Annotated in this window: 52 protein-coding genes (2 of these 52 only partly in view); 43 read left to right on the plus strand and 9 right to left on the minus strand. The window is 29.0% G+C overall.

Annotated features, from left to right (window positions below):
- Positions 1–1094, plus strand: partial view of a serine hydrolase gene (locus tag B2S02_RS12855; protein WP_346920928.1) — the 3' portion only. Its footprint begins 40 nt before the window's first position; 1094 of the gene's 1134 nt are visible here — the last part of the coding sequence; its start codon lies off the left edge, out of view; it ends in the stop codon at positions 1092–1094.
- A gap of 140 nt (positions 1095–1234) precedes the next feature.
- Here the strand turns inward: B2S02_RS12855 and B2S02_RS12860 are convergent, their stop codons facing one another.
- The gene (locus tag B2S02_RS12860) at positions 1235–1603 is read right to left on the minus strand and encodes a DUF6483 family protein (protein ID WP_346920832.1); all 369 of its coding nucleotides are present in this window, start codon (positions 1601–1603) and stop codon (positions 1235–1237) included.
- A 381-nt stretch (positions 1604–1984) separates the two neighbouring features.
- Between B2S02_RS12860 and B2S02_RS12865 the strand changes: the two genes are divergently transcribed.
- The 3 genes from B2S02_RS12865 (at position 1985) to B2S02_RS12875 (ending at position 3996) form a co-directional block, all read left to right on the plus strand.
- The gene (locus tag B2S02_RS12865) at positions 1985–2419 is read left to right on the plus strand and encodes a GNAT family N-acetyltransferase (protein WP_346846436.1); all 435 of its coding nucleotides are present in this window, start codon (positions 1985–1987) and stop codon (positions 2417–2419) included.
- 390 nt (positions 2420–2809) lie between these two features.
- Positions 2810–3037 carry a hypothetical protein gene (locus B2S02_RS12870; protein WP_346846437.1) on the plus strand — a complete coding sequence of 76 codons (228 nt, stop codon included), beginning with the start codon at positions 2810–2812 and terminating at the stop codon, positions 3035–3037.
- Positions 3034–3996, plus strand: a complete 963-nt coding sequence (locus B2S02_RS12875) for a GNAT family N-acetyltransferase (RefSeq protein ID WP_346846438.1) — start codon at positions 3034–3036, stop codon at positions 3994–3996. The genes B2S02_RS12870 and B2S02_RS12875 overlap by 4 nt, the downstream gene beginning before the upstream one ends.
- Before the next feature lie 244 nt (positions 3997–4240).
- Here the strand turns inward: B2S02_RS12875 and B2S02_RS12880 are convergent, their stop codons facing one another.
- Positions 4241–4924, minus strand: coding sequence for a DNA alkylation repair protein (locus B2S02_RS12880; RefSeq protein ID WP_346920929.1), 684 nt, complete (start codon positions 4922–4924; stop codon positions 4241–4243).
- 222 nt (positions 4925–5146) lie between these two features.
- Between B2S02_RS12880 and B2S02_RS12885 the strand changes: the two genes are divergently transcribed.
- From B2S02_RS12885 to B2S02_RS12900, 4 genes are all read left to right on the plus strand, one after another.
- Positions 5147–5917: a hypothetical protein gene (locus tag B2S02_RS12885; RefSeq protein ID WP_346846439.1), complete on the plus strand. Its 771-nt coding sequence runs from the start codon at positions 5147–5149 to the stop codon at positions 5915–5917.
- A gap of 272 nt (positions 5918–6189) precedes the next feature.
- A complete protein-coding gene (locus B2S02_RS12890; RefSeq protein ID WP_346877016.1) occupies positions 6190–6720 on the plus strand; it encodes a DUF4489 domain-containing protein in 531 nt (176 codons plus the stop codon).
- A gap of 331 nt (positions 6721–7051) precedes the next feature.
- Positions 7052–8191 (plus strand): aminotransferase class V-fold PLP-dependent enzyme, encoded by a 1140-nt coding sequence (locus tag B2S02_RS12895; RefSeq protein WP_346879235.1) that lies wholly within the window; start codon positions 7052–7054, stop codon positions 8189–8191.
- Between the two features lie 67 nt (positions 8192–8258).
- On the plus strand, positions 8259–9989 hold the full coding sequence (locus B2S02_RS12900) for an NAD(P)/FAD-dependent oxidoreductase (RefSeq protein ID WP_346879234.1): 1731 nt from the start codon (positions 8259–8261) through the stop codon (positions 9987–9989).
- Between the two features lie 236 nt (positions 9990–10225).
- On the opposite strand, the gene B2S02_RS12905 is transcribed toward B2S02_RS12900, so the two are convergent.
- The gene (locus B2S02_RS12905; protein WP_346846443.1) at positions 10226–10726 is read right to left on the minus strand and encodes a DUF4489 domain-containing protein; all 501 of its coding nucleotides are present in this window, start codon (positions 10724–10726) and stop codon (positions 10226–10228) included.
- A gap of 245 nt (positions 10727–10971) precedes the next feature.
- Positions 10972–11760 (minus strand): hypothetical protein, encoded by a 789-nt coding sequence (locus B2S02_RS12910; protein ID WP_346846444.1) that lies wholly within the window; start codon positions 11758–11760, stop codon positions 10972–10974.
- 178 nt (positions 11761–11938) lie between these two features.
- On the opposite strand from B2S02_RS12910, the gene B2S02_RS12915 reads away from it, so the two are divergent.
- The 7 genes from B2S02_RS12915 (at position 11939) to megL (ending at position 21000) form a co-directional block, all read left to right on the plus strand.
- Positions 11939–13495 carry a hypothetical protein gene (locus B2S02_RS12915; protein ID WP_346879232.1) on the plus strand — a complete coding sequence of 519 codons (1557 nt, stop codon included), beginning with the start codon at positions 11939–11941 and terminating at the stop codon, positions 13493–13495.
- A gap of 80 nt (positions 13496–13575) precedes the next feature.
- Complete coding sequence (locus B2S02_RS12920) at positions 13576–13845, plus strand: DUF3343 domain-containing protein (RefSeq protein WP_346846446.1); 270 nt, start codon at positions 13576–13578, stop codon at positions 13843–13845.
- A 307-nt stretch (positions 13846–14152) separates the two neighbouring features.
- On the plus strand, positions 14153–15649 hold the full coding sequence (locus B2S02_RS12925; RefSeq protein ID WP_346877013.1) for a hypothetical protein: 1497 nt from the start codon (positions 14153–14155) through the stop codon (positions 15647–15649).
- Entirely contained in the window at positions 15642–17168 is a 1527-nt protein-coding gene (locus B2S02_RS12930; RefSeq protein ID WP_346877012.1) for a hypothetical protein, read from the plus strand. The genes B2S02_RS12925 and B2S02_RS12930 overlap by 8 nt, the downstream gene beginning before the upstream one ends.
- 278 nt (positions 17169–17446) lie before the next feature.
- Positions 17447–18175: an HAD-IB family hydrolase gene (locus B2S02_RS12935; RefSeq protein ID WP_346846449.1), complete on the plus strand. Its 729-nt coding sequence runs from the start codon at positions 17447–17449 to the stop codon at positions 18173–18175.
- A 106-nt stretch (positions 18176–18281) separates the two neighbouring features.
- The gene (locus B2S02_RS12940; protein WP_346846450.1) at positions 18282–19529 is read left to right on the plus strand and encodes a sigma 54-interacting transcriptional regulator; all 1248 of its coding nucleotides are present in this window, start codon (positions 18282–18284) and stop codon (positions 19527–19529) included.
- Between the two features lie 274 nt (positions 19530–19803).
- Positions 19804–21000, plus strand: coding sequence for a methionine gamma-lyase (gene megL / locus B2S02_RS12945; protein ID WP_346846451.1), 1197 nt, complete (start codon positions 19804–19806; stop codon positions 20998–21000).
- 66 nt (positions 21001–21066) lie between these two features.
- On the opposite strand, the gene B2S02_RS12950 is transcribed toward megL, so the two are convergent.
- Entirely contained in the window at positions 21067–22875 is a 1809-nt protein-coding gene (locus tag B2S02_RS12950; RefSeq protein ID WP_346920833.1) for a tetratricopeptide repeat-containing glycosyltransferase family 2 protein, read from the minus strand.
- Positions 22876–23179: 304 nt separating this feature from the next.
- Here B2S02_RS12950 and B2S02_RS12955 point away from each other — a divergent pair, with 304 nt between their 5' ends.
- From B2S02_RS12955 to B2S02_RS12985, 7 genes are all read left to right on the plus strand, one after another.
- Positions 23180–23479, plus strand: a complete 300-nt coding sequence (locus B2S02_RS12955; RefSeq protein WP_150844550.1) for a hypothetical protein — start codon at positions 23180–23182, stop codon at positions 23477–23479.
- Between the two features lie 74 nt (positions 23480–23553).
- On the plus strand, positions 23554–24351 hold the full coding sequence (locus B2S02_RS12960; protein ID WP_150844549.1) for a DNRLRE domain-containing protein: 798 nt from the start codon (positions 23554–23556) through the stop codon (positions 24349–24351).
- A gap of 173 nt (positions 24352–24524) precedes the next feature.
- Positions 24525–26549, plus strand: a complete 2025-nt coding sequence (locus B2S02_RS12965) for a glycosyltransferase (RefSeq protein WP_346920834.1) — start codon at positions 24525–24527, stop codon at positions 26547–26549.
- A gap of 157 nt (positions 26550–26706) precedes the next feature.
- Positions 26707–27117: a hypothetical protein gene (locus B2S02_RS12970; protein WP_346846454.1), complete on the plus strand. Its 411-nt coding sequence runs from the start codon at positions 26707–26709 to the stop codon at positions 27115–27117.
- Positions 27118–27199: 82 nt separating this feature from the next.
- Positions 27200–28411 (plus strand): efflux RND transporter periplasmic adaptor subunit, encoded by a 1212-nt coding sequence (locus B2S02_RS12975; protein ID WP_346920930.1) that lies wholly within the window; start codon positions 27200–27202, stop codon positions 28409–28411.
- A gap of 2 nt (positions 28412–28413) precedes the next feature.
- Complete coding sequence (locus B2S02_RS12980; RefSeq protein ID WP_346846455.1) at positions 28414–29085, plus strand: ABC transporter ATP-binding protein; 672 nt, start codon at positions 28414–28416, stop codon at positions 29083–29085.
- Complete coding sequence (locus tag B2S02_RS12985) at positions 29086–30288, plus strand: ABC transporter permease (protein WP_346920835.1); 1203 nt, start codon at positions 29086–29088, stop codon at positions 30286–30288.
- A gap of 42 nt (positions 30289–30330) precedes the next feature.
- Here B2S02_RS12985 and B2S02_RS12990 read toward each other — a convergent pair whose 3' ends face one another.
- Positions 30331–30990, minus strand: a complete 660-nt coding sequence (locus B2S02_RS12990) for a Crp/Fnr family transcriptional regulator (protein WP_346920836.1) — start codon at positions 30988–30990, stop codon at positions 30331–30333.
- A gap of 98 nt (positions 30991–31088) precedes the next feature.
- Between B2S02_RS12990 and B2S02_RS12995 the strand changes: the two genes are divergently transcribed.
- The 12 genes from B2S02_RS12995 (at position 31089) to B2S02_RS13050 (ending at position 46075) form a co-directional block, all read left to right on the plus strand.
- Positions 31089–31571, plus strand: coding sequence for a permease (locus B2S02_RS12995; RefSeq protein WP_346920837.1), 483 nt, complete (start codon positions 31089–31091; stop codon positions 31569–31571).
- The gene (locus B2S02_RS13000) at positions 31568–32293 is read left to right on the plus strand and encodes a permease (RefSeq protein WP_346920838.1); all 726 of its coding nucleotides are present in this window, start codon (positions 31568–31570) and stop codon (positions 32291–32293) included. The genes B2S02_RS12995 and B2S02_RS13000 overlap by 4 nt, the downstream gene beginning before the upstream one ends.
- Positions 32294–32332: 39 nt before the next feature.
- Positions 32333–32647: a cupin domain-containing protein gene (locus B2S02_RS13005; RefSeq protein WP_346846460.1), complete on the plus strand. Its 315-nt coding sequence runs from the start codon at positions 32333–32335 to the stop codon at positions 32645–32647.
- Positions 32648–32935: 288 nt separating this feature from the next.
- Positions 32936–35506 (plus strand): polysaccharide deacetylase family protein, encoded by a 2571-nt coding sequence (locus tag B2S02_RS13010; RefSeq protein WP_346890846.1) that lies wholly within the window; start codon positions 32936–32938, stop codon positions 35504–35506.
- A 47-nt stretch (positions 35507–35553) separates the two neighbouring features.
- A complete protein-coding gene (locus B2S02_RS13015) occupies positions 35554–37422 on the plus strand; it encodes a glycosyltransferase (RefSeq protein ID WP_346920839.1) in 1869 nt (622 codons plus the stop codon).
- Positions 37412–39094 (plus strand): glycoside hydrolase, encoded by a 1683-nt coding sequence (locus B2S02_RS13020; protein ID WP_346920840.1) that lies wholly within the window; start codon positions 37412–37414, stop codon positions 39092–39094. The genes B2S02_RS13015 and B2S02_RS13020 overlap by 11 nt, the downstream gene beginning before the upstream one ends.
- 16 nt (positions 39095–39110) lie before the next feature.
- The gene (locus B2S02_RS13025; protein ID WP_346920841.1) at positions 39111–40175 is read left to right on the plus strand and encodes a glycosyl hydrolase family 18 protein; all 1065 of its coding nucleotides are present in this window, start codon (positions 39111–39113) and stop codon (positions 40173–40175) included.
- Between the two features lie 394 nt (positions 40176–40569).
- A complete protein-coding gene (locus B2S02_RS13030; RefSeq protein WP_346846465.1) occupies positions 40570–44202 on the plus strand; it encodes an AAA family ATPase in 3633 nt (1210 codons plus the stop codon).
- Positions 44203–44206: 4 nt separating this feature from the next.
- The gene (locus B2S02_RS13035; RefSeq protein WP_346920842.1) at positions 44207–44656 is read left to right on the plus strand and encodes a hypothetical protein; all 450 of its coding nucleotides are present in this window, start codon (positions 44207–44209) and stop codon (positions 44654–44656) included.
- Between the two features lie 4 nt (positions 44657–44660).
- Complete coding sequence (locus B2S02_RS13040; protein ID WP_346846466.1) at positions 44661–45350, plus strand: hypothetical protein; 690 nt, start codon at positions 44661–44663, stop codon at positions 45348–45350.
- A gap of 34 nt (positions 45351–45384) precedes the next feature.
- The gene (locus B2S02_RS13045) at positions 45385–45531 is read left to right on the plus strand and encodes a hypothetical protein (protein ID WP_346846467.1); all 147 of its coding nucleotides are present in this window, start codon (positions 45385–45387) and stop codon (positions 45529–45531) included.
- A gap of 115 nt (positions 45532–45646) precedes the next feature.
- Positions 45647–46075, plus strand: coding sequence for a hemerythrin family protein (locus tag B2S02_RS13050; protein ID WP_346846468.1), 429 nt, complete (start codon positions 45647–45649; stop codon positions 46073–46075).
- A 23-nt stretch (positions 46076–46098) separates the two neighbouring features.
- Here B2S02_RS13050 and B2S02_RS13055 read toward each other — a convergent pair whose 3' ends face one another.
- Positions 46099–46782: a Bax inhibitor-1/YccA family protein gene (locus tag B2S02_RS13055; RefSeq protein ID WP_346920843.1), complete on the minus strand. Its 684-nt coding sequence runs from the start codon at positions 46780–46782 to the stop codon at positions 46099–46101.
- Between the two features lie 304 nt (positions 46783–47086).
- Here B2S02_RS13055 and B2S02_RS13060 point away from each other — a divergent pair, with 304 nt between their 5' ends.
- From B2S02_RS13060 to B2S02_RS13080, 5 genes are all read left to right on the plus strand, one after another.
- Entirely contained in the window at positions 47087–47941 is an 855-nt protein-coding gene (locus B2S02_RS13060) for an SDR family oxidoreductase (protein ID WP_346846470.1), read from the plus strand.
- Between the two features lie 205 nt (positions 47942–48146).
- Positions 48147–48965 carry a MerR family transcriptional regulator gene (locus tag B2S02_RS13065; protein WP_346920844.1) on the plus strand — a complete coding sequence of 273 codons (819 nt, stop codon included), beginning with the start codon at positions 48147–48149 and terminating at the stop codon, positions 48963–48965.
- A 105-nt stretch (positions 48966–49070) separates the two neighbouring features.
- A complete protein-coding gene (locus tag B2S02_RS13070) occupies positions 49071–50405 on the plus strand; it encodes an MATE family efflux transporter (RefSeq protein WP_346846472.1) in 1335 nt (444 codons plus the stop codon).
- A gap of 245 nt (positions 50406–50650) precedes the next feature.
- Positions 50651–50995 carry a PadR family transcriptional regulator gene (locus B2S02_RS13075; RefSeq protein ID WP_346920845.1) on the plus strand — a complete coding sequence of 115 codons (345 nt, stop codon included), beginning with the start codon at positions 50651–50653 and terminating at the stop codon, positions 50993–50995.
- Positions 50982–51968, plus strand: a complete 987-nt coding sequence (locus tag B2S02_RS13080) for a permease prefix domain 1-containing protein (RefSeq protein ID WP_346920846.1) — start codon at positions 50982–50984, stop codon at positions 51966–51968. Before B2S02_RS13075 ends, B2S02_RS13080 begins: the two co-directional genes overlap by 14 nt.
- A 68-nt stretch (positions 51969–52036) precedes the next feature.
- Here B2S02_RS13080 and B2S02_RS13085 read toward each other — a convergent pair whose 3' ends face one another.
- Positions 52037–52576 carry a carbonic anhydrase gene (locus B2S02_RS13085; protein WP_150844529.1) on the minus strand — a complete coding sequence of 180 codons (540 nt, stop codon included), beginning with the start codon at positions 52574–52576 and terminating at the stop codon, positions 52037–52039.
- Positions 52577–52967: 391 nt separating this feature from the next.
- On the opposite strand from B2S02_RS13085, the gene B2S02_RS13090 reads away from it, so the two are divergent.
- From B2S02_RS13090 to B2S02_RS13100, 3 genes are all read left to right on the plus strand, one after another.
- On the plus strand, positions 52968–53873 hold the full coding sequence (locus tag B2S02_RS13090) for a putative ABC transporter permease (protein WP_346846474.1): 906 nt from the start codon (positions 52968–52970) through the stop codon (positions 53871–53873).
- A gap of 85 nt (positions 53874–53958) precedes the next feature.
- A complete protein-coding gene (locus tag B2S02_RS13095; RefSeq protein WP_346876996.1) occupies positions 53959–55365 on the plus strand; it encodes an MATE family efflux transporter in 1407 nt (468 codons plus the stop codon).
- A gap of 142 nt (positions 55366–55507) precedes the next feature.
- Positions 55508–56464 carry a patatin-like phospholipase family protein gene (locus tag B2S02_RS13100; RefSeq protein ID WP_346876995.1) on the plus strand — a complete coding sequence of 319 codons (957 nt, stop codon included), beginning with the start codon at positions 55508–55510 and terminating at the stop codon, positions 56462–56464.
- 61 nt (positions 56465–56525) lie between these two features.
- Here B2S02_RS13100 and B2S02_RS13105 read toward each other — a convergent pair whose 3' ends face one another.
- Positions 56526–57266 (minus strand): acyl-[acyl-carrier-protein] thioesterase, encoded by a 741-nt coding sequence (locus B2S02_RS13105; RefSeq protein WP_346876994.1) that lies wholly within the window; start codon positions 57264–57266, stop codon positions 56526–56528.
- Positions 57267–57576: 310 nt separating this feature from the next.
- On the opposite strand from B2S02_RS13105, the gene B2S02_RS13110 reads away from it, so the two are divergent.
- On the plus strand, positions 57577–57671 hold the 5' end (the start) of the coding sequence (locus tag B2S02_RS13110) for a YkvA family protein (RefSeq protein ID WP_346879219.1). The gene runs 280 nt beyond the window's last position; 95 of the gene's 375 nt are visible here — the first part of the coding sequence; it begins with the start codon at positions 57577–57579; its stop codon lies off the right edge, out of view.

The following is a 57671-nucleotide window of genomic DNA, read 5'->3' on the forward strand; positions in this document are numbered from 1 at the left end:
TGTTAACTCATGTATCAGGTATGCCAGATGAAGAGGATTATGAATGGAATAAGCCTCAATATAATGAAGATGCTTTAGAGAGGTACGTTAGAAGCATTAGTGGAAGAGAACTTATGTGGAAGCCAGGAGAAAAATTTGCCTATAGTAATATTGATTATGAGATTTTGGGAAATGTTATTGAAAAAGTTTCAGGTATGTCTTTTGAGAAATATATGAAAGAAAATATTCTCAATGTTGTACAAATGAAAGAAAGCAATTTTTTTAAACCTTTAGTTTCAAAGGAGCTACTTACAAGTCCTCATGTCTTAGATATCAAGAATGGCTATGGTGCCACGGTTAGTGAAGTTTTTCCTTATAATCGTGCACATGGTCCAAGCTCTACGTTGTATTCTAATGTAGTTGAAATGTGCAACTACGCTATTGCTAATATGAAGGTCGGAAAATTTAAAGGAAATAAAATATTAGAAGCCCATAGTTATTTAGAACTTTGGAGAAAATATGCCTTAACAGGTTGGGGTGGTTATACTTCGGAAATTGGATTGGCATGGTTTTTGGGAGAATATAAAGAAAATAAAGTGAGATCTCACAGTGGTATGGATACAGGATTTAGAAGCAATTTAATAATATTACCAGAGAGAGGTATTGCAGTTGTTGTTATGATTAATTCAGATTATATTGGAACTAAAGTTTTATGCGAGAGTATTTTAGATATACTTTTAGGAGAAGAAGTTGAATATATAAAAAGATCACTTGCTAGTCATATAGTAAGAACAATGTTTAATAATAATTCTGAAATTGCATTACAGGAGTATTATACAATAAAGGAAAATTCCATTGAAAAATATCTTGTGTATGAGGATGAATTTAACGCTATTGCTTATAACTTGTTGGAGAGAAAAAGAATTAAAGAGGCAATAGATGTGCTCAATTTATCAATAAAAATATTTCCAGGATCAGCTAACCTTTATGATAGTTTAGGTGAAATGTACTTATGTCAAAGTAATAAGAAGCTAGCTTTAGAGAGCTATAAGAAATCTTTTGAGTTGAATCCTAACAATAAAGAAGCTAAGAAGATAATAGATGAATTAAGTTAAATAGATAAAAAGGGGGAGTAGATAAGTTTGTGTAAACACAAATTTATATACTCTCATTTTGATTGATGAGAGGGTACGTATGTCCAAAAATTTAGTGTATATTCTCTGATTTTGTAAATCTTATTTAGAAGTTTTGATTATTAACTTCTTTTATATATTCTTTTTACAGTATTTAAACCTTCCAATATTTCTATTTTTGAGAAATTACAACTGATGAGTTTATCTTCAGTCCATTTACTTATTTCTTCATAAAAGAATAGTGCTAGTTCTAAGTTTCTAGGGGATTTATGAGAATTGATAGCTTCAAACAGCATATTTTCAGCTTTATTGATTTCACCTCCAATTATATATTTTCTAATCATTATTTCCAGTAGCTGGTCTTCTGCAATAGTAATATCATCACTGTTTTCATCAATACTATTTTCTATAGCATTTTTCCCTTTAAATATAGAAGCTACTGCTTGTAAGGCTGTTTTTATCATTTTCATTATATAGTCATTTTCATACATTTATAAAGTCACTCCTTATTTTAAATTAGTATGGTTAAAGGAATTATATTCTTAAATTTTATACAGTCACTCTAATAATTTATATTAACAGATGTTACTTTATTTTTGTATATATTTATTATATTACAAGCAAAATGTAAGTATTTATGTTTGATTGGATCTTTAGTTGTTATTTCAATGTTTAGACGTATTCATAAAAAATATAATTAGGAGGGGCGTGTTTTGGTATATCTGTAGACAGCAGCTCAATATAAAGGACTACTTGTCTACATAAGTAAAGAAATATTCAAGGGACATTCTGGGGACCGGCTCCATAATCACTTGTATATATTTGGAACATTGATATACTTATATTAAGACTATTGAAAGGAAGCGATAAATATGAATGAAATTTTTGATATTTCTTATGATGAGGTTGAAGTTATCAAGAACTTATGGGAAAAAAACAGACAGTATCATGAAAATACTTCAGAATACTTTAAGGAATCTTATAGGTTTATTAGCTTTGAGGAGAGAATTAAAGCTTTTGAGAGCCAGACAATAAAAATTACCGTTGCCAAGAGTGATGATGGATATATTGGATATTGTATATCAACGATAATTAATGGAAAAGGAGAAATTGATTCACTTCACGTTGATGCGCATAATAGAGGAAGTGGCATTGGTAAGAAACTTGTAATTAAGCATATGGAGTGGTTGAAAGAAAATAATTGCAAAGTAATTGGGGTAACGGTATCACAAGAGAATGAAACTACCATAGGGTTTTATAAGAAACTTGGATTCTATCCCAATACCTTATATATGCAACAACGTTAATATAGAATAAGGGTGTTACTTTGATTACATCTTTAGTTGTTATTTTGTAATTGACAAAATATTCATAAAAAAGTATAATTATCAAGGTAAACAGTTATTTACTAATAATATTTTATGAAAGGAGATGTTTTTAATGAATACAAGTAAAAGGGTGATTTTAGTATAAAACTTAAAATGGGCTTAAATGTAACTTTAGACATAGTCTATTATTTGTGTTGCATTTTTGTGGGAGTAGTTAACCTTTCATAATACTGCCTATAAAGGATGAGTAACGCGACAGGAAGGTCGTGTTTTTTGTAGCCGTAGATAGAGTAGCCAAGTACAAAGGGTTGATTGTCTACGGTATCTTTATGTCCATTTTTAAGGAAAAAAATAATGTGGAGGCTATATATGAATAGAAAATATACAGATGCGGAACTTAAAAGAGCACTAGACATGGTAGAAGAGGGGTACTCTTTCTCAGAGGCCGCAATGGCAAATAATCTTAATAAAAGTATTGTAGCAAGAGAGATGAGAAAGAGAAAAAATGAAAAAGCTGGACAGCATATAGATGATTATAGAAGGAAGTTTCAAAATGATATAAACAATACCAAAATAGAAAAGGAGATAAAAAAATGATTAGAGAGATAGAAGTAACCAATATGGAAGACTCAGATATAAATGAGGTGAAAAAGATATGGGTTAGACAATTTGAACTATATTGTGATAATAGTGAATTTCCATTACATTGGAAACAAGATACAGAATTATTAGAAAAGTTTCTTGTTGAAAGAATTAAAAATCAAAGTGCAGTTGTAGCAAAGTTAGACAACAGGGTAGTTGGATTCTTGGCATATGATGAATTTCCTTTCAATGGAGAGAATACAGTGTTTTGTCCAGCAATAGGACATTCTGCTATTGAAGAATACAAAGAAAGTGTATATTTAAAATTATATAAAAGTATATCACAGGAATGGATTAATAAAAATATTTTTAATCATATGTGGACAATATTTTTTAATGATATAAATTTAAAAAACATATTGTTTGATTTAGGATATGGGTCATATTTGATAGATGCATTTAATGATTGTAATATTGAGTCTGGTGAAAAATCTATGTGTGATATTAGAAAAGCTACCATGGAAAATGCTAATGTTTTATATGAGCTTGTAGAAGAATCCAATGAATATTATGCGTCTGCACCATTATTTCTTAAGAGAGACAGGTTTACTAAAGAAGAGATTGAAGAAATAATATTAAAAAGAAATGTGTTTATTGCATGGCACGAAGATATTCCGGTGGGATTTATTAATTTAAGTATTGCTGATAACAATAACTTTATAGATATGTCTATAAAAAAATGTGGTTTAATCGACGAAATTGGTGCTTATATAAAATTAGAATATAGAAATAAAAAAATAGGTATTGAGCTATTGAAAATCGTCAATGATTATTGCAAAGATTTTAATGTACCATATATTCATGTTGATTTTGAAACAGCAAATCTATATGGTAATAAGTTTTGGAAAAAGTATTTTACACCAATGTTATTATCTATGAGAAGACCAATTAATAAAGATATAAATGATAGATAAATTTTAAATGTGCACAATCAGAGGAACGCATCACAGAAACCCTTAACATGAAGAAGTTGTTTAAAAGTGCCCTGTAGCAGTTTATGAACTGTTAGAGGGCACTTTTTTGATTTATCCGATGACTACCAGCTCTAATTTTCCCATCTTCTTCAAAGTGGGGGAGTAAAGAGCTGCTACGTCCCTGGATAACGATTTCTAAAGCTTCAGAGGGAGTAAAAACTCCCTCTGAAGCAAAGAACTCTGTTTATTTTCGTTTCATATTTCTCATTAGGCATTTAGTATCCTTATCTATTTGTAATGATTCGGTAATTTTTTGTAAAGCTTTGTTATAGGTCATATCATCCAAAGTGTTATTTTTAAGAAATTTTAGTGTTTTCTCTGGAAACCTTATATAACAGATAGATATGGCCCAAGCCACTGACATTTTAACGTAATAGCCTGTATGTTTAATGCCATCCAATAGCTTTAATATTTCATCAATATGATTATCATCTATATAATAGAAAAGAAGCATGACTACTCCAAAACGTATATGATACTCATCAGCATCTGAAAGATAGGGCATCAAGTATTCCCACATTTCCTTTGGATATTGTTTAGGAAGTTTTAATCCACTACAAAAGCTATCGCATACGGACCAATTATCAACTTTATTAACAAAGCTTGTGATGTATGGCAATATATCAGAAAGCTCAGATTTTACATAACCAATGGTCATCCCTTGAAGCATAATCTCTTCAAAACTGTCATCTGATGCATTTTGCAAATAACCTTGCCAATCATCTTTTGCAAGTTTTTTAGCAATTTTTCGAAGTTCAGGTAAACGAACACCTAGGATGTTGTGAATACCAGGTAATAAGCCACTAGAAAATTTTTGATATTTAGGCTGTGCTAATATAGAAAGTTTTTCCTTAATCATATTATTTATTTCCATTTTTATTCTCCTTAGTTTCCTAATTATATTTTATCATAGAGATTCCCTATTATAATCTAAATAATAATATTTTTTTATAAGGCATTATTAATTTAAGTTATTTATGTAATATAATATACGGTTTAATTATCACCAATTTTCTATTCTAGCATATGATGTATTGAAAGTATAAAATAGATTAAATTTTATTACAGTTTTTCAAAAGGAGGAGAATTTATGTCCATTAACTTTAAGAAATTCATACCACGTCCAGGTCTTGTAAATAAGCAAGGACGTTTACCTGATCCTTCAGAGTTAGTTTGTATTGAAGTACCAAAGATTTTTGATCAATGCTTAATTAAAAGATGCCTTGTATATGGTGAAGGTCCTGACACGAATACAACAGATTGTGAATTAAGAAGCGATCCACTTATTGATCCTAAGAGATATATTGGAAGTAGAGACTTCAATGTAACACTTATATCTGTAGATAAGATACCAGTTAAAGGTAAGCGGGGATTCAAAAAAATAGTTCTTAATTATATGATTTCTTTCTATGCTGATTATATTGATTGCAATGGTATTACTAAAAGTGAATTATATGAAATTAACAGAACTGATGTAATTGGGAAGTTCTACTGTCCTGATTCAATAGCTCAAATTTCAGCTAGTTTTGTACCTGTTCAACAAGCACAAGATTTAGATTCCAATATTATAAAACTTGAAATGGTTGCTGAAGCTCTTGATGGTGAGTTACTACAAGATCCAAATGGAGATGATGTTCTAGATATTACTTTGGGTTATTACATTGTTGTAAAATGTGAGCTTATTGTACAATTACTCATACCGGCTTATGACTACTGTCCAGTTCCAAAAGAATTATGTGAAGAAGAGCCTGAAGATCCATGTGAAAGATTTGATAGAGCTCCAGTTCCTAAGTTCTATCCAGAGCAAAACTTAGACCCATTATTCCCAGACTGTGACGATAATGATGAAGAGTACGATTAGTAAAAATTATAGAGTTTATTATAATAAAAAGAATACTTAAGGTTTTTACAGGTAAATGAGGAATGTAACTTAACTAAAATCAGTAGTTATGAAAGGTAATGATAGTTTTAAGTGTATTGCTATATTTTTTAATAAATTTCTATCTATCATCACCTTTTTCCTAATAAACTCATATATTATAATAAAAACACTTAATAAATAGGATAATACACTAAATTACTCATACAATTGATTTTATTAAAATTTATTTAATTAAAAGGAGGATTCTATTTATGAATTCAATGTCAAAAGATTGTTATGATCCTTGCAAGCATGACCCTTGCAAGCATGACCCTTGCAAAAAGGAGATTAAAAAGGACAAACATTGCGCAACTATTATAAAATGTGGTACTCCTAGCGCAACCACAATCCCTGTAGCTACTGTAGCAGGCACAACATTTACTGTTAGCTCTGTTACTTTAGATAATTCTTGCTTGTGTAACCCAACAACTAAGTTAGAATTCGCAAGTAATCTTGTTGCTCCAGTTGCTTTTACAGGAACACTAAACTTTCAAGTATTTAAACTTTGTAAAGGTCAGATTACGCCAGTTCCTGTTGGACCTTCATGGACATTTGATTTAGTAGCACTACTTTCATCACAAACATTCTCATTCTTCGTTTGTGACTGTGATTCTTGCTTTGATGACTGCTGTACCTATACTGTAGTTGCAACGGTTACTAGTGTAGTTACTGTTGGTACTCTTAATATTAACAACGCAACACTTGGAGCAATATCAACATGTGGTAGAAATAATTGTTGCTAAAGATTAGTCATATATAAATCGATTAGTTTAGATAATTTTGATATATAAATAATTAAATTACTGATATTAATATTAACAAAGTCTCGGAGTGTGAATTTTCCATGCCGGGATTTTGTTATGTTTATATATAGGTTAGCGAATAATTGATATATTTCATTATTAGAAATAATTATATTCTTTATATTTTCATGAGCAATCACGAAACTTTAACCTTTTGAATATAATATATAATAAGCAAGAGCTTTATGACTTTAGACTTCATCATAGGTATTTCTTACTTTAATGATAAGTCATATATTTATTTGAATTGTGATTAGAAAAGGAGGTTTATATGATTTATTTGGATAATGCAGCTACGTCCTTTCCAAAACCACCAGTAGTTTATGAAGAAATGCTAAATTGCATGAAAAATTACTGTGCTAATCCAGGACGAGGCTCTCATGATATGTCAGTGAAATCAGCTTTGAAAATCATGGAAACAAGGGTAGGTATATGTGAATTATTTAATATACCTAGTCCTTTAAATTTGATTTTTACAAGTAATGCTACAGAAGCCCTAAATATATCAATTAAAGGAGCTTTAAAAAGAGGGGATCATGTTATTAGTACAGTAATTGAACACAATTCTGTTTTAAGGCCACTTCATTCATTAAATGAAGGTGGAGTTGAAATCACTCTGGTGGGTGTAGATAAAGCAGGTTATGTAAATTTTAAGGATATTAAAAAGGAGATCAAGGGAAGCACTAAAATGATCATTATCAATCATGCTTCTAATGTACTAGGTACTATTCAGGATATCGAAAGTATCGGAAGGCTTTCAAAGGAAAATGGGATTATATTTATGGTAGATGCATCTCAAAGTGCGGGAGTGATTCCCATTGATGTAGAAAATAATCATATTGACCTATTAGCTTTTCCGGGACATAAAGGATTATTGGGGCCTCAAGGAACAGGGGGATTATTTATAAGAGATGGTATTAAACTAAGGAATTTTAAGGAAGGTGGAACAGGAAGTAACTCACACTTTATGGTCCAACCAGACTTTATCCCGGATCAATTTGAAAGTGGAACACTAAATACACCAGGCATTGCTGGGTTATGTGAAGGTATAAAATTTATTAAGAGAATTGGAATAGATAATATACGAAAATGTGAAGAAGAATTAACAGGGTATTTATTAGAAGAGATAAAAAAACTTTCTTATGTAAAAATCTATGGAAGTGATTCTAAAAAACAAAGAAGTGCAGTAATTTCTTTAAATATAGATGGAATTGACGCTTCGATTGTCGGTGAACAATTAAATGAAAACGGAATTGCTTTACGGACAGGCTACCATTGTGCACCTTTAATACATGGCGTAATTGGTACAGAGTATGCTGGTACGGTGAGAGTGAGTCCGGGATATTTTAATACTTTTGAGGATATAGAAAAATTAGTAGAAGCAATTAAGATGATTTATAAATTTAAATAATGTGAAATGGAAGATACAGTACATATATAATTATATATGTAATAAAAAACATTAGGATGTGAAAGTTATGAATGCTTGTAATAATTCAAACTCTCTTTATCAAATAGACAATCCTTCTGATTGTGAAAGATACACGATGCTTGAATATATACTAAAGATGCAGAATAGATTAGATGATCTAAATAATATAATTGATTTAATGAGTCCACCTAAAGATATAACAAACATTTGTCCAACAGGGTATGCTAAAGATATTAAGGTAGCGATAATTGGTGCGGGAGAGGCAGGGCTAGCTGCAGCCTTTGAACTCAGAAAGATAGGATGCAACATTACTTTATTTGAAGCAAGTCAGAGAATTGGGGGTAGGGTATACACATATTATTTTGATAGAAATAAAAGATATTATGGTGAATTAGGACCAATGAGTATACCAGTATCTCATGAGACTACCTGGCATTATATCAATCTTTTTAAGCTTAACACAAGCCCATTTGTAAATAATAACACTAATGCTCTGTTTTATGTAAGAGGTGAAAAGGCTGTGAACGATCCTAAAGGGAAATATATATCAAGGAATATATATCCTAGATTTCACTTAACAGACAGTGATAGAAGCAAAGTTCGTTCGCAACTTTATAGAAAGTTTTATCAAAAATATCTAGATTCTCTTACATCAGAAGCAAGAAAGGAGTTAGTTGAAACTAAACCCGAATACTTAAAGAGTATAGAGGACATAGATAAACTAAGTTATAGAAGAGCCTATGAAAATGCAGAGTTTAGTGAAGATGCGATATCAATGTTAGGCTATTTAGATGGTAGTCAGCAGTTTTTTAAGCTAAGTCTCACTGAAATCCTACAGCAATATTATACTGCTGATTCTGAGTGCACTTACCGTATTAACGATGGCATGATTAACTTACCGCTTTCGATATATGGAGCACTTTGTGATAATATAGAAATAGAAGATGTATATAAAGGTATAGCTAAAGATAAATTAGGTCATGTAGATATAAAAATGGGCTCTCCAGTTGATGGCATATATAGTTCATCTTCAGGTGATAAAATTCTTCTTAAATATACAGAGTGTGGAACAAGTAAAGAGAATTTAGAGGAATATGATTATGTTATATGTGCCGTGCCTTTTCCAAGCTTGAGGAGAGTTGAGATTAATCCTCTTTTTACGGTGACAAAGATGCAGGCAATAAATGAAATGAACTATGAAACAGCGCAAAAGGTATATTTATATATTAAGGAAAGGTTTTGGGAGATGGGGAATGCATCCAAAAAAATAGTAGGCGGAAGATCTTTTACTGACCTCCCACTAACTTCAGTTTACTATCCATCAGATCATGCGAAACCAGTATCGAATAAATATGGGAAATGGACGCTAAAGCCTGATGCAAGTCCAGAAGAACCAGGTGCATTGCTTGCTAGTTACAGCTGGTGTCATGAAGCGGTGAGATTAGGCAATGAAAACCCTGAGTTGCAAGTCAACGACGTTATAAGATATCTAGAAAAAATGCATGAACTTCCTCCTCATTATATTAATGAGAATTTTATTGACTATAAGTCATTAATTTGGTCTGATGTACAGTATATATGGGGAGCAGGAGCACTATCTAAGCCCCAGGAAAAAACACTGTTTTCCTATGCTGTAACTATTCCAGAAATGGGGAATAGAGTATTTTTTGCAGGAGAGCATATATCACAAAAACATGCATCACAACAAGGAGCCTTACAGAGTGGAATGATTTCAGCAAATGAAGTAGCAAAGCAAATAATAGCTAGTAAAGAGTAGACGGAAGTTTAAAGGTATAAATGCAATGGCCTACATCAACTAGATGTAGGTCATTTTGTAATTCTATGCCCAAGAGGTTTTGATTTCCAATGTTAGATGGAATAGAGGGAATATTTGCTATCATGGCTATCTTCTTCCACAATAAAACCGCTTGCAATAAAAAAGTTAAGGACAATAACTAAATGTCCTTAACTTTAAATTAGCTAAACCAAATTATTTTCATATATGCCTAACTTTTAGCAACAGTTATTTCTACCGCATGTTGATATTGCTCCAAGTGTTGCATTGTTGATATTAAGAGTACCAACAGTAACTGCACTAGTAACAGTTGCAACTACAGTATAGGTACAGCAATCATCAAAGCAAGAATCACAATCACAAACAAAGAATGAGAATGTTTCTGATGCAAGTAGTGCAACTAAATCAAATGTCCATGCAGGACCAACAGGAACAGGGGTAAATTGACCTCTACATAGTTTAAATACTTGAAAGTTTATAGTTCCTGTAAAAGCAACTGGAGCAACAAGATTACTTGCAAATTCTAGCTTAGTTGTTGGGTTACATAAGCAAGAATTATCTAAAGTAACAGAACTAACGGTAAAAGTTGTACCTGCTACAGTAGCTGCAGGTACTGTAGTAGAACTAGGGGTACCACATTTTATAATAGTTGGACAATGTTTGTCCTCTTTAATTTCTTTTCTGCAAGGATCATAATAACCTTTTGACATTGAATTCATAGATAGAATCCTCCCTCTAATTATATAAATTTTAATAAAATCAATTGTATGAATAATTAAGGTATGCAATTATTTGTTAAGTGTTTTATTATATTATATGATTTTTGTAGAAGAAAGGTGATGATAGATAAGCATTTATAAAAAAATATAATAATATATTTAAAAATATTATCACCTTTCACAATTACTAATTTTACCGAAGGTACATTATTCATATAGATATAGAACCCTTAATTATTCTTCAGTTATAGCAAGTCCGATAATACAGTTTCATTATCGTCACAGTCACAGTCTGGGAATAATGGGTCTAGGTTTTGATCAGGATAGAACTTAGGAATTGGGGCTCTATCAAATCTCTCACATGGATCTTCGTCAGGTTCTTCTTCACATGGTTCTTTTGGAACTGGACAGTAGTCATAAGCTGGGATAAGTAGTTGTACAATAAGCTCACATTTTACAACAATGTAGTAACCTAAAGTAATATCTAGAACATCATCCCCATTTAGATCTTGTAGTAATTCACCGTCTAGAGCTTCAGCAACCATTTCAAGTTTTATAATGTTAGAATCTAAATCTTCAGCCTGTTGAACAGGTACAAAACTAGCTGAAATTTGAGCTATGGAATCAGGACAGTAGAACTTTCCAATTACATCTGTCCTATTAATTTCATATAATTCACTTTTGTTTACGCCATCGCAATCAATATAATCAGCATAGAAAGAAATCACATAATTAAGAACTACTTTTTTAAAACCAGGTTTTCCTTTGAGCGGAAGCTTATCTACGGAAAGTAGCTCTACATTGAAGTCTCTACTACCAATATATCTCTTAGGATCAATGAGCGGATCGCTTCTTAATTGACTATCTGTTGTATTTGTGTCTGGACCTTCGCCGTATACGAGACATCTTTTAATTAGGCATTGATCAAAAATCTTAGGTACTTCAATGCAAACTAATTCTGAAGGATCAGGTAAACGTCCTTGTTTATTTACAAGACCAGGACGTGGCACAAATTTCTTGAAGTTAATGGACATAAATTCTCCTCCTCTTGAAAAATTATGATAAATATAAATATATTTAATACTTACAATACATCATATGTCAGAATATTAAAGTGGTGATATTAAAAAGTCAGGTTAATATAATTTTTTGTTATATAGAAGTGCATAATAAGTTTTTATTTAAATATAATTTTATAAAGGGGGAGTGAGTATGAATGGTGTATATCCTTGGATATATGGTGACTATAAAGATAACATATGGAAGTTTTCACGAAACGACAATAAAGAGTTATGTTATAGAATTATGTACAGAGAAGGAAAATGGACTAAAGAAACTCTAATTGATGTAGAGGTGCTAGGATTCGATGTTTATGTTAGTGTAGATGAGACAATACATGTGGTATACAGTAATACTAAAGGGGAACTGAGATACTGTACTATGAAAGATACGCAATGGTTGGGAAAGCTACTATATCAAGTGGAAAGTGAAGAATTTGAAATACAAAACTTAAAAGTAGAAATTATCGGAGATGAGATGCACATCTTTTATTTACTAGTAGGTAATGATGGTAGTGACCATGGAGTGTTAATGCATTGTATATGGAATGGAAAAGAAACTAAAATTACCACAATACAGGATATTATATTGATACCTAATTTAAAAGAATATTATTCAGTACATGTAAATAAAAAGGGTAATATTTATGCATTTTTTATTTCAGATGAAGGTGATGAGATATCTTTAAACTATTGTAACTTTGAAAATCACAGATGGTCGATTGCAAGAAGACTTTATGGCATTCAAGGAGAGGATATAGGGTTTGAAGTGTTAATGGATCAACAGGAAATTCATATACTAAATAAATCTAGAGAAGACTCTATTTATTTTCTTGATCATGTTTCTATAGATATTATCGGAAGTATAAAAGAATTCAGAGTTCATGAAAGTAGAAAAGAATTGAAAGAACCTATATTATTTACTAAAAGTAATAAATTGTACGTTTGTTGGCTAGAACAAGGGAAGATTTCCTATTCAGCCTTTGATGGTAAAAAATGGAGTAGCGTAGTTTATTTTGATAGAGGTAATGAGCTTACAGTAGAAAGATATAATTGTTTTATTGGTATAGATAAGGATAGTGCTACTAAAGTAAAAAAAATTTATGGAACTAGTGGATTGGATTTGTATTTGTTTAATCCAAGTGAAATTATAACAAGTATGAAAGATTCATTAAAAAAAGAAGGAAATCAAGTTAAAGGAGCAACACTTCAGGAAAGAGAATCAATTGAAAGTTTAAAACTTGAATTATCTAGTGTAAATTTAGAAAAGAAAAATTTAGAAAAGAAAATTATAGCATTAAATTTACAATTACAAAAAAATCAAAGATTTATAGATGAATATGAGGAACAAATTGCTAGAATATTAGAACAAAAGCGGAAGTCAGATGAGAACTGTAATATATTCTTGAAATTGCAGAAGAACATTCAAAAAGAGTTAGAGGGAACAAAAAAAAAGTTTTTGGAAGAAGAACTCCTTACAACAAGTATTCAAAAAGAGTTAGAATATACAAAACAACAATTGCTAGAAGAAAGGAAGATTAAAGTAGCGGTAGAAAGTAAATTGAAAGAATGCCAAGAAGAAAATGTAATAATTAAACAGCAAGGTGAGATCATAAATGAAGAAAAAAGGAGATTGAGTGAAGAACTTGAATTAGAAAAGAATCAATCCATTATGGAACGATTACTAAGAAGAAGGACAAATGGAGTATAAAGTCACTTCTACAGCTTTAAAGCATACAATAAAGTAAGGAGCCTGTATAAATTAAGGCGTCACAAAATAGAGGTGATAATATGAAAATAGAAGATTACGATTATATCATGGTCTTTACTTCTCATCACAGGGCGCTATATATTTACGAGCGTTTAGTTAGAAAAAATATAGCGGTAAAACTTGTTACTGCTCCTAATAAAATTAATATTAGTTGTACTCAAGCAGTGAAATTTAAAGAAATAGATATGGAAGCTATACAAAAAGAATTACAAAGAAATAATATTTACCCAACTAGTATGTATAAGATTGTTAAAGAAGGAAAAAGCCAAACTTATGAATTAGTTGAATAATATTTGCTTGGTTAGTTTTTTTATATTTATATTGCATAATAAGCAAGCATAAAGCATATTTTTTAGTATAAGAGTGAACTCGGAAACTAACTTCAAATAGAATCAAAAATAGTTTTTATATAGTTTTAGTACCGATCACTCTTTAAGTTATTATTTGGATTAATTTATAATTAAAATCACTTATATAGGCTGAAAAGTGAAAATTGAATATTAAGATAAATTATATAATAGACCTAGAATAATGATATAAAGATTTACTGATGGCACAATATGATTTATTAGTAAAGGAGGAGGTGAAGGCGAGTCTATGTTTAATAAAAGAGAGAAAATCATCTATTATATATCGCATTTAGGAACAGGAAAGGTATCTATAATTGATGGGGATAGTTATAGTATTATAAAAGAGATTGATGTTGGTCCAAGGCCTCTAAGTATTATTGTTGATGAAAAAAGCAATGTGTATATAGCTAGTGATAGAAATAGTAAAGTTACACTTATTGAGGATTTATATGATTCAAATAGAACATGGAATATTACTAACAATGGTAATATAAAAGTAGATTTCATAGCTCAGAAAATCTATGTCTGTGATACTGAGGAAGTATGTATTTATAGCTTAAGATCTGGTGAAAAGCTTGGTTGCATAAAAGGGTTTATGGCTGCAGATAGTTTAGAACTTGACAAGGAGAAGAAGAAATTATTTGTACTGGACATTTTTCAGAATGAAATAAATGTTTATGATACATCAGACTTCCAATTGATAAAAGTGTACAAAGATGTTGGGACTGCGCCTAGCTGTATTCTTATTGGAGAAGATGAAAAATATATTTATATATGTAATAAAGGAATTAATAAAGGAAATTATATGGGCAATGTCTCTATATTGAATCTTGAAAATGGGGATATTTCATATATAGATTTCCCAAAAGGGTCTGATATTACATCTTTAGATCAGGCCGGGATTCTTTTATATGTAGCAAATAGTGGGTTGCATAGAATTGAAGTTATAGATATCTTAAAAAGAGAAAGTATAGCAACAATAAAAACTACTCTACCAGAATTACAAAGAATTAAATTATCTCCTGATAAAAAAACATTACTTGTAACTAGTATAAGTAATGATGGGAAAGGGGTATTTGAAAGGATTGATATTTCTAATAATGTTATTTTAGATACTCTTACTTTTGTACAGAATAATAGTATTCCATACGATATAGGTGTGGTTACTCAGAATAAATTTCAAGTAGATGAAGAATCTTTTATTTTCGCAGAGTGTGAAGATGAAGAAAAACAAGAAAATGTAACCACTATATTAGCAAAAAAAGTTATATCTACCTATCAAGAAAAAATAATCTTTCCACAGGTATTAAATGAAGTATCTTCAAAAGGTGAAAAAATTATAAGTGTGGAAGAAATTGTATTTAAAAAGTGTGAAATTGTAAAAGAAACAAAGAATAGAGAAATTATAGATAGTCGAAAAAAATACTCAATACTACAATATGATTTTTATATTCCCTATTACATAGAATGCAAAGATGAACGGGAACAAAAATATATAGTTGAAGGAAAAATTAAGGGAACACAAAAAGCGACATTATATATACCCGCATATGCAGAACAAGAGGGAGTAGAATTTGTAATCAATTCTTTTGCTAAATTAACAGGCACTCCAGTAATTATAAACAACAGTTTGAAGTTTGATGTTAGTGTTTTGATTTCAACAAAGGTAATTGTAGAAGAAATAGTATTTATTCCATTTTGTAGAGACTGTGAAGGTTGTAGAGGAGAGAAGAAAGATGACTAACGAAAAATATGATTGTTTTTTGGTTAAGCAGAAAGATGGAAGATTACTAAAGTTTTGTTATGATAGTAACCAAGGCATATATTATCAAATACTTATGAATCATGAGTGGTCAGAGAAGATAAGCATTTATAAAGATAGTTTTGAATATTTTTATGTTTTGGAGGAGTGGAATGGGAAGATTCATGTTTTCTGTCAGGATATTTGTGGCGATCTTATTTTATCTACATTGGAAGGAAAAGAATGGACGCATAAAACTCTCCTCCATATGAAGTATGATGTAATTACACCTATACGGATTAGAGCTTTTTTTTGCTCCAAGGATATTCATTTACTATATAACGTAGTAGATAAACATACTTATTCAGAAATATTAGTTCATCAATTTGCTGAAAATGGAACGTTATGGACTCAACCGCAAATAATTGCTAATTTAGAATGTTACTCTAAGTTTCCGTATGGTACTTGCCAAGCGTGTGAATCTAATATAATCTTATTAAACACTATGGTAGCTGGAGTATATCAATTAATTTCTAGAAATTTCCACGTTGTAGAAGGGCGATGGGGAAAGGAAGAAGTTATACACATGTCTCTCTTACCATACATAGATTTTACTTTTTGTGTAGAAAAAAATATAAAGCACTATCTGTTTATTACTCAAGATGATCATGTTAATAGAGTGATTTACCAGTATAAGGAAGCAGGGCTGCAAAAAAATACTATACTGTTTCAACATGTAAATATTAATTCTTGCACATTAATATTATATAATAGGGTGTTATGGGCTTTGTGGATTTGCGATAACAAGCTTTATGGATGTTTTTCTGCAGACTGTGGACAAAATTTTAGCAATCCTCAAGTGTACAGGCATTTTGATAAGATATTGCCTAAGAAAGTATTTTATCAAGAAAATATAGAAGATAAACAAAACAATTATTTTATTAATGAGATATATGTAGTGAATGTTAATGGACAGGAACAAATGTTTTTGCCGGAATTTTTAGAAAATTCAATAGATACTGAAGTAGAGAATAATAAAAACCTAGAGCATAAGGTTGAAAATTCTACATTTAAAAAGGAGGAGTTAAAAAATTATTTTTCAAAAGTTAAAATACTTAAAAGAGAAAAAGAAGAATTAGAATTAAAGCTTAAAGAGACTTATGAAGAATTAAGAACATTGAAAGAGGATATGCAGTATGAAAAAAATCAAATATCAAATTTGAAATATAAATTTTACAATGAAAAAGAGAAAATTAATATATATATGTATGATAATGATGTATTAAAAAAGAAAAATAGTTGTTTAGAGCAGATGCTGTTACAAAAGGATAAAGAAAAAATATTAATGGAAAAGAAATTAGATGAAAAAGAAAAAGAAAATGAAAATTTAAAACAACAAATGAATGTTAAGAGTGTCGAGAATTTATCTAATCTAAAAGAAGCTAAAACAAAAAATGAAAATAAAATTCCTAAACATGTGAGATTTTCTTTGATTAAATGGTTACTAGATGATGAAATTTAAAAGCATTCCTAATAAAATGTCATTGACAAAAGGGTGCCTTTTATTATGTAGGTTTTGTATAAAATATTTAATTATTATAATAATAGAAAATGACGGATTTATTTAATAGATTAGTAAAATCCAAATTAGTGAACCCTATTATGAATACTGGACTTTAAATCATAAATATGTTATTGTAGATAAAATATTATAATGGAAACTTCTTCTTATTTTTATTTGAAGAAGTAAATCTACTAACAAAAGTGTAGAGTTGAAGTGTCATTTAAGGAGGGCTTTATATGGGAAAGATTGCAGCATTTTTTGATATAGATGGAACTATCTATAGAGAAGGTTTAATAACAGAAGTTTTTAAGAAAATAATAAAATATGAGTTAGTTGAAGAAGATAAATGGTATAATGAAGTTAGGCCAGCTTTTTCCAAGTGGGATATTAGACAAGGGGATTATGATACCTATTTACTTAAAATGATTGACGTTTATATTGAGGCAACTAAGGGTTTGAGTAAAGAACATATAGAACATATAGCTAGAAATGTGATTAATCAGAAAGGTGATAGGGTATATACATTTTCTAGGGATAAAATTAAATGGCATAAGGAACAAGGTCATGTTGTAATTGCTATTTCTGGATCTCCCATAGAGCTTGTAAGAGAGATGGCAGGGAAATATGAAATGGACGATTTTAGGGGTACCATTTATAAAGCCGATGACCACGGAAAATATACTGGTGAAATTATACCAATGTGGGATTCTGTAAGTAAAGAAAATGCTTTAATGGAGTTAAAAGAAAAATATGATATAGATTTAAGTAAAAGTTATGCTTATGGAGATACTTCTGGGGATTTAACTATGTTTAAATCTGTAGGAAATCCATATGCTATAAATCCAACTAAAGAGCTTATTTCAAAGATAATAGAAAATGAAGAAGTAAAGAAAAAAATCAATGTTATAGTGGAACGAAAAGATGTCATTTATAAATTAGATATTAATAATTTAGAATTAATCTAAGTAAAATAAAGTTTTATATTTTAAGGGATAGCTTAAGTGGCGTTACAATAGAAGTCTTGTAACGCCACTTTTAAACATAGTACTTTCTTACAAAAGGGGGATTTGTATGATTAGATTTGAGATAATTACAAGAGATAGATTGGGAATTACAGTAGAGATATTAGAGAAAATTTACAATAGGAAAATTAACTTGATTTCTATGGAAGTGTTTTTTCAAAAGGTATGTGTAAAGGTTGAGGACATGGAAGATGGGTTAAAGAAGGAACTAATGAAAGAGATTTGTAATATTAAAGATATTATTTCAGTTAAAGAAATGGATTTATTATATTATGAACAGAAAGAAAAAAAGTTAAAAGCCATAATAGATTCAATAGAGGATAGGGAATTCAAGAACATAATTGGTACAAGCAAGGCAATAGAGCAAGTTAAAAATATGACTTTGACTATTGGAAAGAGTAACTCAACGGTGTTATTAAGAGGTGAAAGTGGTACGGGTAAGGAAGTCTTTGCAAAGGCAATACATGACATAAGCCCTAGGTGTAATAAGAATTTTATTGCTATTAACTGTGCAGCATTACCAGAAACCTTATTAGAGAGTGAGTTGTTTGGATATGAGCCAGGAAGCTTTACAGGTGCAACGATAGGGGGAAAAGATGGTATTATTAAAGAAGCTAGTGGAGGAACTTTATTTTTAGATGAAATAGGAGAAATGCCTATGTTTATTCAAGCAAAGTTATTAAGAGTGATACAAGAAGGGAAAATTAGAAAAATTGGTAGTAATAAAGAAGAATCCATAGATGTAAGAATCATAGCTGCAACTAACAAGAATCTTGAGAACATGATTAAGGATAAAACTTTTAGAGAAGATTTATATTATAGATTAAATGTAGTTCCTATGTATATTCCAACATTAAAGGAACGATTAGAGGACATTCCGATGTTTGTACAGTTCTTTATAGAGAAGTTAAATTATAAATTAAATAAAAATATAAAGGGCGCTGATGTTGATTTCATTAGCGAGTTAATGAAATATCATTGGCCTGGAAATGTTAGAGAGTTACAAAACGTTATAGAAAGAGCAATGAATTTATGCAAAGGTGACATATTAACTGCAGAGGATATTTTTATTAATTTTAAGAATGATATTTATAGCTATGGACCTAAAGAGATTATAGATAAAAAATCTGATGAATATTTGCAGCTACCATTAAAAGATATAATGGAGAAATGTGAAAAAGAAATTATTAAAAAAACCATAGATAATTATAAGAGTTATAGAAAAGCTGCAAGTGTACTTAAAGTTTCTCATACTACAATAATGAATAAAATTAATAAGTACCATATAAAAATGTAGGTGTTTTTGTATTAAAGTATGTAAAAATTAATTTACAGATGTAAAAAAACATTTACAAAAAATTCTGATAAGTAAAGATATATTTACACTAAATTAGTATAAATATTAAGAGTTGCATATTATAAAAATAAATGAGATTCTCCTTTCCTTGTTATTAAAGCTTTGTCTAAAACTATATTCACCTAGATCTAAGTATCACTTAAATTATCCTTAATTTGGCACTAGAATTGCTATATATTATTGTAAAAATAATTTATATTGGGAGGTCAAATTAATGGGGAATAATTTAAAAACAATGGGCTTTGCTACTAGAGCAATTCATGGTGGACACGTTAAGGATCAATTTGGTGCTTTAGCTACTCCTATTCATCAAACAGCAACCTTTACTTTCGAATCTGCAGAGCAAGGTGGTAGACGATTTGCTCTTGAAGAAGGTGGATATATATATTCAAGACTTGGAAATCCAACAAATACTCAATTGGAAGATAAGTTAGCAATGCTAGAAGGTGCAGAGGCGGCAATTTCTACAGCGTCTGGCATTGGAGCTGTTGCATCAGCATTTTGGACAGTGTTAAAAGCTGGAGACCATGTGGTAGCAGCAAAAACTCTTTATGGATGTACCTATGCTTATTTGAATCATGGAATAAGCAGATATGGGGTTGAGGTAACTTTTGTAGATACCACCAATCTTGAAGAAGTAAGACAGGCTATGCGAGAAAATACTAAGGTAGTTTATTTAGAAACACCAGCAAATCCAAACCTTGAAGTTGCAGATATAGAAGCTATAAGTGAGATAGCTCACCAAAATAAGGATTGTATAGTAATGGTTGATAATACTTTCTGTACTCCATATATTCAAAGACCATTAGAATTTGGAGCTGATGTAGTAATTCATTCAGGAACAAAATTCTTAAATGGTCATGGAGATGTAATTTCTGGTTTTGTAGTTGGAAGTGGAGAATTTATAAAAAATGTTAGATTATTTGGTGTAAAGGATATGACAGGAGCTAGCTTGAGTCCTTTTGATGCATTTTTAATCATTAGAGGTATGAAAACTCTAGAAATAAGAATGGAAAAACATTGTGAAAATGCTATGAAAGTAGCTAAATTTTTAGAAGGACATAATGCAGTGGAAAAAGTATATTATCCAGGTTTAGAAAGCTTCCCACAATATGAATTAGCTAAAAAGCAAATGTCTTTACCAGGAGCTGTAATAGCTTTTGAGGTAAAAGGTGGAATCGAAGAAGGTAAGAAAGTTATAAACAGTACAGAGCTTTGTACAATAGCAGTAAGTCTTGGAGATGCTGAAACTTTAATTCAACATCCAGCATCAATGACACATTCACCATACACTAAAGAAGAAAGAGAAATGGCTGGTATTAGTGATGGATTAATAAGAATAGCTGTTGGTCTAGAAAATGTGGAAGACATAATAAATGATTTAGATAATGCATTAAAGTGTATACTATAATATAGTATAGTATAGAACTAATAAAGACTCCTAAATTAACGTTTGGGAGTCTTTAATTATATAGATTTATGAGACGTCTTTATTATTAATGCAATATTGCAATATATCTAGACTATCACTATCATAAACTTCAAATTCTTTTATTGACCTAATGATTTCTTTTTTGGCATGCTCAATATATCCATGTTTAAAATATAGTTTTCCTAGATTAAGAAGCACAAATTTATTATTTATTAAATTTAGTAAGTGTACAGCTATTTTAAGTTCGTCATATTTATCATTTATAAGCAATATTTCACATATTTCTAGAATAATATCAAGATATTCCCTTTCATTTTCATCTTCGGATAAAAGAGTGGTGGATTCTTTGGTAAATAATTTTAAAAACTGTGAATACACTTCTAATAGTTTTTTATTGTAACCTAATAAGGAATCCTCTTTAAAATTGGATAATAAGGAGAACGCCTTATCATAATTATTAGTTAATACACTACTTATAACTTTGTACATTGAAAAATATAAATTTGAAGAATTATCATCAACTATATTGGTCATGTCAATACACTTGGTAAAGGAACCAGACATTACAAGACATTTAGCTTTAAGTAATACCAGCTCTTCAGTAATAGTTTCAGATAGTTCACATTTTTCTACGTATTCCAATGCTATTTCATAGAGTCCTTCATTATAAAACAAATCTGCAATAATATGATTAGATTTTGGAGAACTAGAAATAAGATCTTCTATAATCCTTTTAAAGTTATCCATTGGGGTATTTTTGAATTTTAATATATCTCCAATAAGGTATAAGGGATTAAGGAAATCTGACTTTGATTTAAGTGTTTCAATATAATAATTGTATGCAGCATCATAGTCTTTTAGTGCGAAGTAGGCATTGCCTAACTCATAGTATGCCTTGAAACTTCCTATTCCGTATAAGCATTTTAATTCAGATGGTGCTTCACCTAGCTCAATACATTCTTTAAGAGCTTTTATCTGAAGTGTAGGCATATTCATATCTTTAAAAATAAGAGATTTTAAAAAATATAAGTCAGTAAATTTAGGATAATGCTTAATACCGATGTCTATGAACTTAAAAGCTGTATCATAATTTTTAATTTTATAGTTTAAGAAAATTATCCTAAATATTAGTAAATAACTATATCCGTTGTATGGGTCAAATTTCTCATAGGATTTATAGTAATGTTCTAACGCAGTTTCATTATCGTTTAATGCTGCGTATTCAGTACCGAGGTTAAAGTGAGCAAAGGAATCATTGGGGTCTTTTTTTATTTGATCATTTAAAATAGGTATATTTCTATTTCTTTTATTCTTAGATTCTATTGATTTAGTCATATATCCATAATGATTAATTTGCATTAATTGATAAATTGCTTTATATTTGTTTTCTGAGTATACTAATTGATTATGAATTTCTCCTTCATAGTGAGTTCCATGGTTATTTTTAAATAGTCTAGGATTTAAATTTATAGTTATTGAATTATCATCAACAATATTTCCATAATAATTTAATGTTTCAAAGTAGTAAATCGCATTTTCATCTAATTGTCTGTATAGTAAATCTTTCAAGTTTTCTTGATTCTTAGGGGATAATTCATCATCTGCATCTAATATGAGTATCCAATCTTTGGTAGCATGCTTTAGTGATTCATTTCTAGCTTCACTAAAGTTATTGTGCCAAGGAAAATAGTAAACTTTAGCCCCAAAGCTTTTGGCAATATCTACAGTTTTATCCGTAGACCCTGTATCAACAATAATAATTTCATCCACAATATCTTTAATGCTGTTAAGACAGCTTGGCAAATAGTTTTCTTCATTTTTTACAATCATACACAAGCTTACTTCATTTTTCATAATATATTATCTCCTCTTTTAAATAAAACCTTCATTGTTGAATAAATAAAATATTCTATTAGTTTTACCATATATACTATGTAAAAATTTAATGAACTGTTCTTGTAGTAAACATTACTATTTATATAATAATATTTAGTTCTATTTGTGAGAAATAAAATAGAGTGAAGGAGAAAAAGTATAACTACTATACTTGTATTTAGAAAAGTAATTACAGGATAATAAATTTAAAATCACATTTTGTATATAAGGTCATATAATATATCAGGAGCAAAATCCTAAAAAAATTTGGGGGATGAATTTTATGGCTTTAACAATTGATTTTGATACTCCTCAAACTGGTACACCTCGTTCTGTTGGAGTTACAGGCACTGTTGCTAGAAATAGTCTTGCTTATTTAACCATTAGACTTAATGTTACAAACGCTGTTTCAACAGGAAGAGATAGATCGTTTTATAGAGTAATTGCTTATGATAATACAGCAAATGGAACATCATTAGCTGTTAATACCTCTTATACTTTGTCAATTGTACCAAAATTTATAACAGGTGATACTGTTGACGAATCTACTGGTGTAGTAACTGCATGGTCATATACCATCTAGAACTATTTATAATGGCATGGAGCAATTTATTGCTCCATGCTTTAAACTAATGGATTAAAAAAGAGGTGACAAATTTGTCAAATATAATAATTTATGCTACTAAGAGTCTTACGGTAACCAGTAAATTGATAAACGGAAATATGAATAAACCTACTATAACTGTAGGTAGTGATGGTATACACAACTATATTAGTTACCTATTTTTTGATATTTCTAGTATACCAAGTAATGCATCAATTTCTAGTGCAGAACTTGTATTGTTTAAGACAAATAATTTTTATAATGATTGTAGGAAAATATTTTCAATATACCCCCTATGTGATTATTTCAGCACTTATACAACTTTCAATAATCGACCAGAAGTAGATATCAATATTAAAAAAAATTTTCATCCAATAACTTCAGATGTGGCTATAACAGTGGATTTAACTGATTTTGTTGTATTATGGTTACAGAATAAATTAAGTAATAGAGGTATAGCATTACTTGATAGAAGTAATAGCATTCTTACACAATTTGGTTCTTCAATATGTAAGGATAGATATCTTGTTCCATTTTTGAAAGTGGTTATAAACGACGAGTGTAAATGTTGTAAGGAATGCAATTGTTGTAACAAAGGGGAAGGCACTATAAGACAGGTAAATGTCAAGGGAACTGTTGCAGAGAATTCAAAGTATGTAGCCATAGTAAATATTGGAGTAACAAGAAGTGGTACTGGACATACAGATAATTATTATATAACTGATGAATATAACAATTTATCAAATAGTAGTCCTCTTTATGTAGATAAAATCTATAATATGGCTATAGTACCAAAGGAAAATCCAGGAGATATAGAGACTGTAAGCTTTTATGGTTCATATAAGGAGTAGATTATTAGTTTCTACTATAATTAGTAATCTTTTGTTCAAATTAATATAAAACTGTATGATTACTAATTAACATAAGATATGGTAAAGATAAATGAGATTTTATTGGATAGGTTATCAATAGAATAAGTATCTATTCTTACTATATTTAATAATAATAATGAAGGAGCAATAGTATGGTTGAAAATGTAAGTAGTATGAGAGTTGATTCTGAGAAAAGTAATAGAAAAAATATTGTCTTTTTTGTAAAACAAGGGCTAGATAGTTTTTTAGAAGATATTATTAATGGATTATCTCATGACTATGTGACTAAAAAAATAGTGGTAACAAATTTAAAGCAAATTGATGAAGGGATGAAGTGTGCCGATATATGCTGGTTTGAGTGGTGTGATGAATTAATATCCTATGGAAGTAAACTTAGCATTGCTAAAGAAAAGAATATTATATGTAGAATACACAGCTATGAATCCTTTACTGAATATCCATGTAATGTTTACTGGAAAAATGTTGATAAAATCATATTTGTAGCAGAACATATAAGGAATTTTACTATTGATAATTTCAATATTGATAAAGAAAAAACCATAGTAATTCCTAATGGTATAGATATTCCTAAATGGACTTTTCAAGATAGAAAACCTGGGTTTAATATTGCGTATGTAGGTTATATAAACTATAAGAAAGGACCTATGCTATTGCTTCATACTTTTAAAGCTATATATGATAAAAACAGCCAATACAAATTATATATTGCTGGTAAATTTCAAGATACTAGAGATGTTTTGTATTTTAATCAAATGATAAAAGCATTTGAATTAGAAAATAATGTAGTTTATGAGGGTTGGCAGGATAACCTAGATAAATGGCTAGAAGATAAAAATTATATATTATGTACAAGTATTTTAGAATCACAAAACATTAGTGTTATGCAAGCTATGGCAAAAGGGATAAAACCTATAATCCATAATTTTGTTGGTGCAAAAGAAATATATCCTCAGTGTTTAATTTGGAATACAATAAATGATGCTCTTGAGATGGTAATTGATAGTAAATATGATTCTCAAGAGTATAATTGTTTTGTTAAGAATGATTTTGAGTTGCAGGATCAAATAGAAAAACTAAAGGCATTATTCATAACTCTATCTGAAATAAAAAAAGTTTCAATGATTGAGCAACCATTAGTTACTATAGGAATAACAAATTATAATGGTAATAAATACTTATCAAAATGTGTAGATTCTTTTATAAATCAAACCTATCCTAATATAGAAATTTTACTTATAGATGACTGTTCAACAGACGGCTCTGATGAAATAATTAGAAATTATGAGAAAAAACATAAAAATATACGCGGAATTTATCATAGTCTGAACTCAGGTGGAGCATCAAAAGGAATTCAAGAAATTATTAGTAACGCAAAGGGGAAGTATTTTCAATGGATTGCTTGTGATGATTTTGTAGAAAGGGATGCTATTTACAAATTTGTAGAGTATTTAGAAAAAAATACCAATAAGGACTATGTATTTAGTGACTTTAATATAGTGGATGAAGATAATATAATAGTTCAGCAATGGAACTACCAAGTTCATCCTAAAGATGAGGTCATTGAACGTATTTTTAAATCTGCATCGGGTATTATACCTATGAATTGTCTTCATAGATTGAACTTTTTTAAGGACAACAAAATAAATTGGATAGTTTATAAAAACAATGATTTTTCTGCAGATACATTGAATTGTCTGCAGTTAATAAAATATAATTGGAATTATGGAAAAGTAGATGGTGCAGTAATAAATTATAGAATTCATTCAAATAATTTATCACATAACTTACAAAGGAGAATAGATTCATCTGTTACTATATTCGATTATATAATTAAAAATTTTAAAGAAGAAGTATATGCATCTGAAATTAAATGGAGTCAATTTGAGGATAGGGACCAGCTAAAAAATTATGTAATAGCTCAATTTTATTATAATCAAATTCAAAATCATATAAATATGAAAGCAATACCCCAATATATAAAGTGTAATGTTGCTAAAGAAGAAATAGTAAAATATTGTTTTGTTTTTGCAAAGGAAGGGATGAAATATATTGATGAAGGATTAAAGCATGGAGGAGCTTTTCTAAATGAATTTCTTAATTTAAAAGAGTTATATGATAAATATAAAAAAGAAGTCGAAGATTTAGGAAGTGTTTAGTAAATAGAAATAGCATAAAAAATTCTATAGTTTTTAATTCCACATACTTTTAGGTATAAAAATAGTAATTTTAAGTAATATATACAAAAAAGTATAGATTTCTGCTAAAATAGTATTAGAAATTATTTAATATAATTATATAAGGGGGAATTATAAAATGGAAAAAAAGACAAGGGGATTTTGGACCACATTAGTGTTAGTATTTTACATTCTTGGAGGAATTAGTTCAATAGTAACTGCTATTATAAATAAGTCGTTAGCTGAAATAGTTCCAGAGGCTGCTCTTAGCAGTGGTATGGTAGTATATTCAATCATATCTGGTATAATAATTATCCTTATTTCTATAGGAATTTTCATGTGGAAAAAGGCGGCAGTATATGCTTTGGCAGTATACTATCCTGTTAACTTTTTATTAGGTTTAATTACAATGGATTATAGTATGGCACCAGTAGTGATTGTTTCAATAATTGTTGGTGTAATAGGTATTATAATATCATATCTAATGGTATTCAGCCTACTTAAAAAAATAAAATATAATGAAGAAGTAAAAAATACAATGAATGTATAAAATTAGTGTATAATAAATAAAGAAGATAGATTCTATCTTCTTTATTTATTATAGAATAGGACAAGGAGTGAAGAATTTGAAGATGGATTTCAATCTTTCAAAGAAGAAAAAGTATATACTAATTGTCATTGCAGTAGTATTATTTATAATACTTTCAGCAGTAATAATTGCTATAAAGTTAAAAGGACCAAAAGAGGAGACAACAATTACTCATGAAGATAGTTATGAAATCAAGGGAGAAGAAACATTAAAATTTAATGGTATTAGTATTATAAGTGATGAGCAAATTATTATAGTAGATAAGTCACAAGGAGAATTAAAAGATATTAAAGTTAAAGATGGACAAGAGGTAAAGAAAGGCGATGTATTATTTTCTTATCTTAATACTGCAGTTGAAGATCAAATAGCACAGTATGATAGGGAAATAACCTCCAATAATGGCAAAGTATCTAGAGCGAAGAAGGAAAAGGATAAAGTTAACACAAGCATTAATAAGCTAAAAGGAGATTTAAATGCAATAAGTGGTGAACTAAATAAAGTTAAGAGTGAAATATCTAAGCTTAGTACATCAGAAGAAAAAGAAGCTCAAAGTCAATATAATGAATTATTGAAAACAAAAGATGTCCTTGAAGGTAAGCACCTAGAAGTTTCTCAACAAATAGAAATGTTAATGAATCAAGTTAATGGCATAGAAACTGAAGTAGCAAGTTATGAAGAGGGAAACAAGTCAATAGTAACTGAAAGGGATACTTTAAAGAAAAAAATAGGTAAAGATATAGTTGCAGATATAGATGGAGTAGTGAAAGTAAATAGCAAGGGTATAGATGACCCAACTGTAGCCTATATGAGAATAATATCTAAAGAGCCTTTAGTTAAAGCAGAAGTTTCTGAATTTGATGTAAAGAATTTAAAAATAGATGATGAAGTAATGTTAAAGGTTATTAGTAGTGGAGAATATATTAAAGGTACTATAACTGAAATTGACGAGCTACCTATTGAAGAACCAGGAAGAACTACAACAGGATACAATTTTTACATAAAACCAGAAAAGAGTATCAGAATAGGGTTTAGCTTAGAGGTTAAGTGCAATTACAAAGGAATAGAAATACCTAAAGATTATGTATATGAAAAAGATTCTAAGATACATATACTTAAGGAAAAAGGCGAATCTTATGAAGATATAGAAATAAAAGCAACTTTAGAAAATGATAAGTATTATTTATTAGATGGAGCTATAGGGATAGGAGATAGGTTGATTAAAAATCCTTCTACGGTACTAGAAGGGAGCAAATAATTATGATTAAATTAAAAGACATAAATAAGTTTTATGTTACTGGGGATGAAACTCTTCAGGCATTAAAGGATGTTAATTTAGAGATAAATAAGGGTGAGTTTCTAGCAATAATGGGACCCTCTGGATCAGGAAAATCAACACTTATGAAAATATTAGGATTGCTGGATAAAAAGTTTGATGGAAGTTACACATTTTTAGATAAAAATATAAGTTCTTTTTCAGATGATGCTTTAAGTAAGTTTAGAAATGAAAAGATAGGATTTGTATTTCAAGATTTTAACCTTATAAAAAGGCTTTCAATAAAAGAAAATATTGAAATTCCTATGCTTTATAGAGGTCATAGAATAAAGGAAACCAAGAAGCGAGTTGTAGAACTATTAAAAAAGGTTAATCTTGAGAGTAAAATAAATAAGTATCCTACTGAATTATCAGGAGGACAACAACAGAGGGTATCTATTGCTAGAGCATTAATTAATAATCCAGATATAATAATTGCAGACGAGCCTACAGGTGCTTTAGATAGCCATACATCTAAGGAAATAATGGGTATGTTTAAAGAACTTAATGATGAAGGAATTACTATAATTTTAATCACCCATGATGTAAATGTAGCAAGACAAGCTAATCGAATAATGTCTATTTTCGATGGTGAGCTTAAGGAAGGAGAATTTTAGATGAAGCTTAGTGTTCTAATTTTTTCTGCTTTAAGAAATCTTATAAGAAATAGAAAAAGATCTTTCTTAACTATGTTAGGTATAATAATAGGAATAGCAGCAGTAATTACCATAGTTGCATTAGGTGAGGGGTATAAGAATAAAACTATAAAAGACTTTACAGGGGAAAATGAAGGTAAAGTTGTATTAAATGCCATGTTTACTCCGTCAAATGCGGAACATATTAATGCTACAGGAAATAGTTTTAATAATAATGATAAAAGAGCTGTAGAAAGATTACAAGGAATTGAATCAGTAGAATATATATATTCTAGCAATGAATATGGTGAGCTTGTAGATTTACAAGTGAGGGGAGCTGCCATTCAAGGAATGGCTTCAAAGGTAGAAAAAACTGATTCTCCAAAGATTATAGGAAGAAATTTAAGTGAAAAAGATAATGAAAATTCAACAAGAACCATGGTATTAAGAGAAAGCTTAATTGGTGATAAGGTTGGAGAAAAAGAAGAGTTAATTGGAGGTATTGCAACCTTAAAGGGTATTACCTTTGAAATTGTAGGTATTATAGAATCTGATGAAGATGAGGAGTTTAGCTTTAGCTTTAAACCAGATATTCAAATTCCAAAGAACACCTATGATAAGTTCTTCCCTTCTAGTGATGTAGTTCAAGGTATGAGTATTACCTTAGTTAATGGAGTAAATGTTAAGGATACTATTAAGGATATAGAAAACACCCTTAATGAGGAAGGCTCTAAAAAAGCTGAAGGAGAATATATGGTAATGGATACCAGTGGAATAATAAAAATCATGGGTTCAGTACTAAATACATTAACTTTATTTATTGCTGGAGTTGCTGGAATATCATTGTTTATTGCGGGAATAGGGGTTATGAACATGGTTTATACTTCTGTTTCTGAGAGAACTTTAGAAATTGGAATAAAGAGATCAATAGGAGCCAGAAGAAAAGATATAAAGCGAGAGTTTTTAGTAGAAGGTGTAGTTATTACTGTCACCGGTGGAGTGATAGGATATGTATTTGGAATAATAATTGCTAATATCATATCTTATTTTATGCATATGGCAATAATCCCAAGTCTATTTACTGCATCTGTAGCTATAGGAATTTCCATATTTATAGGTATAGTATCTAGTATAATTCCTGCTAATAAGGCTGCTAGTGCAAATACCATTGATATACTAAAATAAAAATAGTGGTAGACTTTTTAAATATAAAGGTCTACCACTTATCTATTTATCAAGGTTTACTATGGTAATAGAATATGCATCGTATTCTATTAACCCATCTTTTCTCATTTTATTTAATTCACGGGATAATGAGGATCTTTGTACCCCGAATTTTTCTGCTAAATCCTTTTTAGTTACTTCTAGTTTAATTATATTACTCTTTTGAACATAGCTTTCATACATTAGAAAGTCAATTATGCATTGTCTTATAGACTTAAGAGAAAGTGTTTTTATTTTATCTGTTAAAATTAAGGTTTTATCTGAGATGGAGTGAAGAAATTTAGATAAAAAAGTAGTATTACTTTGGCAGAGACTTAAAACCAAATCTTTTTTTAAGTGTATAAGTGTTACTTCAGTTTTGGCTAGAACCATCATTGGATAAAAGTTTTTATGGGAAAAAAGAAGATTTCCTCCTAGTTCACTGCCGATAGTAAAATCATTTATTGAGATATAGTTTCCTTTCTCGTCAGTGCTTTGTACAGAGACAATTCCCTTCAACACTATATCAAAAGTAACACATTTTTCATTTTGAAAATAAATTACGGAATTCTTTTTATATGTTTTTATATTGAAAGAATCTTGTACGAATAAATGATTAATAGTGCTCAAAGAAATATTTTTAAATAATTCTGTATTTTCAAGAACAGAAATAAAATCTATCATTATTATTTCCCCTTTTTCAAAATTAGTTACCTTAGTAACTGATTATAATATTAAAACAAATTATAATACAAGTAAAGATGTTGAAGGGAGAAAATAAAATGGATATTTTCACAATAATTCTTTGGGTAATTACATTGACTTGGTTTATTTGGTCCATAATTAAAGATAAAAAGAAAACTTTTAACTCCATTAAAATGTCAACGGGGCTAATGAAAAGCATGATAGGAGAAATTATAGGAATACTTTTTCTTATAGGATTAATACTTACATTCATTCCACCAGATACAATTAAATATTATTTAGGGCAATCTAATATTTTTATTTCTACAATTATTTCTGCATTTGTAGGAAGCATCACTTTAATACCAGCTTTTGTTGCTTTTCCACTAGTAGGTTCCCTAGTAAATGCGGGAGCTAGTATAGTTCCTATAGTGGCATTTTTAACAACTCTTACCATGGTTGGTTTTGTTACATTTCCTCTTGAAAGAAGAGAATTTGGTGTTAAGTTTGCATTGATTAGAAACTCATTAAGCTTTATATTTGCTGTGGTTATAGCACTTTTCATGGGGGTGATAATATGAGTTTAATTATTAAAAAAGTAAAAAACAATATGTTATTAACTTTTGTTATTTTAGCTTATTTGTTTTTATTGATTTTTATGCCGGATAAAGGAATTATGGCTTTAAATAATAGCTTATATTATGTGAAAGAAATGCTTATAATAATGCTAGTAATACTTCTACTAACATCTCTCATTGAGGGATGGGTTCCTAAAAAAACTATAGAAAATGCACTAGGTGAAGGTTCAGGGGTTAAAGGATATATATTTTCCTTTTTACTAGGTAGTTTTTCAGCAGGTCCTATTTATGCAGCTTTTCCTGTATGTAAGATGCTTATAAAAAAGGGTGCCAGCATAGCAAATATAGTAATAATCTTAAGTGCTTGGGCAGTAATTAAGATTCCGATGCTAGCAAATGAATCTAAGTTTTTAGGTCCTAAATTTATGGTGATTCGATGGAGCTTAACTACAATATCTATTATTATAATGGCAATTATAACTTCAAGATTTGTTAAAAAAGAAGAATTACCTAAAGAAGATATTATAGAAAAGGAAGATGCAATACTAATTATAGAAGAGGACTTTTGTATTGGTTGTGGATTATGTACAAGGATAGCATCAGAAGATTTTATATTAGAAAATAAAAAAGCAAAGGTAAATAAAAATATATTAATATCACAAGAAAGTGAAAAGATTAAACTAGCTATATATAAATGTCCTGCAAAGGCAATTAAGTATAAATAATATATTCTAAAAAATAAAGATATAAAGGGGGAATTTATAATGGTTGAAAAAATTTATCAAATGACTAACAGCCATAGTAGAACAGTTGAAATGCTTATTTCAGATGGAAATGTTCATTACTTACACATGATATTTAATAAAGGAGAAGGACTTCCAGAGCATTTTTCAAATTCTAATGTATATATGGCTGTACTAAAAGGCACGTTATCAATTGGATTAGATGACCAAGAAATTAATGAATACAAAGAAGGCACTTTATTAAAAATACCATTTAAAACTAAGATGAATGTTGGTAATAAACATGATGAAATTTTAGAATTAACTGTGGTAAAATCACCTGCTCCATCTAAATAATTACACAATAGGGTAAAAGCTTTTTATTAATATATATAATTTACTGAATTTAAAATAAATAATTGAATAATTTAAAAAAGCTGTTGAATATTCAATGTAATATTCAATAGCTTTTATTCTATTACTGTAATTTTAAACATAACCTAATTAATAATATATTGATTCAAAATAAAATATTGTGGTATAATTGTATATCATTTCAATAATCAATAATTATTGTTTATTGAAATAAGTTATTCTTAAAGTTAAAATAAAAATAAAGTCTTAAATACATGGAGAAGAAATAATATGAAAAAAAATTGGATTATCGTCACAATAATTATAACCGTGGCTGTAGGATTAGGAGCCTTTACATATAAGAGTTACACTAAGAATAATCATACTGAAAATATGATTAAAAATGATAAAAATAAGTATGATGCATCAGCAGAGATAAAGGATGCATTAAAGTTACTAAGTAGTAAAAAACAAGCTGAAGTTATAACTAATGTAAAAACCTCTTCTAATGTACTAGCTCTATCCTTTGAAGGAATTAGTGATGCTAATACCATGGGAAAAATAGTGGAGTTACTAAATGAGTATGGTGTAAAAGCAAATTTTTTTATTCCAGGTATTAAAGCTGGAGAAGATCCTACCACAGTAAAAAACATTAAAAAAGCAGGGCATGTAGTAGGAAGTGAAACTCTTTCAGATACTAGGTATATGGAAAAGTTATCTCAGAAAGAATTAATTACTGATTTTTGCCGTGGTAATAAGATAATAGAAACTATAATTAAGGAGAAATCTAATTTACTAAAGTGTAAATCTACCACATACACTGATGAAGTCCTAGAGGCAGCATACGCCTCAGGTAATAAGTACGTGGTTCATAGTGATCATTATCTTAGCTATCAAAGTTTCAAGGATTATGGGCAGGCTCAGAATTATGTAAATAAATTAGATAAGGGCACAATTATTTCCATTAAGGTTAATGGTGTTCTTGATGATTTTGAATATGAAGGAGAAATAGAAGAGGAAAAGCCAGCTATAGACAAAGAAGCAGGGATAGATGAATCTACTAAGGATGAAAGAGAAGAAATAACTGTTGTTAAAATTGTAGAATGGTTGTTGAAGGCCATAGATGAACAGAAAATAACTGTTGTCCAAGTGAATGAGTTAGTAGGAATGAAAAGTGATGATGAAACTTCATCACCTGAAAATATGTCAAATAAAGATGAGATTTATATAGATGAAAGTTATAAAGAAGAAAAAAATACTTCACAAGGAAATAGTGAAGTAAAAAATTCTTCAGATTTAGTGAATTTTAAGGAGCTAATAGAAAAAAATAATGGTAACCTGGCTCCTAACATTTCAGAGTTTTACACTACTAAAAAAGCATTATCCTATACCTTTAGAGGATTAGGTAATGAAACTGCATTAAATTCAGTTTTAATATCTTTAGATAAAATAAAGGCTAAAGGAACTTTCTTTGTCACTAAGGATGAAATAGAAAAGTATCCAGATAGAATTGCTAACATATTAAAGAAAGGTCATGAAATTGGCAATGGAGGAATAACAGTTAGCTCAAGTTTATTAGACAAATCTACAGAAGAGATTTGTAAAGAAATATATGAAGTAGATAATTTATTAAGGAAGATTGGTGTAAATACTAAAGCATACATGCCTGGATATGGTTATGTTGATGTTGAGGTTCAAGAAGCTTTATCTGTTATCAATAAAATTCATGGTATTAAGGGTTATGAACTGTTTACTTATTCTAAATCTCCTATTAATCATAAATATAAAAACATGAATGCAGAAGAAGTTGTAAGGGATTATCTTAATTTAAATACCTATATGTCATTAAGAAAAGGTGAGATTGTTTACTTTAGGCTAGACTCAGATTTATTTGAAGATAAGAATACTGTAGCAAATATTATTGAATTAATTACCTCTAATTATGTAAAAAATGGACATGCCAATAAATATAATGAAGCAACACAATCCTATATTTTAGTTGAAAAGCCATTGAATTATTCTGTTGAGACTTTAAGTGAATTGCAACATACTGTGGAATCAGCTTCTCAATTAGGGAGATATAGGATGGCGGGGAATAATATTAACTCATTAATTAGGAGGTCTTATGAAGAAGCTTTATCTATGATGAAATCTAATTACATAGGTAATAAATATGTGGATTTAAGTGATTTAAATGAAGAGGAACAGGTTTTAATGGATAAGACAGGGACTATTGATACCAATGGTGAAGATGTAATATTCTTTACCTTCGATGATTGGGGAGGAGATCCTGTGGTTAATGAGATTTTAGATGTACTTAATAAACATAAAGTAAAAGGAAGCTTTTTTGTAATATCAAAGTACATTGATACTAACGGAGATGTATCTAATGCTAATCCTAATTTACTTAGAACCATTGCATTTAATGGTCACGATATTGGAAGTCATAACTATAATCATGAAACTTTAGATACAAACAAGAATAAATTGGAGATTTCTTTAGTTAAATCCTATGATGCTATGGCTAATGTTATAGGTGATTTAAATTCATTAAGACCATACTTTAGACCACCAACTTTACTTGTTAAAAAGGAAGGGCTAGCACAGGTATTTGAAAGTGGATTTAAATATTCTATTAATGGAAATATTTCAACTCATGATTATGAAAGTAGTTCTTCCCAAGAAATTGTTCATTCATTAGAAGAAAGTTTAATCAAAGGTAGAGGGAATATTATAGTAATGCACATGAACAATCAAAGTTATTATACAGCAGAAGCCTTAGATATTTTCTTAACTAATAATGAGAATGGAGTTTACGGAACAAAGTATAAAATTGCAAAGTTAAGCGATTATTTAGAATAATAATTTTTGTAACATATGAGGAGTTTAAAAATGAGGTTAGATACTATATGAAAAAAATAAAAAAAGATGAAACCCGTGATGTCCTTTTAAATCCCCGTAAAGATAGACGGTTATTATCAAATGTTCCTGATAAGGAAGAAATTAGAGATAATATTGACCGTAGGGGATATCAACTTTTGGATAACCATAAAGAAGACCCTAGTGGTTTTATAACGAGTAAGAATGCTGGTATAAGATATGTAATGAAAACGGATGTGAAAGTTGTTTGTAAAAGCAGCAAAGGAAATAAAAAGTTATTAGTAAAATCTATAGACATTTCTACCACGGGGCTTTTGTTAGAATTAAAAGATGAAACACAATTAAATATAATAAACAATGCTGAGGAGATAAAGTTAAAATTTAAAATATTACCTGGTTCTATGCCTGAGGGCTATGAAATGAAAGTGAAAATTAAAGGTGAAAAAGTTAGAGATTCTATAACATCTGAAGGAAAAATTATCTGTGGAATAGAGTTTACAGAAACTTTGTCAGAGTATTCAAGTAGAAAAAAAGATAGATATGTACTTGTTACTTCTAGTTTTCTTTTATTATTTATTACATTATTTATTATATTAATGCGTGCAGAAAGTATTATATATTTTAAATTTAATAAATGGATATACCTTTATAGTATTATTGCAGCAGTATTTTTGCTTAGCAGATATTTATTTGGAATGTTATATAAACCTATGCTAATAGATGTGGATTATACACCTGGAGTAACTATTATTATTCCTTGCTTTAATGAAGAAGTGTGGATCGAAAGAACAATTCTAAGTTGCATAAATCAAGATTATCCTATAGACAAGCTGGAAGTTATAGTAGTAGATGATTGTTCTAATGATAATTCTGTAGAAAAAATTAAAGAAACTATTGAGAGGTTAAGTAGTGAAGCAGAGAGATTTGAAACAAAACACAGGTTAAAATATTTTGTGCAAGAAAATAATCTAGGTAAAAGGGATGCTTTATGCAGAGGAGTTAAGGAAGCTAAACATGACTTAGTTGTATTTGTTGATTCAGATAGCTTTTTAGATCCCTTTGCTATAAGAAATTTAGTTCAACCTTTTAAAGATCATAAAATGGGAGGCGTATCAGGAAGGACTGATGTAGCTAATACATACACTAATGTATTAACAAAGATGCAATCAGTGCGTTATTACATAGCCTTTAGAATTATGAAGGCAGCAGAGGCTTATTTTGATGCTGTTACCTGTTTATCAGGACCATTAGCTTGCTATAAAAAACAAATAATTCTAGACAATATGGATGCATGGTTAAATCAAAGGTTTTTAGGTCAGAAGGCAACCTTTGGAGATGATCGTGCTATGACTAATTTTGTGTTAAAAGGTCATCGAACAAGTTATCAAGATACAGCTATCTGTTCTACCATTGTACCTAATAAATATAAAATATTTCTTAAGCAACAAATGAGGTGGAAGCGTTCATGGCTAAGAGAATCAATAATTGCAGGTAAATTTATGTGGAAAAAGGAGCCTTTTATGGCAGTATTCTTTTATATGGGTGTAGTAGTTCCTATTGTTGCTCCAATAGTTGTTACATATAACTTAATTTATGTTCCAATTATCCATAAGATATTTCCAACAACTTTCTTAGTAGGAATATTGATGATGGCTTTAATGATGAGTTTTGCTCAAATGTTTCTTAGAAAAAGTACTACATGGGTTTTTGGTATGGTATTTTGCATTTATTATGAGGCAGTATTATTGTGGCAGATGCCTATTGCATGGGTAACCTTTTGGAAGTCCACATGGGGCACGCGAATGACTCCCAGTGATATAAAGGCTCAAAAGAAGAAGGAACAGAGAACTACTTCCAGTAAGTTTAAGAAAAACGGAGGGAAAAACAATGAAAAGTAATACTTTTTCTCCTAAAAAGAAAGATAGAATTAAGATAGCAAGAGGTATATTACAAGGAGTTATTTTAATTATATTGTTAATAGCTATTATAAAAGCTTTATTTTCATTCTCTGTATATGAGCCTTACAATTCATATAAGGTAAGTAATAATCAAGATAGTGGCTTCATTGCAGTATCATATTTTGGTGTAGATAGAGCAGGAAATGATACCTTAATAAGTACCAAAAGATTGGATGAACAGCTTAAAGCATTAAAAAATAACGGATATGTAACAATTACTCAAAAGGATGTAGTGGATTATTATTTAAAAGGTAAGGCATTACCAACTAAATCACTATTTTTACTATTTGAAGATGGAAGAAGAGATACAGCAATATTTTCTCAGAAAATTATAGAAGAATACAATTTAAAGGCAACTATGCTAACTTATGCTGATAAATTTGAAAAGGAAGACTCGAAATTTTTAAGTTCTAATGAGCTATTAGAGTTAGTAGATAGCTCTTACTGGGAATTAGGTACAAATGGGTATAGACTTAAATACATAAATGCATTTGATAAAGATTCAAACTACTTAGGTAATTTAAATTCAGTTGAGTATGCAGAATCAGCTTCAAGTATGGAGAGAGATTATAATCACTATTTAATGGATTATATTAGAGATGAATATAATATTCCCAAAGAGTCCTATGAAGAAATGAAACAGCGTATTGATAGTGACTATAAGGCTTTATCTAAAGTGTATACTAAGGAAATTAGTCAAGTGCCTAAATTATATGCCTTAATGCATTCTAATACAGGTCAGTTTGGTACTAATGACAAGGTAAGCGAAATAAATGGTAAATGGATTAAAGAGTTATTTAATATGAATTTTAATAGGGAAGGTTTCTCGCTAAATACAATAGATAGTTCAATCTATGATTTAACTAGAATTCAACCACAGTCCTATTGGTCAACCAATCATTTGCTAATGAGAATTTTGGATGATACGAAGCAGGATATTGAATTTGTAGTTGGAGATAAAGAAAAGGCAAGTAAATTTAAAGAGGTATCAGGAAAAGCGGAGTTTAAGGATGATACTATTATATTAACATCTTTATCAGAAGGAAAAGGTATCCTTAAACTTTTAAATAGTGATACTTATAAGGATGTTAATGTGTCAACAATATTAAATGGGAATATAATAGGTTCTCAAGGTATTTATTTGCGAGCTAATGATGATCAAAGTGATAGTTTATGTGTTAGACTTATGAATAATGTAATAAGTATTATTGAAAATTCAAAAGGTAGTTCTAATGTCATATTCTCACTAGACTTAAGTAAAAATAAAGAAGAAAAATTTGATATAAGAGATGGGGGGAGCAGAAAGGTTGATATAACATTAGTTAATGATAAAATTAGTATAGACATTGATGGTACTAATATAGCTAAAGATTTGGATGTAACTAATGAGAATCAGGGAAGTGTTTATTTAGAGTCTGCATGGGGAGAATATGGATATAGTCAAAGGAATATTGCAGATGATGTATATGATGGTGTATTTAAAAAGTTTAGGATAACTGATGTTAATGATAATGAATTGTATGACAGCTCACTAAAGGGAGTTGATAGTATATTTTATTCCCTTAGAAATTTTACTGATAAAATTATAGACTGGTTTATTAAATATTTATAGATTATAGAGGTGTTAAATGAGTAAAAGAGCAAAGAATACTTGGATTATTATTACTTTGACTTTAATAATAAGTATATTTCTATATGGTTGTTCAAAAGAAAAAAATCCCCTGGAAAATAGCAGTAAAGTACAGGTTGGAGAAACGGCTGCAATTGAGGATAAAAAGATATTTGATGAAAATATAGATAACTTATCAGCATGGGTCACTTATTGGGATTTAGATGTTCAAGGAGAGATTAAGTCTTTAGATAAGCAATTAAAGGAAGTTTCATATTTTGCAGCTTATTTTGATTCCAACAATAAACTGATAATGCCACAAAAATTAGTAGATTACTATAATAGAACAAAGGATGAGGACTATACTAAATATCTTACTATTGTTAATGATAAAATAAATAGTGATGGAACTTCATCACTAAAGGATAAGGATCTTTTAAAGACATTGCTCACAGATTCTATCTTAAGAAGTAAACATGTTAAGGATATAATAAGTTTAGCATCTCAGTATGGTTTTAATGGAATAGAAATTGACTATGAACAAATTAAGGATGATATGGAATTATGGAATAATTACTTATTGTTTATTAAGGAGCTATATGGTGAATGTAATGGAGTTGGGTTAAAATTGAGAGTCATATTAGAACCTAATATCCCTTTTGATGCTCTAGAGTTTATAGAGGGTCCGACCTATGTTATGATGTGTTACAACCTACATGGAGGATTTAGTGAACCGGGAGAAAAAGCAAATCCTCAGTTTATAAAAGAATTGATGGATAAGATGGAAAGAGTACCAGGAAGTAAAAATTTTGCCATTGCTACAGGTGGATTTAATTGGGCTTCAGATGGAAAGGTAACTTCCTTATCTGAAGTAGAAGCTAAAGATTTAGTAAAAGAATATAGTGCAAAAGAGGAAAGAGACAATAAAAGCCAATGCATAGTGTTCAAGTACACTGATGAGGATGGGATTGAACATGAGGTGTGGTATGCAGATAAAAATACATTAGACTCATGGATGCAAGTTATAAAGGAAAAAGGCTATGGTATCAGTGTTTGGAGACTTGGTGGAAATGCATTTCATTAGTTTATAATATAGACTTTTCAAAGTAATACTATATAGAAATTTCATATATAAAAAGAGTGATATTCTTACAGATAATAAATTTGAATGGATATCACTTTTAAGTATAATATTTTTTTGTAAGTGTAAGGTGGATAACCTAATTTATATTTATTTGACAAAGGATATTTTTAGAAACTATAATTAATGTGGTTCATATAATTATATAGGATTAAAATAGTGTGTTAATTTTATGAAAGTATATTAGTAAAGCAGTATGCTGCAACAATATATTTTCAGTATTGAGAAAAGCTATACTCTTTGTGAACATATGCAATTAAATTTTAAAAGATAGAGCATAAAGTTTTAAAACTAGATATTTAAAGACTATAAAAAGTAAATATGGGGGTATAAAGAAATGAAATTCAACAGAAAAGATATAATCAGGTTTCTTTTTCCAGAGTTACAGATAGTTGAAACTGTAAAGGAACACGGATTTATAGCAATGCCAAATAAAAGTAATAAGGAAAAGAAAATTCAAAATATGGAGCATGTAAATAGTGAGGGTAATACTTATTCTAAAAATAATTTCAGAGAGATGAACAAAACTACTAAACAGAATCTAGTTAATAAATTAGATGAATCACAGAGTGGAAATGTAGCAACATATCAACACAAGGACACTTCTAAGGTGAAGACTGATGATATAGTAGATGTATTTAGTAGTATTAGAGAAGAAATTGGAACCTTAGTTGTAGGACAAACAGATTATCTGGATAATCTCTGTACTGCATTTAAGCGTCCATTTATAACAGGATATGACAACTTAAAACCTAAGAATGCTATTATTATTCTTGGAAATAAAAGCACAGGAAAACATAGTAGCATATCTTGTATTGCAGATATTCTTAAACAGAGGAGAATTATTAATAGTAATAATATTTTAAAAATAGACCTCTCTTTGTATGCTACAACTTCGGATTATGAAGTATTTTTATCTGACTTATATAAATGTTTATATGGAGAATCTGATATTGTAATGTTTGATAATTGTGATAAGTGTCATTCTAGTATTATTGATGTAATAGAATCATTAACAATCACTGGTAAATATACCCTTAGTTCAAGATATGTATTTCAAAATAACAATCTTGTTGAATCAAATGGAATGCTTTTACAAAATTCAATAAGTGAGATAAGTTCAAATAATAAGTATTTTGTTTTTGTATCAGAGAAATCAGAAAATGATATGTTGAATATTTTTGGAACAAAATTTATGAATTGTATAGGAGATATACTTTATACTAAGAATTTTAATTATGAGGAACTTAAAAAGATATCATTGATACTAATTGAAGATTTAAAGATAAAATGCAGTAAAAATCTTTCAATGAATATAAACTGTGAAGATGCTATTTCTGAGTTGATTATATCAAATTACAAAGTTGCATTTGGAATAAGTAGTATGAGAGATTTTGTTGATTCTAATATATATAAGCCATTAGCAGAATTTAAATTAAAAAATACTATTGAAGATAATAATGTATTTTTATCAGTTAATGGTGAATTAATGATGCAAATTGATGATAAGTTTATAAGGCTAATTGATATTCTGCCTCAAAAGAATGTATCGGGTATTGATGATGTTAAAAAAGAATTAGAAAGTATAGTAGGGATTGAATCTGTAAAGCAGTATATTTTGGAACTTGAAGATAATTTAAAAATTCAAAAGTTACGAGAAAATGCTGGATTTAAGGCTACTAATATTTCAATGCACATGATATTTACAGGAAACCCTGGAACAGGTAAAACCACAATTGCACGGATAGTTGCTAAATATCTAAAAGCTCTTGGAATATTATCACAAGGTCAATTAAGAGAAGTTACTAGAGCTGATCTTGTAGGTCAATATGTTGGGCAGACAGCAAAATTAACCAATGATATTATAAAATCTTCTTTGGGAGGAGTTCTATTTATTGATGAAGCATATGCTCTTTGTAGAGATAAGCATGATACCTTTGGACTTGAAGCCATAGATACATTAGTTAAAGGAATTGAGGACAACAGGGATGATTTAGTTGTTATCTTGGCTGGATATAAAGAAGAAATGGAAGATTTTTTGAAAACTAATTCAGGTTTAAAATCACGCTTTCCAAACATAATTAATTTTGAAGACTATAAACCAGAAGAAATGTATGAAATTTCATTTATTACAGCAAAATCTAAAGGATATAAGGTTTCTGAGGATTGTAAAGAGCAACTCATAAAACTATTTGAAAAAAATCAAATTAAGGGCAGAAATGATAGCGGAAATGGTCGTCTTGCTAGAAATGTAATAGAAAAGGCTATACTTAATCAATCTAAGAGATTGATAGTAGATTCTAATGCACCAATGAACTTATTATGTTACGAAGATTTTAAATTTGAAGAAGTAGGTAAGTTTAATTTAGAGGAAAGTCTTTCTAAGATTATTGGACTTGAGAATGTTAAAGAGTTTGTGAGAACTCAATATAAATTATTAATCGCACAAGAAAAACGTAGAAAAGCAGGAATGATTGTAGATACATCACAAGCTTTGAACATGATTTTTAGCGGGAATCCGGGTACTGGAAAGACAACAATAGCAAGACTTATTGCAGATATGTTTAAAGAGATGGGCTTGTTAAAATCAGGACATTTAATAGAAACTGATCGTAGTGGATTAGTGGCAGAATATGCAGGACAAACATCTAAGAAAACTGAAGAGGTATTTAGATCTTCTTTAGGAGGTATTTTATTTATAGATGAGGCCTATGCATTAGCAAATGATAATGGCGGCTTTGGAAAAGAAGCAATAGATACTCTCGTTAAACTTATAGAGGATTATAGAGGGGAAATAATTATTATTCTAGCTGGATATAGGAAAGAGATGGAAGAGTTTTTAAAAACTAACTCTGGGCTTCAATCTAGATTTCCACTTAATATAAATTTTCCAGATTATTCAGCAGATGAGCTATTTGGAATAGCTTTAAAGATGATTAAAGATACAGGTTTTAGGCTAGGAGAAGGAGCTGGTGAAGTCCTTAAGGAGGAAGTTATTCTATTGCAGAAACAGTCCAATGAACATTCTGGCAATGGACGTATGGTAAGAAATTATATTGAGGATATAATGAGAAAGCAATCAGCAAGAATTGCAATGAATGATATACCTGTAAATGAAATGAATATGATTATAAGTGACGATATACAACCTAAAGATAAATCAATAGTTAACTTTGATTTAGAAAGTGAATTATCTAAAATTATAGGACTTGAAGAAGTTAAGGAGTATATACGTAGTTTAAATGCAAGACTTAGAGTACAAAGAGAACGCAAAAAACTTGGGCTTGTAGCAGATAATACGCAGACGTTGCATATGATATTCAAGGGGAACCCTGGAACAGGAAAAACAATGGTTGCAAGAACAGTAGCAGATGTTTTATATAATATAGGTGTCATTAAAACAAATAAGTTAATAGAAACAGATAGGTCTGGACTTGTTGCAGGATATGTTGGACAAACAGCAATAAAAACTAAGGAAAAAGTTATGGAAGCTATAGATGGTGTACTGTTCATTGACGAAGCTTATTCACTTTCACAGGGTGGAACTAATGATTTTGGAAAAGAAGCAATAGATACATTAGTAAAACTAATGGATGATTATAGGGATAGAATAGTTATCATATTAGCAGGATATAGTGATGACATGGATGAATTTCTTGATGTAAATGCTGGATTAAAATCAAGATTCCCTAATATAATAAAATTTGAAGATTACTCTACAGAAGAGCTTATAGAGATATCTGGAATGTTGTTTAAGAGTAAAGGATATGAAATTGATTCATTAGCTAAAGATAAACTTAAAGATATACTTGACATAGTAAGACTTGAAGCACAGTTTGGAAATGGACGCTATGTACGTAACTTGTATGAAAAAGCAGTGAATAATCAAGCAATGCGATTAAGTACAGATATGGATTTAACAAAAGAAGATTTAACTACTATAGTTGATACGGATATAGAAAGGTTGTAATGAGATGAAAAAATTAAAAAATTTACTAGGATATATAATTGCTACTATTTATTTTATTTTTCCTATGTGCTTAGTTTTGCTAATGTTAATTCTTATGCCACTATTTTTTATAACGGATGTTAGTACAGTTAGAAGTTCAGGATTTGCTGGTCAAAATACAGCAGGTTTATTTATAGGTATATGTGGGCTTTTTACTGGAGTATCTCTTCTTATACCACCACTAAGGAAGATGTATAGAGTATTACCATGGTTGTATTCATTTGTAAAAATATTCTATGTTAATCTAATAATTCTTGGTATTGGACTTATAATATTAAATTTTGGTTATCAAACACAAAATAATACTCGTCATACTGTATTTTTTATTTTGATGATATTACAGGTTGTTATTTGTAGATTAGCAATGTGCATTTATTTTAAGATAAAGCCAGCAAGAATCATTAATGAGAGGTAAATTTATGAGTAATAAACAAAATAGTTTAAAAAAGGGTAATGATAAGATTAAGAAAAATTTTATAAATACAAATGAGAATACAAGAGAACAATTAAACATTCCTGATAATCAGTATAGTGAGGCTCAGGATGATATTGAATGTAGAAAAACAAATGTAATTGAAGAAAATAATGATGAATTTAATAAAAAAATTGAGCAAAAAAGAAAAGATAAGCCATTAAAGATTTTTGGATTGATATGTATTTCTTTTGGAATATGTTTTCTTATTTTTGAAGGAGTATCAAAAATAGATACTTCAGAATCAGCTAAAAATGCCCTTAAAAATAGAGTATCTACAGCTATTTCAGCAGGAACTATTCTCTTATCAAAGGATGAAAATACTCAAGCACAGGATTATACTATTACACATAAATCTAATGCAAATGATACTAAAATTTGGGTTTGGGATTACGCTGGTGAGGATGGTGACTATGTACAAGTACTTGTAGATGATGCTCCATTAGGGGAAGCATTTATGATTAAACACAAACCAAAAGAAATTATTGTACCAGCAGTAGGGAAAGTTCAAATAAAAGGAATAAGAGACGGCGGAGGTGGTATAACCTATGCAATTAGATATGATATTAATGGAACTAGCTATTTTAATGGTACCCCTGAAGGTGAATTAAATACTTATACATTAATTAAAGAATAAAATTAACCGGTACGGTCAATGAAGGGGGAGCTTTTTGAATAATAAATTTTTAAATCTTCCTAAAGAGAAGAAAAATGCAATTACATTTAGTAGTCAACCTAGCTCTCACTATAACCATGGAATAATTTACATCACTGCTTATTTATATATAGTTATCAGTGTTATATTATATTTATTTTAAATTTTATGAATTATAATTACATGTTTTCCCTATATAAGAAATTATTTGCGTTGTTAAAGTGTTTCTTTTATAATAAAATAATATATATCTATAAAAGAAAAAGAAGGTATATAAAATGTTTGACTTTAAATTTGACTGGCAAGATGATTTAAATACCAATATTGGGAGAATTGATGAACAGCATAAAGAACTTTTTAGAATTGCTCGTAATATAGAACAATTATTGATAACAAAATGTGCTACTGTAGATACTAAAATTCTTCTTGATATAATATGTGAGCTTAGAGAATATATTTCTTATAGCTTTTATGAAGAAGAAAAAATAATGAAAAAAGCTAATTACTCTAATTATGAAGAACATATAAAATCCCATAAGGAATTAAAAAAAGTGATTATGAATATTGAGCTATCAGTATTAAAGAAAAAGCCTTGTGAAGAATTAAAGAAAATTAAGGATTCTCTACAAGACTGGATTTTTCAGCACATGATGATAGAAGATAAAGCAATGGCAGAAGAAATATTAAAGAGTCCAACCTACATTTAGAATGTAAGTTGGACTCTTAAAATTTATTTCTTTTTACCTAAAATACGTATTAAGTATATAAATAAGTTAATAAAATCTAAATATAATTCTAAAGCAGCAATTATAGCAAACTTATTTGTGGTAGTGGCATCATAACCGTAATTTTGTTCATGTATTAATTTAACCTTTTGCATATCATAAGCTGTTAATGCACAGAAAACTGCAATACCAATATAATTAACAAACATAGATAACTCATCAGAACCTACAAAGAGATTGAATAAGCTAGTAACTAATATTCCAACAACCCCCATTATAGCAATTCTACCTACCATTGATAAGTCCTTTTTGGAGGTCATACCTATCATGCTACAACAAAAAAACATGGCAGAAGTTACTACAAAAATACTTATGATGGACTCGAGACTGTAGATAGTAAATATTGCCCCAAAAGTAAATCCGTTTACTATAGAATAGGTTATAAACATGGCAAAAGCAGCTTGAACAGAAAGTTTATTAATCTTTCTGCTAAGTAAAACTACTAAAGCTAATTCCACAACAATAATACCTATTACGAAAGCTGAGTTACTATAGATTAACATCATCATAGAAACATTAGTGGAAATAAAATAACCTACAGTAAAGGTAATTATTAGTCCGATGGCCATATATAATAAGGTCTTATTTATAAAATTATTTTGGCTCTTACTATATGAAATTTCATTCATAATATCACTCCTTCGATAAACATAATATATGTAATATTATACAATATATTAAGAATTAATAAACAGATTATATACATTAAAAGAAAAAATTCAGGAACTATTAATGTATTTTAAAGCAATTATAGAGGTGTTATAAGTAAAACATGAAGAAATGGAATAAACTTGGATACAATTTCAATGAAATGATATAATATTTATATTAATTTAAAAATTGTTTAGGATATTAAATAAGTGTAAAATCATGGAAATATTAAATTGCAATTATCAACATATGAATGTTATTTGGATTAAATGGGGGATAAAAATGGATAAAATATTAATTACAGGATCAGAGGGATTTTTTGCTTCAAGGTTTATAGAATACTATAGGGATAAGTATAATATTATAGAATTTGGAAGAACGGAACTAGATATAACTAATGAAGAGAAAACTATTAAAACTATAGAAAATAACAAACCAGATTATGTAATACACTCTGCTGCGATATCAGATACTGGAACTTGTGAAAGAAATCCAGAGTTATCCTATGATATAAATGTGAGAGGAACCATAAATGTAGCAAAGGGATGTAAAAATTCTAATAGTAAATTGATATATTTTAGCTCAGATCAGGTATATAGCAATAATAACTCCTTAGGTCCACACAATGAGGATAGTATTTTAATTCCTAAAACAGTATATGCTGCTCATAAAATAGAAGCTGAGAAAAAAATATTAGGGTTACTAGATGATGCAGTTATTTTAAGAATCACATGGCTTTTTAGTTTGCCAGAAAAAAATAAGAAAATAAAATCTAATCTAATTTGGAATATTATAAAAGGTGCTATGGAAAATAAAAAAGTAGAATTTCCAGAGTATGACTATAGGGGGATAACTTATGTCTATGATTTAATAGAAGCTTTTGATAAGATACTCAAATTACCTGAAGGAATATATAATGCCGGTAGTGAAAATGATTTAGGTGCTTATGACATTGCTAAAATTGTATTTAATGAATTGAACTTAACTAATAGAATTGAGGAACTTTTGGTTAAAAATAGTGATAGACATAGAGATATAAGAATAGCTAATGAAAAAATTAAGAAATATGATATACATTTTTTATCATCAGAAGAAGCAATTAAAAAATGTATAAGAGATTTTTCCTTTAAAATATAATAATAAAGAACAGGTTACAAATTTGTGCTATAGAAGTAATGTACACTGTAAAAAGTTAGGTACAATGGGATGAAGATATATAAATCCCTCAAATATGCACGACTACAACAACTAGTTAAATATATAAATAGTTATATAGAGAACTATTTATATATTTTTATAGAAAAAGTTTTATATCCAATAATATAGTTTTATGGAGGATGAAATGGATAAAAAGATACTTATAGGAGAAATGGCTAAGATTCACAATATATCAACTCAGACACTAAGGTACTATGATTCTATTGGATTACTTAAGCCTAGACATAAAGATGAGGAGAATGGATATAGATATTATGATATTGAACAGTTTGCTCAGCTTGATTCTATTTTATTTTTAAAAAAGCTGGGAATGCCCCTTAAGGATATAAAAAAGTATTTTTCAAATAGAAATCTTAAAATACTAATTGATCTCCTTAATAAGAAAGAGAAGGACATAGATAAGGAAATTGAACTTTTAGAAAGATATAAAAAAAGTATCTCTAAAAAACTTGAGTTTTTGGAAGAAAGTATAGAAGAAGCTAGACTTGAAGAATGTGAAATAGTTGATTTAGAGGATAGAGATATAATATATATTTCTTTAAATGATAGAACAGATATATATAGTGTAGAATATGGTATAAAAGAATTAAGTAATAGATTGGGAGATAATCTTTGTTTATTTGATGGAAGAATAGGAGCTTTTATCTCACAAGAAGATATTTTAAGTAAAAAGTATACTACCTTCAGAGATATTGCTTTAATTTTTGATCATGGGATTTTCAACCATAAAAATATAAAAACTTTGCATAAAGGAAGATATGCAAGGATAATTTATAGAGGCCTCTATGATTATGCAGAAAGTTACTTTAATAAGCTTATAAATTTTATAGATATAAATGGACTAGAGAGTGTTGGAGATGGCATAGTTCTTACCATAACTGATTCTGCTTTTTCTTCAAAGGAAGAAGAGTATTTAACAGAAATACAAATTCCTTTAAAATAAATGATTGACATTATAGTTACTATAAGGTTTAGAATATAAACTTGTGAGAGATAAGAGTGCTAGATTGATTACACATCAAATAAATTATTTTAAGTAGGTGATATTATGAACTTTGTAGAATTAACAGAAATGAGATTAAAGAAATTATTGATAAAATTTTTGTTTCCTAGCATATTAGCTATGCTAGCAACGTCAGTAAATATTCTTTGTGATACCATATTTATAAGTCAAGGAGTTGGAAAAGAGGGCCTTTCGGCTTTAGGAATAGCTATACCTATATATAATGTATATAATGCCCTATCCCTTTTAATAGGAATGGGAGGTGCTACCTTATACTCTATTAATATGGGTAAAAAGAACAATGAAAAAGCAAATCAGGTCTTTAATACATCAATTTTTATAGCAATTATAATAGGGTTAAGCATTTCTATTTTTGGTTATATTTTTTCAAAAAATATAGCTATAATGTTTGGAGCCTCACAACAAATATTAGGGCTTTCTGATGAATATCTAAAAATAATATTATTATCAGGTATAAATTTTATATTATCAGGCGTTTTACAGGCATTTATAAGAAATGATGGTGCTCCAAAGCTTTCTATGGTTGCCGGAATTACTGGTAACATGTTTAATGTGGTTTTTGACTATGTATTTATTTTTGTACTTGACATGGGTATGAGAGGTGCTGCCATAGCAACGGCTATAGCACCAATGGTAACTTTAATAATTATAGCTACTAAATTTATTAAAAAATCTGGACATCTTAGATTCAACTATAACTCAATTAAAATTCCATATATTACAAATATATTTAAGGTAGGGATATCAAGCTCATTCATTGAGGTATCTGGAGCTATTGTTATAATACTATTTAATTATATTTTAATAGATATGATAGGCGAGATTGGAGTAGCTGCGTATAGTATTATTAGTAATATTGCTTTAATTGGAGTTGCAATATTATCTGGAATAAGCCAAGCTATTCAGCCAATAGTAAGTGTTAATTTTGGAGCTGAACATTATGATAGAGTAATTAAAACTAGAAAAGCAGCCATATACATTGCAATTGCCTTTGGAATAGTATTTTTCTTAGTAGGAAATATCTTTACAAAAGAAGTAATTAGCTTTTTTAATAATTCAGACTTAAAGCTTATTGAAATTACAGCTAGAGGTATGAGAATATATTTCGTAGCATTTATATTTATTGGAATTAATATGGTTAATATATCATTTTTCCAAGCAATTAGTCATGCTAAGATATCAAATACCATGTCTATTATAAAGAGTTTTGCATTAGTATTAATTAATCTATCTATTCTTCCGAAAGTATTCGGTATAAATGGATTATGGTCCACTATACCAGTTGCAGAATTTATTACTTTAATCATTGGTATATTTATAGTTAAATATAATATGAATTACTTAAAGTCTAAGGCATAAAATTAATGAATAAAGTTACAGCATATAAATTTGCTTCTATGCACATTTATATGCTGTATTTTTATATAAATATATAGATGAAAATTAAAAAAATGGAAAAACTACTTCACATGTCGTAGTAATTGTGATATATTATAATTACTACGACAGATAAAGTACGATAGGCAGAGTAATTGCATAATATACACTAAAGATATAGTTATATATGAAATAGTAAGTAGTAGGTGGAGAAAGGAGGATAACATTTGATAAGTAGTGATGTTATTAGAGGATATAATGATACTATAATTCTTTTCACTCTCCTAGATAGGGAGTCCTATGGATATGAGATATCTAAAACTATAAAAAAACTATCAGAGGAAAAATATATTATAAAGGAAACAACATTATATTCTGCCTTTACAAGGCTGGAAAACAACGGTTATATAGAATCCTTTTATGGAGATGAGACCTTTGGAAAGAGAAGAACTTACTATAGAATCACACAAAAAGGACTGGATTACTACAAAGAAAAGTGTGAAGAATGGAAGGTTATTAAAGAAGTAATGAGTAAATTTATAAAGGAGATGGATAAGTATGAAGACCATTAAAAATTATTTAGAAAATATTTTTTCAAGTTTACCAAAATCAGCAGAAATTATAAAATTAAAAGATGAGTTGCTTTCTAATATGGAAGAAAAATATTGGGAACTTAAAGAAAGTGGAAAAACTGAAAATGAAGCTATCGGAATTGTAATTTCTGAGTTTGGGAACATTGATGAGTTAATAAAGGAGTTGGGAATTGAAAATAGAAAGCAATTAGATAATATTCTGACTATTACCATGGAAGAAGCAGAAAATTACATGAGGGATAAAGTTAAATATGGAAAGCTTATTGCTGTTGGTGTTATGTTATGTATATTAGCACCAGCAATACTAATGTTTACTCATAATATTATAATAGGTGGAGTATTTGGTACAGAAATTAATGTGGAAACTTTAGAAGGACTCAGTGTTATCCCATTATTTATTCTTATAGCTATTGCTGTGGGGCTATTTATCTATGCTGGTACTCAACTTGACAAGTATAAGTATTTAGAAGATGATTTCATATGTCCACTACATGTGCAGCAAAGAGTAAAAATTAAAAAAGAAAAATTCTCATCCAATTTTACTAAATTAAATATAATTGGAGTTACACTTTGTGTACTGTCACCTGTTGCGTTAATTGGTATATCAGCAATTGGAGGATATGATAATGACATATTATCTAATTATGGAGCAATTGTATTATTAATAATGGTAGCTATTGCAGTTTTTATATTTGTAAGAGTAGGAAATATAAATAATAGCTATAATGCACTTTTACAAATTGAAGAATATTCATCAAAATGTAAGGAAAATAATACAGCTATAGGTGATGTTGCATCAGTTGTATGGCCTATTGCCACAGCAATATTTTTGATTTGGGGTTTAGGATTTAATGGATGGCATATTTGTTGGATTATATTCCCTATTACTGGAATACTATTTGGAGCTTTTAGTGGATTATATGCCTTAATAAAGCGTAACAATAAAAGATAATTTAGTATAATAGCTAGTCATAAACTTAAAGTTTGACTAGCTATTATACTTTTAGCAAAGATTTTTATTTATACTGGAGCTAACTCTCCAGTGGTGGAATCCATAATAAAACCATAGACGTTAATATCTTTTGGTATTAGAGGATGTTTTGTAATGATATCTACTGTTTCAGCTACTGAAGTATTAACATTATCAAATCCACTTAACCATGAATCAAAGTCAACTCCGAAGTATTTAACCAAATTAATTTGATCTTCAGTAATGTTTCTAAGTTTCATTTTTTCAATAATCTTTTTACTATTCATGTGTTGTGCTCCACAGTCCGTATGACCAATTACAAAAATTTCTTCAACCCCTAAATCATATATAGCTACTAGTAAGCTACGAGCTACACTTCCAAAGGGATGAGATATTGAACCACCAGCATTTTTGATAATTTTTACATCACCATTTTTAAATCCAAGGGCAGCGGGAAGAAGTTCCGTTAGCCTAGTATCCATACATGTAACTATGGCTATTTTTTTATCTGGATATTTACTTGTAATATATCTTTCATATTTTTTATTTTCTACAAATTCCTTATTGTATTTCAAAATTTCATCTATCATGTTTTCACTTCCTCAATATAAGTATTATCAAGTGTAAAAAGTAAATTTTAAATATCTTAATAGTGTTATACAAATACTTAATTATCACTTAATAAATAGATTTTATTTTAAATGTGAACTAAATACAAGGAATTTCTAATTTTTTTCATAATATAAAAAATAAATTTAAAATGAACTTGAAAATAATATAATGATTGGTTAATTATATAAATATATAAATTATTTATAATAATTACTAGTGAATATGATGTAATGGAATAGATTAACAAGAGTATTCTTATATGATATAATATTATTCAGAGTATAATAATTATTATGATAATTTGTTAATTTACTATCTAAAGGAAATAAAGTTATATATTTGACTTTAGGTGTTGGGGGAGTTGATGCTATGGTAGATAAACTTTCTGTTTTATTTATGTATTGGATAATCTACAGTTTGTTAGGATGGATAGTAGAAACAATATATTGCTCTGTTCTTGATGGCTATTTTGTAGAAAGAGGTTTTTTAAATGGGCCATTGTGTCCTATATATGGTTTTGGAGCACTTTTTGTTTTATTATTGCTAAATCAATATAGTGATAATGTAGTTATAGTATTTATTTTTGGTATGATCTATACAACTATTATAGAGTATATAACTAGTTTTATTATGGAAAAATTATTTAAAATGAGATGGTGGGATTATTCTGATTACAAATTTAATATTAGAGGAAGAGTTTGTTTGAGAAACTCTTTTTTGTTTGGGTTTCTATGTGTTGTACTAATTGAGATAATACATCCTTTCACAGAGAATATTATGACTAGAATTCCAATAACAATAGTATACTTATTATCTATTTGTATTTTAATATCTGTTCTAGTAGATTTATTCATATCTATAAATTCCATAGTAAATCTTAATCGTAAGTTAGAAGAAATTCATTATGTTAAAGAAGAAATATGGATTAAATTATATGAAGAGGGTATAGTAAGAAAATTAGAAAACCTACGTGTAATAACAGATAGCAAATTAAATAACCTAAAGGAATTAAAGGAAAATTTAACTGAATTTAAAGAAAATATATCTATAGATAAAGTAGAAATATCCCTTCGTAAAAAGTATAAGTCTCTCTTAATGGAAACTAAGTATGTGGAGCGGAGATTAATATGTGCCTTTCCTAGATTAAAATCTCAAAGATATAATGAAGCTTTACATGAATTACGAAAGGCTATAAAGGACATTGAAAATGAAGATTATTTTAAAAAAATATTGAAATTTATAAAAAAGGTTTTTAAAAGAAGTAATAATTTTTAAAGTTATAAAACATTAATTTGTATAAAAAGAGTGTATATAGTATTAGAAGTATTGTCTTTAAATTAACTTGTAAAGGAGAATGATAATGTTTGCTTCAAAGGAAAATGGAGATGGAAAAAAGACTAGAATATTTATGTGGTCGAAAAATTCTACAAGAAATGATGTTATCAACATTGCGTGGCCTGTTCTGTTAGAACTTCTTATGGGTTCCCTTTTTGGAATGGTAGATATGATGATGCTTGGAAGAATGGGCGATAATTCATTGGCTGCAGCTTCTGTATCTGCTGTAGGTATGACAAATCAGCCATTATTTATAGGATTGTCTCTTGTGCAAGCTTTAAATGTTGGTGGAACAGCAATGATTGCTAGATACCTTGGATCAAAAAGAACAGATAAAATAGAAACTACTTTAAAGCATGTAATACTATTGAGTTTGATAATGTTAGCTATACCTATATCGGTATTAGGAATAATTTTTACTGGACCAATTATGAAATTTATGGGGGCAGCAAATGATACGTTACAAGTAGGTGGAAGCTATTTTAAAATTATTATGGTTGGATTTATATTTCAATCTTTTAATATGTCAATATCTGCAGCACTTAGAGGTATTGGAGAAACAAAAACACCTATGAAGATAAATTTAAGAGCTAACTTTTTTAATGTTATTGGGAATGCAGTTCTTATATATGGTCTTTTTGGACTTCCTAAGCTTGGTGTTACAGGAGCTGGAATATCTACGGCTATATCTAATGTAATAGCAAGTGTATTTTTATTTAGGTATATTATAAAAGGTAAAAGCATAATTAAATTAGATATTAAAAAATCATTTAAAATTGATAAAAATATTATTTATAATCTAGTAAAGATAGGTGTACCTGCATCCCTTGAGCAGTTAGTTTTAAGAGCTGGAGTACTTATGTTTGTAAGAATAGTTGCAGGACTAGGAACTGTAGTGTATGCATCACATCAAATATCATTAAATATATTAAGTCTTTCTTTTCAACCAGGACAAGCTTTTGGAATTGCAGCTTCATCCCTGGTAGGTAGAAGCATAGGGGCTAAAGAGCTTTCAAAGGCGGAGAGTTATGCCAAGGAAACCAGAAAGATTGGTTCCTTGATATCCACTTTTATGGCTATAATTTTCTTCTTTTTTGGTCCGCAGATTGTAGGTTTATATTCAAAAGATCCAAGGATTATACAAAATGCATCTATAGCTTTAAAAATAATAGCATTAGTTCAACCATTTCAATCATCACAACTAATATTAGCAGGAGCTTTAAGAGGTGCAGGGGACACCTTCTGGCCACTAGTTGCTACCTTTGTTGGGGTATTATTAATAAGAGTTGTTTTAGCTCACTTGCTTGTAAATATATTTGGATATGGATTAGCAGGAGCATGGATGGCTGTATTCATGGATCAATTTGTAAGATGGTTTTTTGTTTACATGAGATTTAGAACAGGAAAATGGAAATATATAAAAATAAGGTAGATATACATATACATTATAAAGGTATCTTAAATAGATACTTATAAAGCCTTAGTATGGATAATATTTTATTTAATTTACTTTAGGTTTTATATGATTAGAGTATAGTGTAGTAATGAATAAATTATAAGTTAAGAGGGAAAGCATGGATGAAATAAAAAAATTATTTGATTTGAATATTGGACTAGTATTAGCCGGTGGAGGTGCAAAAGGTGCCTATGAGGCAGGGGTATTTAAGGCACTTTGGGAGTTAGACATAATAAGAAGAGTTTCCGTTGTATCAGGAACGTCAATTGGCACAATAAATGGACTTTTATTATCTATGAATGATAATAGTATAATGGACAAGAGTTGGTCAAGTCTAACTTATTCTAGATTTATTAATCATGAAAGTCTGGCAAGAGATTTAAAGATTTCTCAGTTAATAAAAAAAGCTAAGAATATAGGTAAGGAACAAAAATTTAATGAACTGCTTAGTGTAAGTGATATAGGTTTGCTTTCTCAAAGTGGCATACGTAAGTTTATTGAGGAGTATGTTGATTTAAAAGTAATTAAAGAGTCAAGAAAAACTCTCTATGCGTGTGCATATAATATAGACCTGAAAACACCTGAGTATTTTAGATTAAATGATTATGACAATGAGAAACTTATAGACATTGTACTTGCGTCCTGTGCAGTACCATTTATTTTTAAGCCTATAAATATAAATGAGTATAGATATTCAGATGGGGGTATAAATAGTCCTAAATATGATTATCAAAATGCAGATAATGTACCAATAGCTCCTCTTAAAAATCATAATTGTGATGTTATCATAGTTGTACATTTATCTTATAAGCATCAATTAGATAGAACAGGATTTGAAGACTGCAATATTATTGAAATATATCCTTCTATGCATTTAGAAGCAGTAAGTGGTATAGGTACAGTTAATATAAGACAAAGTACATTAAATCAACATATTGACCTGGGATATCGAGATGGGCTTTCAATTTTATCCCCTATGATAATAGACATGATGAAGGGAAAATCGCTAGGGAAGTTAATTGAAAAGCATGAGGAATATAACAAAGAATTACTAAGTAATAATCATTTCTTTTAAAAAGTGGTATCATAGATTTCCATATATATTGGAAGCTATGATACCATTTTAAAGTTATATTTTATTCCCAATAGGTAGTAGCTAAGGTCAATTCTTCTCCATCTTCATTTATGATATCATGAGTACATATATATCCAGTTTGTGATTTTTCAATTTTGGTATGAACTTTTATTCTATGACCATAATAGGTTTCTTTTTTATATACTACTGTAATCTCACGCATTTCATAATTTAAAGCAATATCCAATGGTATAGATTCAATTATCCAACTTACATATTTTACATTATTAACATGTTGATTAGTGTCTATATCACTATATCTTATATCAAAGGCCTTTTCAGTGTCCCAACTATCTAAAGGTTTCAATGAGGAATGAATAAAGCGTTCATTTTCATCCTTGGATATATTGTATGCGGCATACATATCATCGCTTACCTTTACAGGTCGTCTTTTAGTTGAATCAACTAAGAGCCATATAGACCGTCCATCCACTATTAAGTTACCTAAACTATCTTCAATATAATTTGTTCTATATGCGTAATATTTATAGAAAGAATTTGCTCTCGTAGATACTTTTAAGTTCTCATCATACAAAGGGTACCTATTTATTTTTATATTCCACTGTGTTAATATCCATCCTTTATTATTTGTCATTAGGTACTCTACACCAACACCACGGCTATCAGATTGTACAGAGCATATGTCCATAAGATAATTCATAATAGTGGAAATTAAAGCTCTTTTCTTGGCATCCACTTCATAATAGTGTACATTATAACTTTTACTAGTTATTAAACTCATGCTAATACCTCCTACGGTAATAATAAATGTTACTAAGGCATAAGAATATTTTACCACAAAGTTAGGGCTTATTTTGCATTTATAATTAAACTAATCTGTAAATATAATAAATTTTTCAAACTATTTAATAAAGTATATGTAAATTAAAATGAATTACGCAAATATGTTTAGATAAGTATAAAAATAAAATTCAACTATGTAAAGTAACTGTTGTATATAAACAGTTTATAAAATAAACTATTTATATAGTAGATTTGATAGTATAGAATTATGTATTGATAATTTAAATAAGTGGATGAGGGTAAATAGTATGATAGAAAAGATAAAGTATTGGGCAAAAAAGTTAAAAGCACATATAGATACCTTGTATCTTGTATATAAAAAAAGAAGCACACCATGGTATGC

It is taken from the genome of Clostridium sp. UBA7339 (genome assembly GCF_002470865.1).
Lineage (GTDB): Bacteria > Bacillota > Clostridia > Clostridiales > Clostridiaceae > Clostridium_J > Clostridium_J sulfidigenes.

Coding starts and splice junctions, on each gene's coding strand:
- B2S02_RS12875 (WP_346846438.1), top strand. CDS start 3,034: ATGATTAGAGAGATAGAAGTAACCAATATGGAAGACTCAGATATAAAT.
- B2S02_RS12865 (WP_346846436.1), top strand. CDS start 1,985: ATGAATGAAATTTTTGATATTTCTTATGATGAGGTTGAAGTTATCAAG.
- B2S02_RS12860 (WP_346920832.1), bottom strand. CDS start 1,603: ATGTATGAAAATGACTATATAATGAAAATGATAAAAACAGCCTTACAA.
- B2S02_RS12935 (WP_346846449.1), top strand. CDS start 17,447: ATGGGAAAGATTGCAGCATTTTTTGATATAGATGGAACTATCTATAGA.
- B2S02_RS13100 (WP_346876995.1), top strand. CDS start 55,508: ATGGATGAAATAAAAAAATTATTTGATTTGAATATTGGACTAGTATTA.
- B2S02_RS12900 (WP_346879234.1), top strand. CDS start 8,259: ATGAATGCTTGTAATAATTCAAACTCTCTTTATCAAATAGACAATCCT.
- B2S02_RS12905 (WP_346846443.1), bottom strand. CDS start 10,726: ATGAATTCAATGTCAAAAGGTTATTATGATCCTTGCAGAAAAGAAATT.
- B2S02_RS13035 (WP_346920842.1), top strand. CDS start 44,207: ATGAAAAAATTAAAAAATTTACTAGGATATATAATTGCTACTATTTAT.
- B2S02_RS12985 (WP_346920835.1), top strand. CDS start 29,086: ATGAAGCTTAGTGTTCTAATTTTTTCTGCTTTAAGAAATCTTATAAGA.
- B2S02_RS13060 (WP_346846470.1), top strand. CDS start 47,087: ATGGATAAAATATTAATTACAGGATCAGAGGGATTTTTTGCTTCAAGG.
- B2S02_RS13095 (WP_346876996.1), top strand. CDS start 53,959: ATGTTTGCTTCAAAGGAAAATGGAGATGGAAAAAAGACTAGAATATTT.
- B2S02_RS13015 (WP_346920839.1), top strand. CDS start 35,554: ATGAAAAAAATAAAAAAAGATGAAACCCGTGATGTCCTTTTAAATCCC.
- B2S02_RS12965 (WP_346920834.1), top strand. CDS start 24,525: ATGGTTGAAAATGTAAGTAGTATGAGAGTTGATTCTGAGAAAAGTAAT.
- B2S02_RS12910 (WP_346846444.1), bottom strand. CDS start 11,760: ATGTCCATTAACTTCAAGAAATTTGTGCCACGTCCTGGTCTTGTAAAT.
- B2S02_RS13055 (WP_346920843.1), bottom strand. CDS start 46,782: ATGAATGAAATTTCATATAGTAAGAGCCAAAATAATTTTATAAATAAG.
- megL (WP_346846451.1), top strand. CDS start 19,804: ATGGGGAATAATTTAAAAACAATGGGCTTTGCTACTAGAGCAATTCAT.
- B2S02_RS12950 (WP_346920833.1), bottom strand. CDS start 22,875: ATGAAAAATGAAGTAAGCTTGTGTATGATTGTAAAAAATGAAGAAAAC.
- B2S02_RS13025 (WP_346920841.1), top strand. CDS start 39,111: ATGAGTAAAAGAGCAAAGAATACTTGGATTATTATTACTTTGACTTTA.
- B2S02_RS13000 (WP_346920838.1), top strand. CDS start 31,568: ATGAGTTTAATTATTAAAAAAGTAAAAAACAATATGTTATTAACTTTT.
- B2S02_RS13050 (WP_346846468.1), top strand. CDS start 45,647: ATGTTTGACTTTAAATTTGACTGGCAAGATGATTTAAATACCAATATT.
- B2S02_RS13090 (WP_346846474.1), top strand. CDS start 52,968: ATGGTAGATAAACTTTCTGTTTTATTTATGTATTGGATAATCTACAGT.
- B2S02_RS12885 (WP_346846439.1), top strand. CDS start 5,147: ATGTCCATTAACTTTAAGAAATTCATACCACGTCCAGGTCTTGTAAAT.
- B2S02_RS13080 (WP_346920846.1), top strand. CDS start 50,982: ATGAAGACCATTAAAAATTATTTAGAAAATATTTTTTCAAGTTTACCA.
- B2S02_RS13105 (WP_346876994.1), bottom strand. CDS start 57,266: ATGAGTTTAATAACTAGTAAAAGTTATAATGTACACTATTATGAAGTG.
- B2S02_RS13085 (WP_150844529.1), bottom strand. CDS start 52,576: ATGATAGATGAAATTTTGAAATACAATAAGGAATTTGTAGAAAATAAA.
- B2S02_RS12975 (WP_346920930.1), top strand. CDS start 27,200: ATGGATTTCAATCTTTCAAAGAAGAAAAAGTATATACTAATTGTCATT.
- B2S02_RS12930 (WP_346877012.1), top strand. CDS start 15,642: ATGACTAACGAAAAATATGATTGTTTTTTGGTTAAGCAGAAAGATGGA.
- B2S02_RS12995 (WP_346920837.1), top strand. CDS start 31,089: ATGGATATTTTCACAATAATTCTTTGGGTAATTACATTGACTTGGTTT.
- B2S02_RS12925 (WP_346877013.1), top strand. CDS start 14,153: ATGTTTAATAAAAGAGAGAAAATCATCTATTATATATCGCATTTAGGA.
- B2S02_RS12870 (WP_346846437.1), top strand. CDS start 2,810: ATGAATAGAAAATATACAGATGCGGAACTTAAAAGAGCACTAGACATG.
- B2S02_RS12920 (WP_346846446.1), top strand. CDS start 13,576: ATGAAAATAGAAGATTACGATTATATCATGGTCTTTACTTCTCATCAC.
- B2S02_RS12955 (WP_150844550.1), top strand. CDS start 23,180: ATGGCTTTAACAATTGATTTTGATACTCCTCAAACTGGTACACCTCGT.
- B2S02_RS13010 (WP_346890846.1), top strand. CDS start 32,936: ATGAAAAAAAATTGGATTATCGTCACAATAATTATAACCGTGGCTGTA.
- B2S02_RS13040 (WP_346846466.1), top strand. CDS start 44,661: ATGAGTAATAAACAAAATAGTTTAAAAAAGGGTAATGATAAGATTAAG.
- B2S02_RS12915 (WP_346879232.1), top strand. CDS start 11,939: ATGAATGGTGTATATCCTTGGATATATGGTGACTATAAAGATAACATA.
- B2S02_RS12970 (WP_346846454.1), top strand. CDS start 26,707: ATGGAAAAAAAGACAAGGGGATTTTGGACCACATTAGTGTTAGTATTT.
- B2S02_RS13020 (WP_346920840.1), top strand. CDS start 37,412: ATGAAAAGTAATACTTTTTCTCCTAAAAAGAAAGATAGAATTAAGATA.
- B2S02_RS12940 (WP_346846450.1), top strand. CDS start 18,282: ATGATTAGATTTGAGATAATTACAAGAGATAGATTGGGAATTACAGTA.
- B2S02_RS13065 (WP_346920844.1), top strand. CDS start 48,147: ATGGATAAAAAGATACTTATAGGAGAAATGGCTAAGATTCACAATATA.
- B2S02_RS12890 (WP_346877016.1), top strand. CDS start 6,190: ATGAATTCAATGTCAAAAGATTGTTATGATCCTTGCAAGCATGACCCT.
- B2S02_RS13070 (WP_346846472.1), top strand. CDS start 49,071: ATGAACTTTGTAGAATTAACAGAAATGAGATTAAAGAAATTATTGATA.
- B2S02_RS12980 (WP_346846455.1), top strand. CDS start 28,414: ATGATTAAATTAAAAGACATAAATAAGTTTTATGTTACTGGGGATGAA.
- B2S02_RS12895 (WP_346879235.1), top strand. CDS start 7,052: ATGATTTATTTGGATAATGCAGCTACGTCCTTTCCAAAACCACCAGTA.
- B2S02_RS12990 (WP_346920836.1), bottom strand. CDS start 30,990: ATGATAGATTTTATTTCTGTTCTTGAAAATACAGAATTATTTAAAAAT.
- B2S02_RS13030 (WP_346846465.1), top strand. CDS start 40,570: ATGAAATTCAACAGAAAAGATATAATCAGGTTTCTTTTTCCAGAGTTA.
- B2S02_RS13005 (WP_346846460.1), top strand. CDS start 32,333: ATGGTTGAAAAAATTTATCAAATGACTAACAGCCATAGTAGAACAGTT.